Annotated in this window: 53 protein-coding genes and 4 pseudogenes (2 of these 57 cut by a window edge); 27 read left to right on the forward strand and 30 right to left on the reverse strand. The window is 70.7% G+C overall.

Annotated features, from left to right (window positions below):
• Positions 1-1,536, forward strand: partial view of an MFS transporter gene (locus AC060L_RS14265; RefSeq protein WP_483799080.1) — the 3' portion only. It extends 24 nt beyond the left edge of the window; 1,536 of the gene's 1,560 nt are visible here — the last part of the coding sequence; the start codon falls outside the window, past its left edge; its stop codon occupies positions 1,534-1,536.
• Positions 1,537-1,567: 31 nt separating this feature from the next.
• On the opposite strand, the gene AC060L_RS14270 is transcribed toward AC060L_RS14265, so the two are convergent.
• From AC060L_RS14270 to AC060L_RS14280, 3 genes are all read right to left on the reverse strand, one after another.
• On the reverse strand, positions 1,568-2,263 hold the full coding sequence (locus AC060L_RS14270) for a YoaK family protein (RefSeq protein ID WP_483799081.1): 696 nt from the start codon (positions 2,261-2,263) through the stop codon (positions 1,568-1,570).
• A 157-nt stretch (positions 2,264-2,420) separates the two neighbouring features.
• Entirely contained in the window at positions 2,421-4,310 is a 1,890-nt protein-coding gene (locus AC060L_RS14275) for an amidohydrolase (RefSeq protein WP_483799082.1), read from the reverse strand.
• A gap of 28 nt (positions 4,311-4,338) precedes the next feature.
• Positions 4,339-5,172 (reverse strand): alpha/beta fold hydrolase, encoded by an 834-nt coding sequence (locus tag AC060L_RS14280; RefSeq protein WP_483799083.1) that lies wholly within the window; start codon positions 5,170-5,172, stop codon positions 4,339-4,341.
• A gap of 361 nt (positions 5,173-5,533) precedes the next feature.
• Here AC060L_RS14280 and AC060L_RS14285 point away from each other — a divergent pair, with 361 nt between their 5' ends.
• Together AC060L_RS14285 and AC060L_RS14290 are read left to right on the forward strand one after the other, a co-directional pair.
• Entirely contained in the window at positions 5,534-6,196 is a 663-nt protein-coding gene (locus AC060L_RS14285; RefSeq protein WP_483799153.1) for a hydrolase, read from the forward strand.
• Positions 6,197-6,232: 36 nt separating this feature from the next.
• A complete protein-coding gene (locus AC060L_RS14290) occupies positions 6,233-6,715 on the forward strand; it encodes a DoxX family membrane protein (RefSeq protein ID WP_483799084.1) in 483 nt (160 codons plus the stop codon).
• 127 nt (positions 6,716-6,842) lie between these two features.
• Here AC060L_RS14290 and AC060L_RS14295 read toward each other — a convergent pair.
• From AC060L_RS14295 to AC060L_RS14305, 3 genes and pseudogenes are all read right to left on the reverse strand, one after another.
• Positions 6,843-7,124 (reverse strand): annotated as a pseudogene (locus AC060L_RS14295) (NADPH:quinone reductase); the annotation flags it as partial.
• A gap of 307 nt (positions 7,125-7,431) precedes the next feature.
• A complete protein-coding gene (locus tag AC060L_RS14300) occupies positions 7,432-8,235 on the reverse strand; it encodes an SDR family oxidoreductase (RefSeq protein ID WP_483799085.1) in 804 nt (267 codons plus the stop codon).
• A 48-nt stretch (positions 8,236-8,283) separates the two neighbouring features.
• A complete protein-coding gene (locus AC060L_RS14305; RefSeq protein ID WP_483799086.1) occupies positions 8,284-9,177 on the reverse strand; it encodes an RNA polymerase sigma-70 factor in 894 nt (297 codons plus the stop codon).
• Positions 9,178-9,229: 52 nt separating this feature from the next.
• On the opposite strand from AC060L_RS14305, the pseudogene AC060L_RS14310 reads away from it, so the two are divergent.
• Positions 9,230-9,352, forward strand: a pseudogene (locus AC060L_RS14310) (SDR family NAD(P)-dependent oxidoreductase); the annotation flags it as partial.
• A gap of 94 nt (positions 9,353-9,446) precedes the next feature.
• Here AC060L_RS14310 and AC060L_RS14315 read toward each other — a convergent pair.
• Both AC060L_RS14315 and AC060L_RS14320 read right to left on the reverse strand, forming a co-directional pair.
• Positions 9,447-9,632 (reverse strand): annotated as a pseudogene (locus AC060L_RS14315) (endonuclease III domain-containing protein); the annotation flags it as partial.
• Between the two features lie 115 nt (positions 9,633-9,747).
• On the reverse strand, positions 9,748-10,080 hold the full coding sequence (locus AC060L_RS14320) for a type II toxin-antitoxin system PemK/MazF family toxin (protein WP_483799087.1): 333 nt from the start codon (positions 10,078-10,080) through the stop codon (positions 9,748-9,750).
• Between the two features lie 208 nt (positions 10,081-10,288).
• Here AC060L_RS14320 and AC060L_RS14325 point away from each other — a divergent pair, with 208 nt between their 5' ends.
• The gene (locus AC060L_RS14325; protein WP_483799088.1) at positions 10,289-11,308 is read left to right on the forward strand and encodes a quinone oxidoreductase family protein; all 1,020 of its coding nucleotides are present in this window, start codon (positions 10,289-10,291) and stop codon (positions 11,306-11,308) included.
• 58 nt (positions 11,309-11,366) lie between these two features.
• On the opposite strand, the gene AC060L_RS14330 is transcribed toward AC060L_RS14325, so the two are convergent.
• Entirely contained in the window at positions 11,367-11,906 is a 540-nt protein-coding gene (locus AC060L_RS14330) for an SAM-dependent methyltransferase (protein ID WP_483799089.1), read from the reverse strand.
• Positions 11,907-12,375: 469 nt separating this feature from the next.
• Between AC060L_RS14330 and AC060L_RS14335 the strand changes: the two genes are divergently transcribed.
• On the forward strand, positions 12,376-12,837 hold the full coding sequence (locus AC060L_RS14335) for a DUF5990 family protein (RefSeq protein WP_483799090.1): 462 nt from the start codon (positions 12,376-12,378) through the stop codon (positions 12,835-12,837).
• A 45-nt stretch (positions 12,838-12,882) separates the two neighbouring features.
• On the opposite strand, the gene AC060L_RS14340 is transcribed toward AC060L_RS14335, so the two are convergent.
• Genes AC060L_RS14340 through AC060L_RS14355 form a run of 4 tightly spaced genes read right to left on the reverse strand, consistent with a single transcriptional unit; the run spans position 12,883 to position 14,953 of the window.
• Positions 12,883-13,356, reverse strand: coding sequence for an N-acetyltransferase family protein (locus tag AC060L_RS14340; RefSeq protein ID WP_483799154.1), 474 nt, complete (start codon positions 13,354-13,356; stop codon positions 12,883-12,885).
• A gap of 29 nt (positions 13,357-13,385) precedes the next feature.
• Positions 13,386-13,811, reverse strand: coding sequence for an arsenate reductase ArsC (locus AC060L_RS14345; RefSeq protein ID WP_483799091.1), 426 nt, complete (start codon positions 13,809-13,811; stop codon positions 13,386-13,388).
• 57 nt (positions 13,812-13,868) lie between these two features.
• A complete protein-coding gene (locus AC060L_RS14350; protein ID WP_483799092.1) occupies positions 13,869-14,636 on the reverse strand; it encodes an aquaporin in 768 nt (255 codons plus the stop codon).
• Positions 14,633-14,953: an ArsR/SmtB family transcription factor gene (locus AC060L_RS14355; protein WP_483799155.1), complete on the reverse strand. Its 321-nt coding sequence runs from the start codon at positions 14,951-14,953 to the stop codon at positions 14,633-14,635. The genes AC060L_RS14350 and AC060L_RS14355 overlap by 4 nt, the downstream gene beginning before the upstream one ends.
• Positions 14,954-15,090: 137 nt before the next feature.
• Here AC060L_RS14355 and AC060L_RS14360 point away from each other — a divergent pair, with 137 nt between their 5' ends.
• On the forward strand, positions 15,091-15,561 hold the full coding sequence (locus tag AC060L_RS14360) for an ArsI/CadI family heavy metal resistance metalloenzyme (RefSeq protein WP_483799093.1): 471 nt from the start codon (positions 15,091-15,093) through the stop codon (positions 15,559-15,561).
• A gap of 27 nt (positions 15,562-15,588) precedes the next feature.
• On the opposite strand, the gene AC060L_RS14365 is transcribed toward AC060L_RS14360, so the two are convergent.
• Entirely contained in the window at positions 15,589-15,795 is a 207-nt protein-coding gene (locus AC060L_RS14365; RefSeq protein ID WP_483799094.1) for a hypothetical protein, read from the reverse strand.
• Between the two features lie 169 nt (positions 15,796-15,964).
• Between AC060L_RS14365 and AC060L_RS14370 the strand changes: the two genes are divergently transcribed.
• Complete coding sequence (locus AC060L_RS14370) at positions 15,965-17,116, forward strand: nitric oxide synthase oxygenase (protein ID WP_483799095.1); 1,152 nt, start codon at positions 15,965-15,967, stop codon at positions 17,114-17,116.
• On the opposite strand, the gene AC060L_RS14375 is transcribed toward AC060L_RS14370, so the two are convergent.
• Complete coding sequence (locus tag AC060L_RS14375; RefSeq protein ID WP_483799096.1) at positions 17,087-17,917, reverse strand: hypothetical protein; 831 nt, start codon at positions 17,915-17,917, stop codon at positions 17,087-17,089. The genes AC060L_RS14370 and AC060L_RS14375 overlap by 30 nt on opposite strands.
• Positions 17,918-18,121: 204 nt before the next feature.
• Here AC060L_RS14375 and AC060L_RS14380 point away from each other — a divergent pair, with 204 nt between their 5' ends.
• Positions 18,122-19,948 (forward strand): APC family permease, encoded by a 1,827-nt coding sequence (locus AC060L_RS14380; RefSeq protein WP_483799097.1) that lies wholly within the window; start codon positions 18,122-18,124, stop codon positions 19,946-19,948.
• Positions 19,949-20,063: 115 nt separating this feature from the next.
• Here AC060L_RS14380 and AC060L_RS14385 read toward each other — a convergent pair whose 3' ends face one another.
• Positions 20,064-20,672 (reverse strand): TetR/AcrR family transcriptional regulator, encoded by a 609-nt coding sequence (locus tag AC060L_RS14385; protein WP_483799098.1) that lies wholly within the window; start codon positions 20,670-20,672, stop codon positions 20,064-20,066.
• 78 nt (positions 20,673-20,750) lie between these two features.
• On the opposite strand from AC060L_RS14385, the gene AC060L_RS14390 reads away from it, so the two are divergent.
• Both AC060L_RS14390 and AC060L_RS14395 read left to right on the forward strand, forming a co-directional pair.
• Positions 20,751-21,143 carry a DUF4345 domain-containing protein gene (locus tag AC060L_RS14390; RefSeq protein WP_483799099.1) on the forward strand — a complete coding sequence of 131 codons (393 nt, stop codon included), beginning with the start codon at positions 20,751-20,753 and terminating at the stop codon, positions 21,141-21,143.
• Positions 21,144-21,493: 350 nt separating this feature from the next.
• Positions 21,494-25,249: a hypothetical protein gene (locus tag AC060L_RS14395; RefSeq protein WP_483799100.1), complete on the forward strand. Its 3,756-nt coding sequence runs from the start codon at positions 21,494-21,496 to the stop codon at positions 25,247-25,249.
• A gap of 47 nt (positions 25,250-25,296) precedes the next feature.
• On the opposite strand, the gene AC060L_RS14400 is transcribed toward AC060L_RS14395, so the two are convergent.
• Positions 25,297-25,956: a TetR/AcrR family transcriptional regulator gene (locus tag AC060L_RS14400; RefSeq protein ID WP_483799101.1), complete on the reverse strand. Its 660-nt coding sequence runs from the start codon at positions 25,954-25,956 to the stop codon at positions 25,297-25,299.
• Between the two features lie 165 nt (positions 25,957-26,121).
• On the opposite strand from AC060L_RS14400, the gene AC060L_RS14405 reads away from it, so the two are divergent.
• From AC060L_RS14405 to AC060L_RS14415, 3 genes are all read left to right on the forward strand, one after another.
• Positions 26,122-27,780, forward strand: coding sequence for a vanadium-dependent haloperoxidase (locus AC060L_RS14405; RefSeq protein ID WP_483799102.1), 1,659 nt, complete (start codon positions 26,122-26,124; stop codon positions 27,778-27,780).
• A gap of 66 nt (positions 27,781-27,846) precedes the next feature.
• A complete protein-coding gene (locus AC060L_RS14410; RefSeq protein WP_483799103.1) occupies positions 27,847-28,830 on the forward strand; it encodes an aldo/keto reductase in 984 nt (327 codons plus the stop codon).
• A 69-nt stretch (positions 28,831-28,899) separates the two neighbouring features.
• The gene (locus tag AC060L_RS14415; protein WP_483799104.1) at positions 28,900-29,898 is read left to right on the forward strand and encodes a zinc-dependent alcohol dehydrogenase family protein; all 999 of its coding nucleotides are present in this window, start codon (positions 28,900-28,902) and stop codon (positions 29,896-29,898) included.
• A 25-nt stretch (positions 29,899-29,923) separates the two neighbouring features.
• Here the strand turns inward: AC060L_RS14415 and AC060L_RS14420 are convergent, their stop codons facing one another.
• The 3 genes from AC060L_RS14420 to AC060L_RS14430 form a co-directional block, all read right to left on the reverse strand.
• Positions 29,924-30,277 carry a hypothetical protein gene (locus AC060L_RS14420; RefSeq protein ID WP_483799105.1) on the reverse strand — a complete coding sequence of 118 codons (354 nt, stop codon included), beginning with the start codon at positions 30,275-30,277 and terminating at the stop codon, positions 29,924-29,926.
• A gap of 119 nt (positions 30,278-30,396) precedes the next feature.
• Positions 30,397-33,276, reverse strand: a complete 2,880-nt coding sequence (locus tag AC060L_RS14425) for an ATP-binding protein (protein ID WP_483799106.1) — start codon at positions 33,274-33,276, stop codon at positions 30,397-30,399.
• A gap of 154 nt (positions 33,277-33,430) precedes the next feature.
• Positions 33,431-34,156, reverse strand: coding sequence for an IclR family transcriptional regulator domain-containing protein (locus AC060L_RS14430; RefSeq protein WP_483799107.1), 726 nt, complete (start codon positions 34,154-34,156; stop codon positions 33,431-33,433).
• Positions 34,157-34,275: 119 nt separating this feature from the next.
• Between AC060L_RS14430 and AC060L_RS14435 the strand changes: the two genes are divergently transcribed.
• Positions 34,276-34,623 (forward strand): hypothetical protein, encoded by a 348-nt coding sequence (locus AC060L_RS14435; protein WP_483799108.1) that lies wholly within the window; start codon positions 34,276-34,278, stop codon positions 34,621-34,623.
• A gap of 63 nt (positions 34,624-34,686) precedes the next feature.
• Here AC060L_RS14435 and arfA read toward each other — a convergent pair whose 3' ends face one another.
• The 4 genes from arfA to AC060L_RS14455 all read right to left on the reverse strand — a co-directional run bounded on the left by arfA (position 34,687) and on the right by AC060L_RS14455 (position 39,486).
• Positions 34,687-36,186, reverse strand: a complete 1,500-nt coding sequence (gene arfA / locus AC060L_RS14440) for an arabinosylfuranosidase ArfA (protein ID WP_483799109.1) — start codon at positions 36,184-36,186, stop codon at positions 34,687-34,689.
• A gap of 89 nt (positions 36,187-36,275) precedes the next feature.
• Positions 36,276-37,130 carry a carbohydrate ABC transporter permease gene (locus AC060L_RS14445; RefSeq protein ID WP_483799110.1) on the reverse strand — a complete coding sequence of 285 codons (855 nt, stop codon included), beginning with the start codon at positions 37,128-37,130 and terminating at the stop codon, positions 36,276-36,278.
• A complete protein-coding gene (locus AC060L_RS14450; RefSeq protein WP_483799111.1) occupies positions 37,127-38,152 on the reverse strand; it encodes a carbohydrate ABC transporter permease in 1,026 nt (341 codons plus the stop codon). The genes AC060L_RS14445 and AC060L_RS14450 overlap by 4 nt, the downstream gene beginning before the upstream one ends.
• A gap of 11 nt (positions 38,153-38,163) precedes the next feature.
• On the reverse strand, positions 38,164-39,486 hold the full coding sequence (locus tag AC060L_RS14455) for an extracellular solute-binding protein (protein ID WP_483799112.1): 1,323 nt from the start codon (positions 39,484-39,486) through the stop codon (positions 38,164-38,166).
• A gap of 347 nt (positions 39,487-39,833) precedes the next feature.
• Here AC060L_RS14455 and AC060L_RS14460 point away from each other — a divergent pair, with 347 nt between their 5' ends.
• The 3 genes from AC060L_RS14460 to AC060L_RS14470 all read left to right on the forward strand — a co-directional run bounded on the left by AC060L_RS14460 (position 39,834) and on the right by AC060L_RS14470 (position 44,611).
• Positions 39,834-42,194, forward strand: coding sequence for a beta-xylosidase/alpha-l-arabinosidase (locus tag AC060L_RS14460; RefSeq protein WP_483799113.1), 2,361 nt, complete (start codon positions 39,834-39,836; stop codon positions 42,192-42,194).
• A gap of 22 nt (positions 42,195-42,216) precedes the next feature.
• On the forward strand, positions 42,217-43,275 hold the full coding sequence (locus AC060L_RS14465; RefSeq protein WP_483799114.1) for an acetylxylan esterase: 1,059 nt from the start codon (positions 42,217-42,219) through the stop codon (positions 43,273-43,275).
• 94 nt (positions 43,276-43,369) lie between these two features.
• On the forward strand, positions 43,370-44,611 hold the full coding sequence (locus AC060L_RS14470) for an alpha/beta hydrolase family protein (protein WP_483799115.1): 1,242 nt from the start codon (positions 43,370-43,372) through the stop codon (positions 44,609-44,611).
• A 160-nt stretch (positions 44,612-44,771) separates the two neighbouring features.
• On the opposite strand, the gene AC060L_RS14475 is transcribed toward AC060L_RS14470, so the two are convergent.
• The gene (locus tag AC060L_RS14475; protein ID WP_483799116.1) at positions 44,772-44,975 is read right to left on the reverse strand and encodes a DUF5988 family protein; all 204 of its coding nucleotides are present in this window, start codon (positions 44,973-44,975) and stop codon (positions 44,772-44,774) included.
• Positions 44,976-45,372: 397 nt separating this feature from the next.
• The gene (locus tag AC060L_RS14480) at positions 45,373-47,253 is read right to left on the reverse strand and encodes a gamma-glutamyltransferase family protein (RefSeq protein WP_483799117.1); all 1,881 of its coding nucleotides are present in this window, start codon (positions 47,251-47,253) and stop codon (positions 45,373-45,375) included.
• A gap of 266 nt (positions 47,254-47,519) precedes the next feature.
• On the opposite strand from AC060L_RS14480, the gene AC060L_RS14485 reads away from it, so the two are divergent.
• Complete coding sequence (locus AC060L_RS14485; protein WP_483799118.1) at positions 47,520-48,185, forward strand: hypothetical protein; 666 nt, start codon at positions 47,520-47,522, stop codon at positions 48,183-48,185.
• A 47-nt stretch (positions 48,186-48,232) separates the two neighbouring features.
• Here AC060L_RS14485 and AC060L_RS14490 read toward each other — a convergent pair whose 3' ends face one another.
• A complete protein-coding gene (locus AC060L_RS14490; RefSeq protein WP_483799119.1) occupies positions 48,233-48,625 on the reverse strand; it encodes a nuclear transport factor 2 family protein in 393 nt (130 codons plus the stop codon).
• A gap of 133 nt (positions 48,626-48,758) precedes the next feature.
• Here AC060L_RS14490 and AC060L_RS14495 point away from each other — a divergent pair, with 133 nt between their 5' ends.
• Positions 48,759-49,328 (forward strand): PadR family transcriptional regulator, encoded by a 570-nt coding sequence (locus AC060L_RS14495; protein ID WP_483799120.1) that lies wholly within the window; start codon positions 48,759-48,761, stop codon positions 49,326-49,328.
• Here AC060L_RS14495 and AC060L_RS14500 read toward each other — a convergent pair.
• Together AC060L_RS14500 and AC060L_RS14505 are read right to left on the reverse strand one after the other, a co-directional pair.
• Positions 49,228-49,584 (reverse strand): CHAT domain-containing protein, encoded by a 357-nt coding sequence (locus tag AC060L_RS14500; RefSeq protein ID WP_483799156.1) that lies wholly within the window; start codon positions 49,582-49,584, stop codon positions 49,228-49,230. The two genes, AC060L_RS14495 and AC060L_RS14500, sit on opposite strands and share 101 nt — an antisense overlap.
• 45 nt (positions 49,585-49,629) lie before the next feature.
• On the reverse strand, positions 49,630-50,073 hold the full coding sequence (locus AC060L_RS14505) for a VOC family protein (protein ID WP_483799121.1): 444 nt from the start codon (positions 50,071-50,073) through the stop codon (positions 49,630-49,632).
• A gap of 769 nt (positions 50,074-50,842) precedes the next feature.
• Between AC060L_RS14505 and AC060L_RS14510 the strand changes: the two genes are divergently transcribed.
• From AC060L_RS14510 to AC060L_RS14525, 4 genes and pseudogenes are all read left to right on the forward strand, one after another.
• Positions 50,843-51,538 (forward strand): type 1 glutamine amidotransferase domain-containing protein, encoded by a 696-nt coding sequence (locus AC060L_RS14510; RefSeq protein ID WP_042424746.1) that lies wholly within the window; start codon positions 50,843-50,845, stop codon positions 51,536-51,538.
• A 157-nt stretch (positions 51,539-51,695) separates the two neighbouring features.
• A complete protein-coding gene (locus tag AC060L_RS14515; RefSeq protein WP_483799122.1) occupies positions 51,696-52,427 on the forward strand; it encodes an SDR family NAD(P)-dependent oxidoreductase in 732 nt (243 codons plus the stop codon).
• Between the two features lie 232 nt (positions 52,428-52,659).
• Positions 52,660-52,995, forward strand: a pseudogene (locus AC060L_RS14520) (barstar family protein); the annotation flags it as partial.
• 75 nt (positions 52,996-53,070) lie between these two features.
• Positions 53,071-53,286, forward strand: a complete 216-nt coding sequence (locus tag AC060L_RS14525) for a hypothetical protein (RefSeq protein ID WP_483799123.1) — start codon at positions 53,071-53,073, stop codon at positions 53,284-53,286.
• Here AC060L_RS14525 and AC060L_RS14530 read toward each other — a convergent pair.
• On the reverse strand, positions 53,274-53,471 hold the full coding sequence (locus tag AC060L_RS14530; RefSeq protein WP_483799124.1) for a hypothetical protein: 198 nt from the start codon (positions 53,469-53,471) through the stop codon (positions 53,274-53,276). The two genes, AC060L_RS14525 and AC060L_RS14530, sit on opposite strands and share 13 nt — an antisense overlap.
• A gap of 121 nt (positions 53,472-53,592) precedes the next feature.
• Between AC060L_RS14530 and AC060L_RS14535 the strand changes: the two genes are divergently transcribed.
• The 3 genes from AC060L_RS14535 to AC060L_RS14545 all read left to right on the forward strand — a co-directional run.
• Positions 53,593-53,829, forward strand: a complete 237-nt coding sequence (locus tag AC060L_RS14535; RefSeq protein ID WP_483799125.1) for a hypothetical protein — start codon at positions 53,593-53,595, stop codon at positions 53,827-53,829.
• A gap of 192 nt (positions 53,830-54,021) precedes the next feature.
• Positions 54,022-54,291, forward strand: coding sequence for a GyrI-like domain-containing protein (locus AC060L_RS14540; RefSeq protein WP_483799126.1), 270 nt, complete (start codon positions 54,022-54,024; stop codon positions 54,289-54,291).
• 621 nt (positions 54,292-54,912) lie between these two features.
• Positions 54,913-55,012 carry the start of a hypothetical protein gene (locus AC060L_RS14545; protein WP_483799127.1) on the forward strand. The gene runs 584 nt beyond the window's last position, so 100 of the gene's 684 nt are visible here — the first part of the coding sequence; the start codon lies at positions 54,913-54,915; the stop codon falls past the right edge of the window.

The following is a 55,012-nucleotide window of genomic DNA, read 5'->3' on the forward strand; positions in this document are numbered from 1 at the left end:
GTCTTCCGCGCCCTGTGGGTGGCGCAGTTCACCTCCAACGTCGGCACCTGGATGCAGACGGTCGGTGTGCAGTGGCTGCTGCTCGGCCACGGCACCACGTGGGTGGCCATGGTGCAGGTCGCCGCAAGCCTTCCGGTGTTCCTGCTCGCGTTCCCCGCCGGTGCGCTGGCCGACCTGGTCGATCGGCGACGCTTGCTGATCGTGGCCCAGTGGGTGCTGGCCGGGCTGGCCGCTGTCCTCGCCGCGCTGGCGTTCACCCACCACGCCGGCCCCGCGCAGGTGCTGCTCGTCACCTTCCTGCTCGGGTGCGGCACGGCCCTGGTGTCGCCGGCCTGGCAGGCGATCCAGCCCTCCCTGGTGAGGCCGGAGCAGCTGCGGCAGGCTGCCGGGCTCGGCGCCGTGAGCATGAACCTGGCCCGCGCGGTCGGCCCGGCGCTGGGCGGCGTCGTGTTGTCCCTGGTCGGTGTCGGATGGACCTTCGCGTTCAACGCCGTCTCCTTCACCGCCGTGGCCGTCGCCGTCGTGCGCTGGCGGCCGGCGCAGCGCGGCCCGGGGGAGCCGGAGCGCGAGCGGGCGTTGGCGGCGCTGCGGGCGGGCGGGCGATACGTGCGGCACGCGCCCGGGGTCCGCAGGATCCTGCTCCGCGCGGTGCTCTTCATCCCCGCCGCGGCGGCGGTGTGGGCCTTGCTGCCTGTCTGGGCCCACTCGGCGCTGCAGCTCGGATCCGGCGGCTACGGTTTGCTGCTCGCGGCAGTCGGGGTGGGCGCGGTGGCCGGGGCCGGCCTGCTGCCGCGGTACGCCGCACGGTTGTCGGCGACCTCGGTGCTGACCGGGGCGAGCGTGCTGTTCGCGCTCTGCGTCCTCGTCATGGTGCTGCTGCCGCTGGTGCCGGTGGCCGTCGTGGCACTGATCGGCGTCGGCGCCGCGTGGATCGGCGCGCTGTCCACGCTCAACGGCGCGATGCAGCTGCTGCTGCCGGGATGGGTGCGGGCCCGCGGGCTGGCCGTCTATCTGGTGGTCTTCCAGGGCGGTCAGGCCGCCGGAGCCCTGCTGTGGGGGCTGCTCGCCGACCGGACCGGGCTGTCGGCCGCCTGGATCGGCGCGGCCGTGCTGATGCTCGCCGGTGCCGGGTCGATGGTCCGCTGGCCGTTGCGGACCCAGCCTGCCGGCGCTGACGCCGGCGAACAGCCCGGCTGGCCCGAGCCCATGGTGGCGTTGGCGCCGCAACCCGACGACGGACCGGTCCTGGTGACGGTCCGCTACCTGGTCCGCCCGGGCGAGGAAGCCGAGTTCACCGAGGCGATGCGCGCGGTGGAACGCAGCAGACGCCGTACCGGCGCCACGAGCTGGGGTCTCTACCAGGAACCGGCCGGTTCGCCGTGCGGGTTCGTCGAGACCTTCGTCGTCTCCTCCTGGTCCGAGCACCTGGCGCAGCACCATGACCGCTACACCGGCGTCGACCGGACGTTCGAAGAGCGGGCCAGAGCACTGCTGGAGGCCGCGCCGGAGGTCACCCACGCGATCGCCGCGCTGTGAGGGCAACCTGGTCCCCGCGTGGCGGCACAGCTCAGTCGCGCTCGCGGTAGCCGACCGCGATCGCGGCGACCAGGACCGTACTGGCCAGCAAGGCCCACGCGAGATGTCCGCGGATGACGAGCGCGGCACCCGGGGCGGCGCCCGCGAGCATCGCCAGGACGGCGTAAAGGCGCCGGCCCAACCGGGGGTTGTCGCCGCCGGCCAGTGAGGAGTCCGCGGCCAGGCCGGTCAGGGTGAGGGTGAGCACCGTCGTCGTCAGGTCCGGCACCCCCAACTTGCGTACGGTGCCGTTGCGCAGGCCCATCGCGACGGCCAGCAGCGCGATCAGCGCCTCCTCGCGCGCCCGGCCGCCGCCGGTGGTGAACGCGACGGCGGTGGCCGCGAGTTGCAGCACCGTCTCGGCCAGCAGCGCGGTGCGCAGCCAGCGCACCCGGCGGCCGGTGTGGTGCCTGAATGCCAGGCGGCCGGCCAGCACCGAGCCGAGGAGGAAGGCCGTGAGCGAGGTCAGCGAGCCCGCGACGGAGAAGCCGGGCGTGCCCACCAGGGCGAACGCGATCACCACCACGTTCCCGGTCATGTTCGCGGTGAACACGTGGCCGAGACCCAGGTAGCTCACGGCATCGATCAGGCCGCTCACCGCGGTCAGCGCGAACAGGGCCAGGGCCAGCGGGTGGCGGTCGCGGATCTGCGCGGTGGTCACGGTGCTCTCCGACTGGATGGTCGTCATCTGAGCTTCCCTTCAGGGATGTTGACGGACGGCTGGTGGCGGCGGGGGGGGGGGGGGGGGGGGGGGGGGGGGGGGGGGGGGGGGGTAGGGGGGGGGGGGCGCCGCCGGGCACAGTAGGAAGGGGTCCCCCGCGCCCCACGGCGGATCCCCTGGCGGGTCAGAAGAAGCAGGGGTCGTCGAGAGCCGGCCCGCTCCGGCCGGGAAGCAGCCGCCCGCGCTCCTGCCGCCACTCGCGCTGCTCGTCGGAGGCGGCCGCCGCCTCTACCACCAGCTCGGCCTGCCGGACGCCGGTGAGGCTGGGCGCGGGGGTGGCCTGGTAGCCGCCGAAGCGTGCCACCGGGCTCCACAGCGGGACCACGGCCGGCAGCTCGGGGGCGATGCCCTCGTGCTCCTGGGCGCTGTGCACGATGCGGCCACCGACCACGGTGAGGACGGACTCGATGTGCGCGATGTCGTCCTCGTCCACCGTCAGGTAGTCGGCGCTGAGCACCGCGAGATCGGCGTAACACCCAACCCGCAGGCGGCCCTTGACGTCCTGCTCGCCGGTGAGGCGGGCGCCGCCCAGGGTGTAGAGTTCGAGCGCCTCCTCGCGGCTGAGCCGGTTGGCCGCCGGGCGGAGCGTGCGCCCGCTGACGGCCCGCCCGGAGACCAGCCAGTGCAGCGCCACCCACGGGTTGTAGGAGGAGACGCGGGTGGCGTCGGTGCCCGCGCCGACCGTCAGTCCGCGCTCCAGCATCGCCCGCACCGGCGGTGCCTCGGCCGCCGCTGCGGCGCCGTAGCGGCGCACGAACGCCTCGCCCTGGAAGGACATCCGGTTCTGCACCGAGACGGCGCCGCCGAGTGCGGCGATCCGGTCCAGGCTCGCGGGGGAGACCGTCTCGGCGTGGTCGAAGAGCCACCGGTTCCCACCCGGGAAGAAGCCCTCGGCGGCCAGCTTCTCGAACACTGCCAGGTCGCGGCGGATCGTCTCGTCGTAGCTGGCGTGCAGTCGAAAGCCCCAGCCGTGCTCCATCAGCAGCCGCACGGCCTGCTCGAACCCGGCTTCGTACGGGCCGAGTTCGGGACGCGGCTCGGTGAAGTTCTCGAAGTCCGCCGCCGCCCAGGTGAGATTCTCCCCGGCGCCGTTCAGCCGCAGCCACTCGTCCCCGTCGCCGGGGCGCACGGTGGCCACCCAGCGCGCCAGGTCGTCCAGTTCCTGTCCGGCGGTCTGCGGGAAGAGGTGGTAGGCGATCCGCAGCGTCAACTCACCCTGCCGGGCCAGTTGCATGACGGTGCCGTAGTTCTCCGGGAAGCTCTGGAAGCCGCCGGCCGCGTCGATCGCCGAGGTGAGCCCGAAGCGGTTGAGCTCGCGCAGGAAGTGCCGGGTGGACGCGGCCTTCTCGGCCTCGTCCAAGGTCGGTGCCTTGGCCAGCGTGGCGTAGAGCAGCAGGGCGCCGGGGGCGGCGAGCAGCATGCCGGTCGGCTGCCCGTCGTGGCCGCGGACGATCTGGCCGCCCGCCGGGTCGGCGGTGCCGCGGTCGAACCCGGCGGCCCGCAGCGCCGCTCGGTTCATCAGCGCCGACTGGTACAGGTGCAGGACGAAGACCGGGGTGTCGGGTGCGGCGGCGTTCAGTTCGGCCAGGGTGGGCAGCCGGCGCTCGGCGAACTGGTCGGCGGACCAGCCGCCGACCACCCGTACCCACTGGCCCGGCGGAGTGCGCTCGGCCTGGGCCCGGAGCATGGCCAGCGCCTGGCGCAGCGTCGGCACGCCGTCCCAGCGCAGCTCCAGCACGTAGTTGAGACCGCCCCGGATGACGTGCAGGTGCGCGTCGTTGAGGCCGGGGACGGCGCGTCGTCCGAGTGCGTCGACCACCCGGGTCCCGGGGCCGATCTGCGGTATGACGTCCGCGTCGTCCCCGACAGCGGTGATCAGGCCGTCGCGGATCGCGACCGCGCTCGCCCGCGGGTGCAGCGGGTCGCCGGTGTACACCTTGGCGTTGCGCACCACCAGGTCGGCGGCGTGGTCGGGGTGGCCGGGGCGGAGCCCGGCAACAGGCATGCTCGACATGGATTCTCGCTCTCGAAAGGCCGGCGGGTCAGTCGCCGATGAAGGCGAGGAGTTCCTTGTTGACCTCGTCGGCGTGTGTCCAGATCAGGCCGTGCGGGGCGCTCTCCAGCACGACCAGGCGGGCACCGGCGATGCTCCGGGAGAGCGGGATCGCGGTGGAGTGCAGCGGCAGGGTCCGGTCCGCGTCGCCGTGGATGATCAGCACGGGGACGTCGATCTCGGGCAGGTCGGCACGGAAGTCGGTGAGCCAGGCCGGGACGCAGTCCAGGGTGGCCTTGGCGGACGCGGCGACGCCGACGTTCCAGCTGTACTGCACCACCTGGTCGCTCACCCGCTCGCCGCCGAGCACGTCCACGTTGTAGAAGTCGGCGAGGAAGCCCGCGAGGAAGGCCGGGCGGTCGGCGCGGATGGCGCCCTGGATCTCCTCGAAGACGATGCCGTCCACGCCACCGGGGTTGTCGTCGGTCTTCAGCAGGAACGGCGGGACGACGCCCAGCATCGCGGCCCTGTCGACGCGCTCGGATCCGTAGCGGCCGAGGTAGCGGGTCACCTCTCCGGTGCCCATGGAGAAACCGACCAGGACCACGTCCCACAGGTCGAGGTGGGTCAGCAGGGCGTCGAGGTCGGTGGCGAGGGTGTCGTAGTCGTAGCCGAAGGCCGGCTTGTCGGAGGCGCCGAACCCGCGGCGGTCGTAGGTGATCACCCGGTTGCCGGCGGCGAGCAGCGCGGCCACCTGCTTCTCCCAGGACGCACCGTTCAGCGGCCAGCCGTGGATGAGCACCACGGGCCGACCGGTGCCGTGGTCCTCGAAGTACAGGTTGACGGGGTGGGAGTTCTCTTCAGCGACCGTGATGAAAGGCATGGGAGTGTCCTTGTCGTTCAGGCCGAACAGCGTGAGCGGAACGGCCGGTTGAGCTCTGGCACGAGTCAATCTAGGAAGACGTCGAGCTGCGACTTTCCTCTGCACGCACCGGCTCTGACCTGTGCGGGCAGTGACACCGCGAGCAGCGCCGGTGCTGGTGGCGTGCGGGAGTCGAGTGCAGTGCGGGAACAGCCCTGGGCGCGTTGGGAGAAGAGACGTGCGGGCGCCGCCGGTTAGCGTCGTGGCTGTGCCGGAGCGTCGTTGCGCGTCCCTGCCACCGCTCGGTTCCGAGCCTCCCAAGCCCTGCGACGTCCGCGCCGACGTCCCTGTGGCATACCTCCATCCGAAAGTGAGTACAGCCATGGTCGACCTCGACTACGTGCACGCCGCCCCCAGCTCCGACCTGCTGACGCCGGAGAACTCGATGATGCTCTTCGTCGATCACCAGCCGCAGATGTTCTTCGGCACCGGCAGCGGTGACCGCTCGGCGATCATCAACGCGACCGTCGGCCTGGCGAAGGCCGCACGCGTCTTCGACGTCCCGGTGGTGCTCTCCACGGTGGCCGCCGAGTCCTTCTCCGGCCCGATCCTGCCGCAGCTGAAGGCGGTCTTCCCCGGCCACGAGGTGGTCGACCGGACCTCGATGAACGCCTGGGAGGACGCGGCCCTGGTCGAGGCGGTCAAGGCCACCGGGCGCAGCAAGATCATTCTTTCCGGCCTGTGGACCGAGGTGTGCCTGGTGCTGCCGGCCCTGTCGGCACTGGACCAGGGCTACGAGGTGTACGTGGTCTCGGACGCCTCGGGCGGCGTCAGCCCGCTGGCCCACGAACATGCCCTGCAGCGGATGACGGCGGCCGGCGCGGTCCCGGTGACCTGGGTGCAGGTGCTGCTGGAGCTGCAGCGCGACTGGGCCCGCACCGAGACGTACCTCCCGGTCATGGAGGTGGTCAAGGAGCACGCCGGTGCCTACGGCCTGGGCGTGGTCTACGCGCAGACCATGATCAACGAGCACGCGGCCGGCTGACCCGGCAACCGAGCACCAGAGAAAGAGAGTTCACCAGTGAACACAGGTCTCCTCCTGCTTCGCCTGGTCGCCGGCCTGCTGGTCGCGGGACACGGCGTCCAGAAGGTCAGCTTCCACCTGGGCGGCCGTGGGCTGGCCGGCGGCACTGCGGAGTTCCGCCAGGACGGCTTCCGTGGCGGGGTGTTCACCGCGCTCACCGCCGGGGGCAGCCAGATCGGGGCCGGTCTGCTGCTCGCGGCCGGGCTTCTCACGCCGCTGGCGGCCGCCGGCGCGATGGGCGTGATGACGGTCGCGCTGACCGTCAAGCGCCCGCACGGTCTGTGGGTGCAGAACGACGGCTACGAGTACCCGCTCGTGCTGGTCGCGATCGGCGCCGTGCTGTCCGCCACGGGGCCTGGCGACTGGTCACTCGACGCCGCGCTCGGGCTGCTGCCCTGGCCCGTCTGGTGGCTGCCGCTGGCCGTCCTGGCCGGCGTCGGCGGCGGCCTCGCCACACGCCTTCTCCTGCACCGGCGTTGACCGCTCGCTGTCGGCACGGACCGATCCGTGCCGACAGCGAGCGATCTCGGCAGCCCGGACGCCTGACGGGTCTGCGAAACACCAACTGCCGCATCACCGGCTCGATGTCGCGGCAAGGAGCGGTCGGCTAGGGAACCAGCACGATCCTGCCGAACACCTCGCCGGCGTCCATCTTTCCGTGGGCGAGCGCAGCCAGCTCCAGCGGGAGCAACTCGTGTACCACCGTCGGTAGTTCGCCACGAGCTGCGGCGTCGAACTGCGCGGTCCGCACAGCATGCCGCTGGGGCTCGGGCACGGTATCGGCGCTGAAGGTCGCGAACGACAGTGACTTCTGGAACTCCGCCATCATGAGCGCGCCGAAGTCGGCCGGTGGCAGGCCTGCGACGATACCGACGACCACCATGCGTCCCTTGTGCCTGATGTCGAAATGATCTTCCTTTGGCAGCCACGTCAAGCCGGCGTCTGCGACACCGAAGGGATCAGCACCGTCGCCGAGGATTTCGATCTGCTCGGTCTTCGTATATTCCATGAGCCGCACGATGGTTGGCGATGCGGACGAGAGGCTGTCAGTCATCTCGCCGTGATCCTCTTCGTGTCGGCCGCCGGCCAGCCAGGGCCTGTCCAGCCGGACAGGCCCTCGTCGCCGGGTGCAAGCCCCTGGCGAGCCACCGCTCCTGCGGCTCGGAGAGGCACTGCCGAGAACACTCGCGTTGAGGTCAGCGGGCAACCTTCTCGGACAGGTATTCCTCCCAGGTCCGCTTGCCCACCGCCCGGTCGGGTGCGGTCAGGGCACCGGAACGGAAGCCTGCTCCGATCTTTCCCGGGATGAAGACCTGGAGGACGGGACGGCGCTTGCCCGCCGCCCGCAGCCAGTCCTTGGCCAGCCGGTCGGCCGTGTACACCGTGGGCCCGGCAAGGTCCGGCACCCTTCCCCAGCCTCCGGCCGGCGGGGCCCCCTTGCCCGCCTCGCCCAGGGCCAACTCGACCAGCCGGTCCGCCACTTCGCCCTGATGCACAGGCTGGCAGTCGGTGCCGGTCGGCACGATGACCACCGGCAGATTGGACAGGACCCGGAAGGCCATGTTCAGCAGCTCGGGAAACTGGGTGGCGCGCAGGTTGGTCCAGCCGATCCCCGAGGTCGCCAGCAGCCGCTCGCCCTCCAGCTTGATCCGGTAGTAGGGGTACGGGATCTGGTCGATGCCGACGATCGAGATGTTGACGATGTGCTCGACCCCGGCGTGCCTCGCCGCCTCCAGCAGATGGTTGAAGGCCGGGATGTCGTTCTTGAAGTGCCGGATGTCGGTCGCGCAGTGGATGATCGTGCGGACCTCGGCGAACGCCTCGTCCAGCCCGGCGCCGGTTGCCAGGTCACCGGTGAACCAGGCCACCCCCGGGTCGTCCGGCAGCACGGACTTGCGGGTGAGGGCCCGCACCGGCTGCCCGGTGCGGCGCACCCGGTCCAGCACCTCGCGGCCGAGCACACCTGTCGCACCGGTCACCATGATCGCGTCGTTCTTCATCAGCCACAGCCCTTCTCGTGTTGCCGTCACTGATGAAGAACCGACGACTCACGGGTTCCGTGACAGCTCCGGCAGCTGATTCGCCAGAAAGGCCAGTTTGTCCGGGTTCCGGACGAGCCGGATGCCGGTGATCCCAGCCTCGCCGACCTCCAGCGCACCGAACGAGGTCAGCTCGCCCTCCTCCCAGCCGAGCACCACCGGACCGCCGTTCGCCTCGACGATCTCGATCCGCACCCCGCTCGCCCACCGCGCGAACAGACCCACCAGGAACCGGGCCACCATCTCCCGGCCGACGACCGGCCGCCGCGCCGCACCCACCTTGCCACCGCCGTCCGACCACGCGACCACCTGCTCGGCGAGCAGCGCCTCCAGCTGCGGCATCGCCCCCACCGCCGCCGCCTCCAGGAACCGGGCCAGCAGTTCGCCGCTCAACTCCGTCGAGGAGACGAACCTCGGCCGGTCGTCCGCCAGATGCTGCTTGGCCCTGCGGTACAGCTGCCGCGCGTTCGCCTCCGAGCAGTCGAGCACACCCGCGATGTCCCGATGGCTGTAGTCGAAGGCGTCGCGAAGCACCACAGCCGCCCGCTCCGGCGGCGTCAACCGCTCCATCATCACCAGCACCGCCAGCGACACCGCGTCCCGCTGCTCCGCCGTCTCCATGGGCCCAAGAGCCCCGCCGTCGGTCCGCACCGGCTCCGGCAGCCACGGCCCGACGTACTCCTCGCGCTGGGCCCGCGCCGAGGTCAACCGATTCAGACACAGATTGGTGAGCACCTTGGCCAGCCACGGCCCCGACGCTACGACCTGGCCCGGCTCGGCCCCGTGCCACCGCAGGTACGCATCCTGTACGGCGTCCTCCGCCTCCGACGCCGACCCGAGCATCCGATACGCCAACGAGAACATCCGGGGCCGGTGCGCCTCGAACTCCTGAGCCTTGTCCATGGGGCCACACGCTAAGTGATCGATTCCAAAAGCAGCTGGGTCTCCCGTAGGTGAAACCTCACCCCGCGACGCCGAGTCCACCCTCACCGCGCAGTCACTCGTCGAGTGCGTCCGCTTCGCCATCGCCCAGCCCCGCGACTGCTTCATCAAGGCGTTCCACTTCGAGCAGGTCTGACCGAGACCCCCAGCTCCAGCACACACGCGAACCTGCGGGCCCTGGTCGCTGCGCGTGGGCCGGCCATACCCACAACCGGGATCAGCCGTCTCCCATCCAGCTCCCCCGGCACGGATGTCGCCATGTCCTCAGCCGTCGGGTACTTCGCGAACAACGCCGGCGTCGTCTGGTTGACCCGAAGGTCCGTCGTCTGCGCCGACAGGACGGTGGCCACCACCAGCTCGAACGGCGACTCGAAGTCCAGCTCCGGATGCGCATACGGATACAGCTCCGCGAGTACTCCAGCCGTAGATCGTGATCTTGCTGGTGAGGGGCGCCGCGGAGACGGGTGTGGCCACCGTTGATCAGCTGGACGAGATCGACCGCGTCATCGGCGGTGTCCGGTCCTTCTCCGCCTACTCGAGTCCTCCGAGACGTAGGGCATCCTTGAGCTCGCCGAGCTTCGTGGACGACAGGACTCCCGCCCGCTCGATCAGGTCTTCCTCGGTCAGGGTGACCAGCCACGTGCAAGGGATGAGGCCTGGACGTGGGAGTGCGACTCTCAGGACGCCTTCGAGGGGCAGTCCTTCGGCGGCGCCTACCGCCACCTCGATGCCCACGCCGCTGATCTCGGTGCCGGCGGGAGCGACGACCTGCATCGCCCGGAACCCGGACGCCTCTTCTCCCGACAGCAGTACGACCGGCCGCCGCTCGTCGAAATCTACCCACCAGACTTCGCCACGTTCCATATGTCCTCCTGCTGGTGTGGGGCCGGTGGGGGAGATGGCTGTGGCCACCGCTGATCATCGGTGTGTGAAGACAGAAGATCATGCGGTGGCCGCAGGTCACAGCGTAGACCCTGACCTGAACGTGACGGCTACGACACCTCACCGCGAGCGGAAATAGGATCGCCACGAGTGGAGTTGGTGAGGGAGGTTTGCCGTTTCAGGAGGGGTCATGCGAGCGATTCAGATGTCCGAAGTGGGTGGTCCCGAGGTGCTGCGACTGGTCGATATCGATCAACCGACGCCGGGCCCGGGCCAAGCGGTCGTGGAGGTCGCCGCATCCGGGGTCAACTTCCTCGACGTCTACCACCGCGAAGGCCGGTACACCCTCCCGCTGCCCTTCACCCCGGGCGCTGAGGGCGCCGGCACGGTCGTCGAGGTTGGACCCGGCGTCGCTGACGTCGCAGTCGGGGACCGGGTCGGTTGGGTGGAGATTCCCGGCACATATGCCGAGCGGGCCGTCGTGGACTCCTCCCGGCTGGTGCCGCTGCCCGACGATATCGGCTTCGAGACAGCCGCCGCCGTGCTCCTCCAAGGCATGACCGCGCACTATCTCGTCAAGGACGCCTACCCGGTTCAGGGGGGCGACACGGTGCTCGTGCATGCGGCTGCTGGTGGCATGGGGCTGCTTCTGACCCAGCTCATCACCCATCTCGGCGGCAGGGTGATCGGCACGACGTCGACCACGGCGAAGGCCGAGCTGGCGAAGCGTGCGGGGGCCGCTGAGGTGATCCTCTCCTCCGCAGTCGACGATCTCGCAGTCGAGGTGAGGCGGCTCAACGGCGGTCAGGGACTGCCGGTTGTCTTCGACGGCGTCGGCGCGCACACCTTCGATGCGAGCCTCGCCAGCCTGCGAACCCGCGGCCATCTCGTGCTCTTCGGCGCGGCAAGTGGTGCCGTGCCGCCGTTTGATCCGATTCGGCTCGCGCACGGCGGTTCGCTGACCCTGATCCGGCCCAGCCTCGGGGACTTCATCGCGGATCGGTCCGAACTGCTCCGACGGGCCGCCGATGTGTTCGAGTGGGTGCGCTCCAAGGCGCTTGAGGTCACCGTAACGGGTCGCTATGCATTGTCCGAGGCCGCCCAGGCCCACAGTGATCTGGAGGCTCGGCGTACCACCGGCAAGCTGCTCGTCGTACCCGATGCGGCTGGGCCGGCCGCTGTTGGACGCCGCGAGGAGGCGCAGAGCTGATCGCGGGTGACGAGGTCGGGGATCTTGGAGACTGAGATGTCGAGGGCATGGCCGACCGTCATCGCCAAGATCCCCGACAGCGTCGGGCACTCAGCAGGCCAAGATCAAGTTCTGGCGGGTTTGCGTGGTGCCCGACGAGGTGACAGGCGGCAAGTCCATCGTCATCCGGCTGCCCCTGCCGCCGGTCTCGATCTGACAACCCCTCAGCGTAGAGAACTTCGCGTTTCGCCGGCGGCCTCCGGGCCCCTGTCCGCTCGCAGGCGACATCGTAGGCCTGCATGACCTCCTCGCGCGAGCGCACGGTCTCGTCGGTGTAGTGCGACAGCGTACCCAGGTGTAGCAGCGCGATCGGCTTGGTCCAGTCCAGCTCCGCCCTCACTGCACCGTGTGCCAGCAGCTTCAACGGGTCGAAGATGTCCTCGCAGACGACGGAGGTCCTCAGGCTCCCCTCCAGTAGCGCCTCGCCGTGGGCCACCGTGCCCGGGTCGTTGTCCGCGTAGACGACCCGCGAATCCCGCCTGATCCGCTGCACCGCGTGGTGGGTGGTCTCCGCAGTCACCAAACCCCCTGAGCCGCAGTCCAGGTACTGCTCGATCACACGCTGGCGAGTATGTCGAGCCTTGAGGGTTGGCGGTCGTCGTGTTCGAGTTGAAGGTCCCGTCGGCGCGGGATCCCCGCGGGCGCACGGGTGTTGGGGCAGCCGGTGGCGGCGGCGAGGGCTCTGGTGCGTATGCCTTCACGGTAGCCCTTGACCGTCCGGTGCAGTGGAAGGTCCAGTGTGAGCTGCAGCGAAGGAGCGCCCTCGGTCGGCGACCTGCGGCGGGCGTTCGCTGGGTGGGACACCAACGCTGACCCGGAGCGGCGGACCGCGTCGTCCGGTCCGGCTGCTTGGCAGTCCATGGGTGTCACCGCTGCCGCTGTACTGGCCGCGAGCGCAGTGTTGTGGTTGGTGTGGCGGCGTCGGCAGGGGGCGTGCTGACCGCCACGTCCCGAGCTTCCACACGTCGCCGTTCCCCCGTGGCCGCGATCCGCGTGGCAACAGACGCTCTGTCGAGGAGGATAGGCCCGTGCAGATCCGGATCGATGCCTTTGACCTGCCGGGCCGCACCTGTGGTGGCGGCCCGGACTTCCCCGGTTACACGAACATCCATGTCGCGGTCCAACGCCGGGACCGGCGCGAGGAACTGCTCGATCCGCAGCCGGGCGACGCCGCCTCCGCGACCTGGACGCTGGACTGCACCGCCACCCCGACCCTGGCGGGTGTCGATCTCAAGGGTCCCTATGTCCAGGGTCGTCCTGGCGGCCGGTTCATCTATCTCTCGTGGGGCACGGTGGACGACGCCGGCACCTTCACGCTGTTCCGACGCGCGAAGCTCATGCTCGATGCCGTCGATCCGGCCACTGCCGTCGCCGCGACGCGCCTTGGACGGCTCGTCGGACGCCTGCGCCTCACCGACGCCAAGGGACATCCACTCTGTGCCGCCGTTCGGCCGCCGCTCATCGAATGGTCCGCCGAGGCCGCAGAGTAGGGGAGGACGGAGGCCGGGCCTGTCCAGTAGTGCGTGGACGCGGTGTCAGAGCACCTTCGGGCTGCGGCGTTCGAGGAGGACGACGTCGCGCCAGATGCCGTGGTGCTTCCCGATCCGCTCGCGGGTTCCGATCCGCCGGAACCCGGCGCGCTCGTGCAGGGCCAGGCTCGCGCTGTTCTCGGGGAAGATCCCGGACTGGACCGTCCAGATGCCGGCGGCCTCGGTGGAGGCGATCAGTGCGTCCAGGAGGGCGGCGCCGACTCCGCGGCCGCGCGCGTCGGGGTGGACGTAGACGGAGTGCTCGACGACGCCGGCATACGCGCACCGGTCCGAGACGGCGGCGGCCGCGGTCCAGCCCAGCGCCTGCCCGGTCCGGTCGATGGCGACGTGCCGGTGCTCGGGGAGCTTGGAGGTGTCGAACGCCTCCCAGGACGGGGCGGTGGTCTCGAACGTCGCGTTGCCGTCGTCGATGCCGAGCTGGTAGATCGCCAGGACCTCGTCGGCGTGCTCGGGCAGCATGGCGACGATCTGCACGGCGGCCCCGATGGTCACGCCCGGACCTCCTCGATGCCGAGCTCGGCGAGCAGGCCGCGGATGCGGGCCTGGATCTCGTTGCGGATCGGCCGGACGGCCTCGACGCCCTGGCCTGCCGGGTCTTCGAGCTGCCAGTCGAGATAGCGCTTGCCGGGGAAGTACGGGCAGGCGTCGCCGCAGCCCATGGTGATCACCACGTCGGATGCCTGGACGGCCTCGGTGGTCAGCACCTTGGGCGTCTCGGCGGCGATGTCGATGCCGACCTCGTGCATCGCCTCGACGACGGCGGGGTTGACGGCGTCGGCGGGGGCGGAGCCGGCCGAGCGGACCTGCACCCGGTCGCCGCCGAGGTGGGTGAGGAAGGCGGCGGCCATCTGGGAGCGGCCGGCGTTGTGAACGCAGACGAACAGCACGGACGGGACGGCGGTGGGAGTGCTCACGAGGGTTCCTTGATCAGGGGCAGGGCAGGGCAGGGCAGGGCAGGGCAGGCGGGGCGGTCAGCGGGAGGCGGGGGCTGCGAGCCGGTGGTCGCCATGGGGGAGGATGGCGTCCTCGTCCGCGCGGGACGGACGGGACGGGCCGGACGGGCGTCCGAAGCACACCGCGACCAGAACCATGCCGAGGGCGGCACCGACCAGCTGGGCGGCGATGAACGCCGCCACGGAGGCGGGGGCGATCCCGGCAAAGGTGTCGGTGAAGGCCCGGCCGATCGTCACCGCCGGGTTGGCGAAGCTGGTGGAGGACGTGAACCAGTACGCCGCCCCGATGTAGGACGCGACGGCGACGGGCGCGAAGTGCGCGCGGCCGGTCCGGGTCAGACCGAAGATCAGCAGGATCAGGCCGGCGGTCGCCACCACCTCGCCCAGCCACAGGTGAGGGGCCGAGCGATCGTGGACGGACCAGCGCACCAGCGGCTCGGCGAACATCGCGTCCGCCAGGATCGCCCCGCCGATTGCTCCGGTGATCTGGGCCGGGACATAGGCCGCGACCTCGCGCAGTGTCGGGCCCTCGCCGGTCCGGCGGCCGTTCCACCAGGCCGCCAGCGTCACGGTCGGGTTGAAGTGGGCGCCGGAAATCGGCCCGAGCAGGGCGATCAGCACGCCGAGGCCGAAGACGGTGGCGAGCGAGTTGGCCAGCAGCTGCACGCCGACGTCATGGCTGAGCTCGGTGGCCTGGATGCCGGAGCCGACCACGATCGCGACGAGCCCGGCCGTCCCGACGAACTCGACGGCCGTCCGGCGGCCCAGTGGGGCGAGGTCGGTCATCTGGAGCCTCCGGCGGCCGGTGCAGGGGTCTGCAGGAGGGAGGAGAGCTTCGTCAGGGCGGCGGGCAGCACCCAGTAGTAAACCCAGGTCCCGCGCCGTTCGGAGCCGACCAGGCCGGCCTCGCGCAGCACCTTGAGGTGGTGGGAGATCGTCGGCTGGGACACGTCGAACGGCCCGGTCAGGTCGCAGACGCACGCCTCGCCGCCCTCGTGGGAGGCGATCAGCGAGAGCAGCCGCAGCCGCACCGGATCGGACAGGGCCTTGAACATCCTGGCCAGGTCAACGGCGGCTTCCTCACCCAGCGGCTCGCGGACCATCGGCGAACAGCAGGCCGTCTGGTCGATCACCTGAAGTTCCGGATTCGACATGTGTCTATGTTGACAGTCATCTATTCGGGTGGCAACCTCGGCCATATCGACAGTCGTCGATACAGTCTCGGATCGGGGAGTCCGCCATGTCCCGTGTTCAGCTCGCCCTTCGCGTTGCCGACCTCGAAGGCTCGATCGCCTTCTACTCCAAGCTCTTCGGCGCCGAGCCCGCCAAACGCCGCCCCGGCTACGCGAACTTCGCCATCGCCGAGCCCCCGCTCAAGCTCGTCCTCATCGAGGGCCCCGCCGGCGAGGACACCCGCCTGGACCACCTCGGCGTCGAGGTCGCCAGCACTGACCAGGTCACCGCCGCCACCGATCGACTGAAGGAAGCGGGCCTGGCCACGTTCGAGGAGAACGACTCTTCCTGCTGCTATGCGCTCCAGGACAAGGTCTGGGTCCACGGACCGGGCAAGGAGCCCTGGGAGGTCTACGTCGTCAAGGCCGACGCCGACCAGCTCGGCAGGAGCGCCACCCCCACCGGCGACGCCTGTTGCAGCACCAGCTCCCAGGAGTCCGAGCCCGCCCCGGTCGCCGCCGGATGCGCCTGCGGCTGACCCCCGCCCCACCGGGCCACCGCCCGGTCAGGTCACCGGCCAGCCGGCCACCGCGACGGCGGCGCCGAGCACTCCCGCGCCAAGCAGAGCGCTGACCACGCCGCGGTGGGCCGCCGGCAACCAGACGGCCGCCGCGGCCGGCACGCCGAACTGCCACGCGCGCTGCAGGGCCAGCGTGAGGGGGATCGCGGACCCGGCGATCGCCCCGATCACGGCGGGCCCGGCACCGGTCATGAACGCATGGGTTCCGTCAAATCGGCGTCAGGGGAACGGGGTTCGCAGCGCCTCTCGCGTAGTGTTCCGACCGCGGTCAGATGTTTCGTATGTGTGAACTGGGTTCCCACCTCTCGCCGTTGACAAGGGGCTCATCGTGAAGACCTCGCACCCGTGCGCAGCACCGTCCATGCCATCCGTTCAGCCCGTCGGTCCGGTGGCCGCCGAGGCCGCAGACCTGGTGCGACAGCTCGCCGCAGAGGGACTGCTGTCGACCGAGGCCGCGGAGTGCCGGGCCGGGGAGATCGCGGCGGAGCTCGCGGCCACCGGCACTTACCGGCAGAGCGAGCAGGAGCTGCTGGTGGGTACCCGGATCGCCTGGCGCAACAACCCGCAGTGCATCGGCAAGTTCTACTGGAAGGGGCTGGAGGTCCGGGACCGCCGCGAGGTCGGTGTCGGCAGCGGCGATGAGAGTGCGCTGTTCGAGGCGCTCGTCGAGCACCTCCGAACGGCCTGGAACGGCGGGAAGGTCCGCCTGCTGCTGACCGCGCTCGCCCCGGCCGAGCCCGGCATGCCAGGGCCCAGGGTGTGGAACGGCCAGCTCATCCGTTACGCCGGCTACCGGCGGCACGACGGGTCGGTGCTGGGCGACCCCGAGACAGTCGAGTTCACCGAGGCTGTGCTGCGGATGGGATGGCGCGGGCAGGGCACCGAGTACGACGTGCTGCCGCTGGTCGTCCAGTGGCCAGGGCGCGAGCCGAGGTGGTTCGCGCTGCCGCCGGACGCGGTGCCCGAGGTGCCGATCAGTCACCCCGAGTACCCGTGGTTCGCGGACCTCGGCCTGCGCTGGCACGCGTTCCCGACGATTTCCAACCAGATTCTGGAACTGGGTGGCCTGCGCTACACGCTGGCCCCTTTCAGCGCCTGGTACACCTGCACCGAGATCGGTGCCCGGAACCTGTCCGACACCAACCGCTACGACAAGCTCCCCGAGGTCGCCCGCGGCATGGGTCTGGACACCAGCCGCGACCGCACGCTGTGGCGTGACCGCGCACTGCTGGAGCTCACCGCGGCTGTGCTGCACTCCTACGACCAGGCGGGGGTGTCCATCATCGACCACCACTTCGCCACCAGGCAGTTCGTACGGCACGAGGAGCGCGAGCTCAAGCACGGGCGCGGCTGCCCCGCGGACTGGTCCGCCATCGTGCCGGCCACCAGCGGCTCGACGACCCCGGTCTGGCAGCGTCGCTACGAGGCGACCAGGGAGCGGCCCAACTTCTTTCCGCACCAAGTGCCGTGGGTGGGCGGCAGCTCAGTTCAGGGAGCGCTCCGCGACCAGTAGCCGCGGCGGTCCCTCGACCCGCGCGAGCCGCCACAGGCGCGAGTGGGCCCTGCCGTGCGGGTCCGCGTCCAGGATGCTGAGCGCGTCTGCGGAGCGGGTCGATTCGGGCCGCAGGTCGGCGCCGACGCGGTGCGGCAGGGTGGAGCCGACGATCTCCCAGCGGCCGCCGCGGATCCTGCCGACCGACAGCTCGAAGTCCAGTAGCGCGGCGGCCTCGACTCGGCCGGCGCAGCCGAGTACCTGCTCGGCGAGCGGTGTCGAAGGCAATCCCGGTGCGCGGAGCGGGGCTGCCCGGTCCCGGGCATAGCCGAACCAGGAGCCCACCCTGACGAGCTGACCCGTGCAGCCCGCTGCCGGGTCCTCGAGGACTGCGCCTGCCGAGTCGCCCGCAGGCCGGTCGGCGGGTTCCCAGTGTTCCAGGTAGTCCTCGTGCAGGCCGTGCTCGATCAGCACGCCGTTCTCGAAGTGGAGGGTGCCCGCGTCGGGTAGCGGCGCCGGTGGGTGCAGGTCGAGCAGACGGACCCAGCTGAACACGTCACCGTCCTGTTCCAGGACGCCGGCGAACGCCTTCTGCGTGCTGAGCGCCAGGAGCTGCGGGCGGTCCAGCTCGGCCAGACAGCGGCCGCCAACCGCCTCGGCGAGACCCGGCGGTTGGCGCAGATCCGTGAACAGCGCCAGGCCCTGCAACCAGGTCGTGCTGGTGGTGCTGTCCGTCGAGCCGTCCGCCTCGCGGACCAGGGTTCGCAGCCATGCGCCGCGCAGGTCCGCGAGGGCGGGTGGATGACCGTGCATCGGGGGCATCGAGGCTCCAAACCTTGAATTCCGAATGCTACCGCCCTGACCGGCCGTCAAGGTGCGAGTCCCAACGCCGGATGACCACGCCCGTCGAGGCGGCCCGAGCCGGCGGTACCTCGCAGGTTCGAACGTGCGCTGGTGGCTTCCGGGGCGCGCGTGTTCCGACGGTTAGGGTCGCCGTGAACGCACTGACGAGACCTGGGGAGCAGGGTGGCCGAGAGCCCGGAGCCGGCGGACGATCGCCCTGGCGGAGTCCTCACGGAGCACGAGCGGGACCGGTTGACGGTTCCTCAGGGCTTGGCCGCGCTGTCGCTGGACGCGCTCGCCTCGGTCGCCTACGGGCCGGAGGCGATCGTGGTGGTGCTCGCCGTGGCGGGCAGCAGGGGCCTGGAGTTCACCCTGCCGGTCACGCTGGCCATCGTGGTCCTGCTGGCAGCACTCACCTTCTCCTACCGGCAGGTCATCGCGGCCTTCCCGAACGGTGGCGGCGCCTACGCGGTGGCCGGACGCCACCTCGGGCGGCGGGTGAGCCTGGTCGCCGCAGCCTCGCTGATCATCGACTACGTGCTGAACGTGGCCGTCTCGGTCTCCGCCGGCATCGCCGCGCTCACCTCCGCCTTCCCCTCGCTCTACGCCGACCGGGTCTGGCTGTGCGTGCTGGTGCTCGCGCTGATCACCGGGGTCAACCTGTACGGCGTGGCGGAGTCCGCCAAGGTGCTGATCCTTCCTACGGTCGTCTTCATCGTGGCGATCTTCACCGTCATCCTCGTCGGCCTGCTGCGCGCCCATCCCGTCACCGAGCCGACGCATGCGGCGGCCGCCACCGAGAGCGTCGGGCTCCTGCTGCTGCTCAAGGCGTTCGCCTCCGGCTGCTCGGCCCTGACCGGCGTGGAGGCCATTGCCAACGCGGTACCGACCTTCCGCAAGCCGCGGGTGCGGCGCGCCCAGCGCACCGAGGTCGCCCTGGGCGCCCTGCTCGGCTCGATGCTGATCGGGCTGTCGGTCCTGATCGGCCGCTTCCACGTCGCCCCCAACCCCACCAAGACCGTGCTGGCCCAGCTCACCGAAGCCGCGCTCGGCCACAACGCGGGCTTCTACATCGTCCAGTTCACCACCGTGGCACTGCTCGCCCTGGCGGCCAACACCTCCTTCGGCGGCATGCCGGTGCTGACCTCGTTGCTGGCCCGCGACCACCACGTGCCGCACGTGTTCGCGCTGCGCGCGGACCGTCAGGTCTACCGGCACGGCGTCCTGGTGCTGGCCGGGGCCGCACTGGTGCTGCTGGTCGGGGCGCGGGGCGACACCCAGGCCCTGGTACCGGTCTTCGCGATCGGCGTCTTCATCGGCTTCACCATCTCCCAGGTCGGCATGGTCCGGCACTGGCGGATCGAACGCGGACCCGGCTGGCGGGCGCGCGCCCTGCTGAACGGATCCGGCGCGGTGCTGACGGCGGTGGCCACCGTGATCGAGCTGATCGCGAAGTTCGGCAAGGGCGGCTGGCTGGTCTTCCTCGCGATCGCCGTACTGGTCACCCTGTTCGAGTCGATCCACCGCACCTACCTGCGGATCGGCCGCGCCCTGCACATCGGCGAGGTGCCCGCGCCGCCGCAGGAGCGGCGCTCACTGGTCATCGTCCCGGTCGGCGCGGTCAACCTGCTCACCCAGGAGGCGATCGGTGCGGCCCTCTCGCTGAGTGAGGAGGTACGGGCCGTCACCGTCGCCGACCCCGAGGACCACGACGCCCCGAGCGAGGAGCGGATCCGGGAGGCCTGGAACACCTGGAACCCGCACGTCCCGCTGACCGTCCTCACCAGCCGGACCAGATCGCTGACCCGGCCCATCGTCGAATACCTGCGCGCCCTGGAGGCGGCGCCGGAGCACGACCGTCTGGTGGTGCTGATCCCCGAGATGCACCTGCCCCGGCCATGGCAGCGCCTGCTGCAGAACCAGCGCGGCGCGATCCTGGACCGGGCCATCCGCCGCTACACGGGCGCGGTGATCTGCCGACTGCGCTTCCGCATCGACATCCCGCGCTGACCCCGCCCCGGCATGGCCCGGTTCTGAACCTGCGTCAAGGCAGGTCCGAATCGCTTCCGCCCCGTCCAAGGTGCGTGATGCCGTCCGTCGCGGGGTGCTGTCAAGGATTCAGGATTCATCGCGGCCAGCCGGGTGCCGGGTCCGTCGCGAGGAGCGGGCGGAGGGCTCCCAGCAGGGCGCCGACGCAGGTGTCGCGCAGTTCGCCGCGGGTGCAGGTCTGCGTCGTGAGCCAGTCGACGCAGAGCACCTGGACGAACACCAGCCAGCTCTTCAGGACGGCCGACACGGCTGCCCGGATGCCGTCGTCGGCGAGCGGGAGGATGTCGAGGAGCCTGGTCCGCAGGACGTCGAGCTCGTCGGCGATGACGGTCTGGATCACCGGGTCGCCGGCGAGCACGCGGTTCGCCGCGAGGACGGCGTTGCGGTTGGCGATGAAGTAGTCGAGGTGCACGTCGAGACCGGCGGTGAGTTGTTCCAGCAGGTCACCGGCCGGGTCGAGCGGGACCTGTTCCAACAGCCGGTCGGCCGCCTGTTGGTAGACCGCCGCGAAGAGCTCGTGCTTGCCGGGGAAGTGGCGGTACAGCAGCGCGCGGGAGACGCCGGCGCGCTCGGCGACATCCTCCATCAACACGTCGTCGTACGGGTGGGCGGCGAACAGCTGCGCGCCGACGGCGAGGAGCTGGGCGCGGCGCTCGGCGGGGCTGAGTCTTTGGCGGGGAGGCACGGGTGAAGGTTACTTGACACACGTCTACTAGCGGCGTCTAGTAGACGTGTGTCTACTAGTAGCGGTGGGGGTAGGGGCGTGGCCAGGGTTCTCAGGTGGCTCGTACTGGCGATGGGGATCGCGTGCGTGGCGATCGGGCTGTTCCACATGGCACTTGGGAACGACTCGGTCCCGGGTGCGGGCTCGGCCGGTACGACGGTCGACAGTCAGCAGCGGTTCTTCGGTGCGATCTTCGCGGGGTACGGGCTGGCCTGGCTCTGGGTGGCCCGGCAGTCGCCGATCCCGGCGACCGCGGTTCGGTGGCTGGCCGGAGTGTTCCTGCTGGGTGCGGTCGGGCGGCTGCTCTCGCTTGCTGTGTGTGGGTGGCCACAGTGGTTCCAAGTGGTCTTGACGGTCATCGAGTTGGTGATGCCACCGCTGTACTTCTGGCTGGCGGATGCCGAGGAGAAGGCGCTCCGGGTCCCGGCCTGACGGCCTGGTGACGCGCCCGCCTTCCGGCGAGCACTGTGACGAGTGGTTCCCGGCGCCAGTCCTCGACCTTCTTGGTGTGCCGCCGCCCGGCTGCCGGCGGGTACGAACTGGCGGATTCCCCAGCGCGAAGGGTAGCGATGCGGCTACCGTCAGATCTGTGGACATCGGGGGATACGCGTACCCCCAGGTGGTGCCTGCCCGCCGGTGACTCCCTGCCGCCTACTGCGACCACCCGCCCTCTGCGACCACCCACCTACTGCAACCACCCGCCGACCGGCCCCGACCGGCTCGATCCGGCGACCCGTCACACCGTGCCAGAGAGACCAGAGTCGAGAGTAGGTCTGCACCTCATGGACAAGCGGAGCGAACCCGACCCCCAGCCCGGTACGCACGGTGCCGGCCTGCTCGACGACCCGGCCGTCACGGCTCAGTCCGGCCCCGGCTCGATTCGTGTCTCCAGCCTGCTGATGGAGGACGTGGTGGCTGCGGACGCCGTGTCCATAGCCGACGTGGTCGGCTTGTTCGCCGGGAAAGCCGCTCTGTTCGCCAACCCCTTCCTGGGCGGCAAGGAAGAAGCCCTGATCGTCGACCGGGACGGGGTGCTGACCCATCTGCAGCGCGACCTGACCTCCGAAACGGGCTGGCAGCAGGTCCAGGTGACGAACCCGCCGGATGCGAAGGTGATCAAGGCCGACGAGGTCGTCGTCGTGGTCCACCCGGCCGACCTGACCGTGTGGGCGATCCTCACGGATCCGAACGGCTCACCGGGCGCGCTGCAACTGGTCAAGAGCGGGAAGTCCAGCTCCTGGCATCCTTCTCCGGTCATCTGGGCCGGCGGGAAGCCGTCGACCCCGATGAGTCAGCTGCAGGTGTACTACGAGGGTCACCATCCGGTGGTCACCGGTATCGACCCGACGCAGCCGACCGACGTCGTCGTGCTGACCACAACGGATCCCACGGCCCGTTTCGTGCAGCGCAGGACGATCACGCTGAAGACGGACCGCGGCGCCCCGACCGAACTGGTCTCCGTGAGCAGTGAGTCGGCGCAGGTGGTCTGGACGCTCCACGGCGCGCTGGTGGCGGTCTCGTACAGTGCGAACGGAACCACCGTCCCACTCACTCCGGAAGGGGCCCATCTCGTCGGTGGCTTCCAGTCCCCTTACCGGGGGTCGTTCACGGGGGCGGGCTTGCTCTTCCTCGACCTAGCGGGGAACTTCTGCAGCTGGACCGAGCAGACCGGCACCACTCGTGTGACGTCCGCGCTGGGGTTCGTCACGGCGTCATCCTGGATCGACGTCAACGGGATGAGCCACGTCTACGGCCTGGACGACCAGAACACCCTCAAGGTGCTGCACCAGACGGCGTGGGACGGCGACGGCCTGCCGATCTGGGCCAGCGCCACCCCCGTGAGCCCCGCCGGACACGCTGCACCCGCCGAGTCCGCGGTGCCGGCCTGTGTCGGACTGGTGCCCAAGGTCGCCGCGTTCGCCCTCGATCCGTTCCCGGACGCCGTGCCCAGCCAACTGGTCAAGCAGGATGCGGCCACCTCCGACGAGCAGTTCAGCTTCTACACCCAGGACATCAACTCCGTGCGGTGGTCGCGGGACAAGGTGCGACTGCCCGCCACGGGCGATCTGACCAGCAAGTACACCCTGACCACCAACTACGTCAGCACCGTGACCGTGCTCGACCACAGGGGCATGCCGATGCCGAACCTGCCGGTGAGGGCTTCTGCCGAGACGCTCACCGAGATCCAGGTCGACGGCACCTCCCATCTGGTCGGCCCTGGGCACCACGCGGCACTGGTCACCAACCTCGCGGGCGTGGTGGCCATTGCGACGCCCGCACACAGCCTGCTGCCTGCCGTCCTGCACGTCGATGCGGTCGGCCTGGATCGAGGCGCGATCTTCCAGCCCGCGGCCGGCCTGGCCGACTACCTCTCCGGCACGGCCTCCCTGGCGTCGCAAGACGGCCTCTTCGACGCGAAGGCACTCCGGGGCGCGAAGATCGTGGACGCGGACCACCAAGGAGCGATCGACGATGCGGTGACGAGCATCCACAACGTCTTCAAGATCGCATCGGGCCAGCCCGTGCCCTCGACACTCCACCAAGGAGTCTGGCTCCACGGCTTCGCGTTCGGCAACGGCCAGTCCGACGGGCCTGTGGGCTACCGGGAGTTCGCCGGTCCCGAGGAACTCGAAGCGCACCTGCGCGCGATTCGCTCACGTCCGGACTACGGCGGCGTCCTGGACGACTTCGTGAACTTCACCGGAGACATCTGGCAGGGCATCAAGAACGGGGTCATCCAGGTCGTCGCGGTCCTGCCCGCCACACTCACCCGGGTCTTGATCAAGATCGGGGAGAAGACCGTCGAGCTGGCCGGATTCGTCCTGGACTCGGTCGCGAAAGCGGTGCACCTCGTCGAGGCGCTGTTCGGCACGCTGACCGTGACCACCGCGAAGGTCGTCGACTGGCTCAAAGCCCTGTTCGACTTCAAGGAGATCTGGGAGACCAAGAAGGCGCTGCAGGACGGCGTCGCGCAGATGCTGGAATACGGCGCCGCGACCATCGGACACTTCGAGGCCCAGGCGAGGGACTGGGTCGTGAACCGGCCGCAGGACCTTCTGACGGCCTTCGACACACGCCTCGCGGAGTTGACCGAACAGTATGCGGGACGCCGTCTGGGTGACCAGCCGCACCAGATCCCCATCCTCACCGACCCGTACGGGCAGACGGTGAAGCCGGCCGCCCTGGGACACGATCCGCGATCCTCCTGGCTGCTGAACCGGGCGCTCGGTGCCGGCACCGTCGCGGCTGTTCAGACCACCGCGGCGGTGCGGACGACACCCGCTGCCGGTCCGGATCCCGTTGACGACGCGGTCACGGCGTTCCTGGCGGCGTTGACGAAGACCACGGTCGTCGATGGCGTCACCGCGAGGTTTCCCGACCCCGCCATGACGGTCCGCGGCGTGGTCGGGGACCTGCGGGACCCCGACGGCACCGCCAAGGCGTCGATGACGAAGCTGATCGGGACCGCGGGGGACGTGCTGCACGGCGCCCTGGGAAACTCCCCGAAGGACCTGACGGCGGGGGCGGGGCTGGGACCCTTGCTCGACGCGACACTCGCGGTCGTCAAAACCGTCGCCAGTCCCCAGAACTTCAACAGCATCCTGAACACGGAGCTGTCGCTGGGCCCGGTCGGCCACCTGTACAAGTGGATCCGGACGCAGAGCGGGGACGGATCACAGGCGGATCTGACCTTGGGCGAGCTGGCCTTCCTGAACCTGGCACTCGCGGTCACCCCGACGTACAAACTGCTCAACGGAGTGCACCAGGCACCCTTCCCCGGAGGTACCTTTCCGACGCTGCCGGCACCGCCATGGCACCCGGCGTACGACCCGCAGCAGGGCGGGCTCAGCCCGGAGGTGGTGAAGGCCCTGTCGTTTGTCAGCGGCGCCGCCGGCGTGGCGGGCGGCTTTATCGACGGCGCCACCGACCTTTCTGTCTTCCTGGACAAAAGGGGAAGAGCAGTACCGTTCGGCGTAGACCTGACACTGGGTATCTGCTCGCTCACAGCCGCGGCTGCCGGCTTGATCGGCTGCTGGCCGGAGGTTGCCGGCCACGATGCGAATGACCCCCAGATCGACTTCTGGTGGGCTTCCTTCGGCACGGCGGCGCTCAACTGGCTCCTCGGCCTGGGTTTCATGGGAGCGGCGATCTACAAGCAAAAGGTGGACCCGAACAATTACGCCACCAATCCCATCCTCAAGAACTGCGGCCCGATCGGTTCGATCCTCACCGCCGTCGTGGGCATGATCACCCTTGGTGTAGACCTCACCGCCTGCTGGAAGTCCCGGGCAACCGGACTCAAGTGGGCCGAGTACATCTGCGGGGACCTGCCGCAGGTGGCGCAGGCCCTGCGTGTCATCACCCCGGTCGACCCAGTTGACCAAGCCATCCTGATCGGCATCATCGCGGGCATCGATTTCGTGCTGACCGAATTCTCCGCGGGTGCATCGATCTACGACGCCGCGCAGTTGTCGGGCACGGCTCAGCCCGGTGCGCCGGCTGCCGTTCGCGCGCGGATGCCACACCGGGGTCGGTGATTCGCCGGGGGTGACGGCCGCGGAGGGGCGACGGCCGGGCGAGAGGGTCAGCTCTCCTGCGGCGCCCCGCCCGAGGGCTGCGCCAGCCGGCGGGCAGCGGTCACCACGGCAGAGCGCTTCGCGGCCAGCCGCTCATCCGCGCCGGCCTCGCCGGCGGCCTCACCCGCCGTGCCGACCGCCGTCCCGCTCGCCCCGCTCTCGGTCAGCATCTGGGCCATTTGCGGGACCGCGAACCACCATGCCGCCAGCGCGATGATCATGAACACCAGGTGGCCGGGCTCCAGGTCGTCGCTGACCAGCCCGTCCCGCTGGGCGGCGGCGAACGCCTCGACCTTGAGCCGGTAGTGGCCGGCCCGGGTGTCGTGGTCGGGGAGCGGAGAGGTGCCCGACAGACCCTCCCAGTGCAGCAGTCTTGCCAGCTGGGTATGGGTGGCGTGGTAGTCGAAGACCAGTCCGGCGAACTCCCCGACGTCGCCGCGGCTGACCGGCTCCACCGGCACCGCCTCGGCGACCCGGGCCAGTTCGTCCGCCAGCACGGCGGCGAACAGGTTCTCCTTGGCGCCGAAGTAGTGGTAGAGCCGCTCCTTGTTCACGCCGGCCCGGCGGGCGATCCGGTCCATCGTCGTGCCCTCGAGCCCGCGCGCCGCGAACTCCTCGACCGCGGCCGCCTTCAGGCGCCGCTTGGTCTCCTCGGTGTCCCATGCCATCCGCGCACTCTAACGCCAAGGGCGCGTTGACGGCCCATCAGCCCGTGCGTATGCTCAACTCCAACGTTGGAGTTGGAGATGGGGTTGGGGGTTGTCCCCGCCCGCCGCCTGCCGAGCGGCCGGCCGGGCTGTCCACCCGCACCAGAAGCTCACTGGAGGAATTCCGTGCACCGCAGAGATGTGCTGAGAACGGCCGTCATCGGTACCGGACTGCTCGCCGCCGGCGGGCTGGCCCCCGCCGCCGCTTCGGCGGACGGTACTGCCGACAACCAGGCCGCCGCGGCGCCGGCCGGGGTCACCGACCGCACCGGCCGCACGCGGACCGGCCGCGACATCCGCATCCAGGCCGCCGACCGGGCCTACCCCGCGCGCTTCCCGGACCACCCGGTCAACCCGGACGACCGCGAGTTCCCCTACCTCACCGTCTACGGCAAGGGCCTGCCGCACACCAGCCTCGGCGAGGTGGACCAGGCCGCCTACCGCACCATGATGCGGGCCATCGACAGCGGCAAGTCGAGCGACTTCGACCTGATCCCGATGGGGCTCCCCAACGGCCGCAAGCAGCTCGGTCCGCAGGGCGGGCTCTCGTTCGAGCTGCTCGGACCCGACTCGCACGCGCTGGTCGTGCCGCCGGCCCCGCGGGTGGGCAGTGCCGAGGGTGCCTCCGAGATGGCCGAGCTCTACTGGATGGCGCTGCTGCGGGACGTCCCGTTCACGGACTACGCCGACTCCCCGCTGGTCGCGCAGGCGGCGGCGGACCTGTCGGGCTACTCGGACTTCCAGGGGCCCAAGCAGAACGGCCGGGTCACCCCGGGCACGCTGTTCCGCAGCGACCTGCCGGGCGCGCTGGCCGGCCCGCTGCTCTCCCAGTTCCTGCTGCGGGACGTCAACTTCGGTAGCCAGCCGATCAAGCAGCTGCGCGACACCGTCCGGCCGGGCGTGGACTTCGGCACCTCCTTCGACGACTGGCTGGCCATCCAGAACGGCGCCAACCGGCTCACCAACCGGGACTTCACCAACCTCCGGTACATCCAGACCGGCCGGGACATGTCCCACCACACGCACTTCGACGTGCTGTACCAGTGCTACCTGATGGCCGCCGTCATCCTGCTGAACGACCCCGCCTACCCGGCCGAGCTGCAGGACCCGGGCAACCCCTACCTGCACTCGGCCAACCAGATGGGCTTCCCGACCTTCGGCACCCCGCACCTGGTCACGCTGCTGGCGGAGGTCGCCCGACGGGCCATCACGCACACCGAGTTCCAGCAGTTCTTCGTCCACAAGCGGCTACGGCCCGAGGAGTACGCGGGCCGGGTCGAGGTCCACCTCAACCAGGACCGCGGCCGCTACACCGGCCTGCTGCCCGACGAGCTGCTGAACTCCGAGATCCTCGACCGGATCAACAGCAAGTACGGGTCCCACCTGCTGCCGCAGGGCTTCCCCGAGGGCTCCCCGATGAGCCCCTCGTACCAGAGCGGCCACTCCACCGTCGCCGGCGCCTGCGTCACGGTGCTGAAGGCCTGGTTCAACGAGTCCTTCGTGCTCACCGACCCGGTGCAGCCGAGCGCTGACGGCACCACCCTGGTGTCCTACACCGGCGCCGACAAGGACCAACTGACCGTCGGCGGCGAGCTGAACAAGCTAGCCACCAACGTGGCCCACGGCCGGGCGATGGGCGGCGTGCACTACCGCTCGGACAACGCGCAGGCGTTCGTGCTGGGCGAGGAGATCGCCCTGCAGATGATGCGCGAGCAGAAGCGCACCTACATCGAGAACGGCACCTTCACCGTCACCCGGTTCGACGGGACGACGGTCACCATCTGATCCCGGGCGGCCCGTCCCAGCACGGGACGGGCCGCACCACGTACGCACGACGCAGGGAGAAACACGATGCACATGCGGGCTCTTGGCAGCCAGGGACTCCAGGTCTCGGCGATCGGCCTCGGCTGTATGGGGATGTCCTTCGGCTACGGCACGGTCGCCGAGGAGCAGTCCATCGCGACGGTTCACCGCGCGCTGGACCTCGGAGTGACCTTCCTGGACAGTTCCGACCACTACGGGCCGCTGACCAACGAGGCGCTGCTCGGCAAGGCGCTGGCCGGCCGCCGTGAGGGGGTGCAGATCGCCACGAAGTTCGGCACCTACTCGCCCTACACCCCGCCGCGGATCCCGGACGGCCGCCCGGAGCACGTGCGCAGCGCGGTCGACGCCTCGCTGCAGCGGCTCGGCATCGACTACATCGACCTCTACCTGCAGCACCGGGTCGACCCGCAGGTGCCGATCGAGGAGACTGTCGGCGCGATGGCCGAGCTGGTCACCGCCGGCAAGGTCGGTTACCTCGGGCTGTGCGAAGCCTCGGCGCAGAGCATCCGCCGGGCGCACGCCGTGCACGCGATCAGCGCGGTGCAGACCGAGTACTCGCTCTGGACCCGGGACATCGAGGACGACGTCATCCCGACCCTGCGCGAGCTGGGCATCGGCCTGATGCCGTACGCCCCGCTCGGCCGCGGCTTCCTCACCGGTGCGATCAGCTCGCCGGAGGACCTGGCCGAGGGCGACTTCCGCCGGATCGCCCCGCGCTTCCAGGGCGAGAACTTCGAGCGGAACCGGGCGCTGGTCAACGTGGTCCACCGGATCGCCGAGCGGCACGGTGCGACCGCCGCGCAGGTGGCGCTCGCCTGGGTGCTGCAGAGCGCGGAGATGGCCGTGCCGATCCCCGGCACCACCAAGCCCGAACGGGTCGCGGAGAACATCGCCGCGCTGGACGTCGAGCTGACCGCCGAGGACCTGAAGAGCCTGGACGAGGCCTTTCCGCCCGGCGTCGCGGCGGGCGAGCGCTACCCGGCGCCGATGATGGCCCTCGTCAACGGCTGAGTCACCGTCAACCGAACCAGCAGCACCACACCGAACACCCCGTCCCATGAACCCAGTTGGAGGATCACCATGACTCGTGTCGTCCGGTTCCACGAACTCGGCGGCCCCGAAGTGCTGCGCATGGAGGAGGCCGAACCCGCCGCCCCCGGCCCGGGCGAGGCACTCGTGCGGATCGAGGCCATCGGGCTCAACCGGGCGGACGCGAGCTTTCGTGCGGGGCGCTACGTCGAGCAACCGCGCTCGCTGCCCAGCGGACTGGGATACGAGGCGGCCGGCACCATCGAACTGACGGGGGACGGCGCCGGCGCCTTCGCCGCGGGCGACCCGGTCAGCATCCTGCCGACCTTCTCGATGAACGACTACAGCGTCTACGCCGAGCGGGCCGTGGTGCCGGTCTCGGCCCTGGTACCGCGGGCCCCCGAGCTGGACCCGGTGCTGGGCGCCGCGGTCTGGATGCCGTACCTGACGGCCTACGGCGCACTGGTCGAGGTGGTCGGCATCGGCAAGGACGACTTGGTGCTGATCCCGGCGGCCTCCAGCAGCGTCGGCCTGGCGGCCATCCAGATCGCCCGGATGCTCGGCGCCGTGCCGGTGGCGGTCACCCGCACCGAGTCCAAGCGGGCCGTGCTGACCGAGGCCGGCGCGGCCGACGTGATCGTGACGGAGCGTCAAGACCTGGTCGAGGAGGTGCTGCGGATCTCCGGCGGCGCCGGCGTGCGGGCGGTCCTGGACCCGGTGGCCGGCCCCTGGGTGGAGACGACCCTGGCCCCGGCCACCGCTCCGGGCGGCACCATCGTGGTGTACGGCAGTCTCAGCGGCGAGCCCACTCCGTTCCCCCGGCTGGCGGTCGGCAAGGGTCTGACGTTGCGCGGGTACCTGGTCTTCGAGACCACCTCGGATGCCGAACGCCGTTCCCGGGCCGTGGAGTTCGTCAAGGCGGGCTTGCGGGACGGCCGGCTGCGGCCGACCGTGGACCGGACCTTCCCACTGGACCGGGTGGTCGATGCGCACCGCTATCTGGAGTCCAACCGGCAGGTCGGCAAGATCGTGCTCACCGTGGCCGGTTGAGCCGCAGAACGCGCTCGGCCAAGCCCTAGGAGGCCAGGGCGCGGGCCGGGGCGGCCCAGCGGTCGGCCGGCAGCTCGACGATCTCGCAGCCGTCGGCGGCCAGCCGCAGGATCTCCGCCGCCGCGCGGGAGGGGTCGAGACCGAAGACCCAGGGGCCGGGCACCAGGACCACCTGGTGCACCCAGGCGGCCACCGCGCGGGTCAGGTGCTCGAAAGCCGGGCGGGCGTCCCGCGAGGAGCAGCCGTTGTCGAGGTAGACGGTCGGGGCGGGCAGGCCGAGACGCTCGGCGTAGGCCTGGAGCGCAAGGCGATGGGTCTGCATACCCCACCTGTCGGTGGGGTAGCACCGCAGGTAGATGGCGGGCCGGGGCTGGAGCATCGGGGGCCTCCTGTGAGTGGGAGGCGCAGCCGCTCGGCGCCGCCGCGTCGCTCCCACCTCCAGCAGAACGCGCTCGTACCCGGGGAACAATGACGTGACACCCGCGACCGGAGGGTGGGCTAGCGGGGATCGATGGGGGAACCGTATGTAGTGCGGCTCGCCTCGGCGGCCTGCTCGCGGGAGACCCCCAGTTTGCGCAGGGCCTGCGCCACGTGGTGCTCGACGGTGCGCGGCGAGAGGAAGAGCGCCTGGGCGATCTCCCGGTTGGACGCCCCACGGGTCAGCAGCCGGGCGACCTGCAGTTCGCGCGGCGAGAGCTCGTCACCGTAGCCCCGGCGGCCGACCGGGGAAGGCCGCGCGAGCCCCAGCTCGCGCAGGGCGTGCTCACAGCGTGCCTGGTCGGCGGTGGCTCCGAGCCGGGCGAACTCCGCCGCCGTCCGGGTCAGCTCCTCGGCGGCGGCCCGGCGGTCGGTGACCGCGAAGGCGCGGGCGGCCAGCTCGGCGGCATAGGCCGCGATGTACGGCCGACCGAGATCCGTGTACTGCTGTCGCGACCGTTCGAAGCCCGCGCGGGCAGCCGGCGGATCGGCCGCCTCCAGGAGCAGGCCCCGGCACAGCTCGACCTCGGCGGCCGCCGCCGGTGCGTCACGGCCCCGAATGCCCGCCTCCACCTCGTCGACCAGCCGGGCTGCCTCCGGTACCAGGTCACAGTGCAGGGCGTCACAGTGCAGGGCCGCGTCCACGGCGACGGCGTACAGGCCCACGCTCCACACCCAGACCTGCTTGCGGCGCAGCGCGTCGATCGCGTCCAGCGCGACGGCCCAGGCGGCCGGGCTGTCGCCACGCGCCAGGTGGACCCGGCCGAGGCCCGCTGCCGCCGCGACGCGCCACATGGTCATCCGATGGGTGCGGGCCAGTGCCGCGACGGCCTCGAGCCGTTCCTGCGCCTCGGCCCATTCGCCACGGGCGGTCGCCAGCAGACCGGTGAGCAGGAGCGGGTAGGCCTGGGCGGTCGGCATGTCGGCGAGTTCGGCGGCGAACACGCCGATCCGCTCGTCCAGGCCCCGCCAGTGGCCGCCGGTCCAGTCCAGCCGCAGCCGGGCGATCCGGCACCAGTTCGTGATCACGGGGTGGTGCCAGCGCTCGGAGAGCTCCTCGGACTCGTCCAGCAGGCTGCGGGCACGGGCGTCCTGGCCGAGCCAGATGGCGCTGTCGGCGGCGTTGTAGAGCCCCCGGGCGGTCTGGCGCAGCCCCGCCGGCTCCGCGCCGTGCCGGGGCAGGGTGTCCAGTAGTGCCCAGGCCGCCGGGTCGCCGACGACCGAGAGCACGGTGACCTTGCCCGCCTGCACGGCGATCCGGGCGGCCTGATTGGTGCTGCCCTCGACGGCGCGTTCCGCGCGCTCCATCCAGGCCAGGTTCTGCGCCATCGGCACGTCGGCGTTGCGTACCGCCAGGGCGGCCATGGCGCGCGAGGCCAGTTCGGGCCGCTCCGCCAGCTCCTCGGCGGCGAGTTCCAGTTGCTCGAAGCCGGCGACCTGGTTGGCATGGCTGGCCATCACCAGTCCGAGGGCGAGCCGGATCTCGCCGCGGGTGGCGGTGGCCAGGCCGGGGTCGGCGACGATGCTGCGCAGCGCCGGGATCGTCCCGGTGAAGTCCACGGCGTGCTCGGCGAAGCGGCTCAGGGCCAGGGCCGCCTCGGAGCGCTGCTCCGAGGGCAGGGTGGGCTCCGCGAGCAGTTCGCGGAGCAGGCCGGCGGCGACGCCGTAGTCCCCTGCCGCGTTGGCGTGGTCGGCCGCCGCCTGGGCCTCGCGCAGCCACGCCTGCCGGTCGCCGAGCGCGAGCGTGTGATGGGCGATCTGCACCAGGGCGGGCGGGGACTGCCGGCGCAGCGCGGCGATCGCCCGCAGGTGCAGCCGGCGCCGGCGCGGACCCACGATTCCCTCGTAGACCGCCTGCTGCGCGAGCGCGTGCCGGAAGTCGTACTCGCCCGGGCCGACCTCGCGCAGGACGGAGCCCTCCAGCGCGCCGACCAGTCCGGCCTCGACCGGATCCTCGTCGAGATCGGCGACCTGCCCCAGCAGGGCCTGCGAGGCGGGTACCGCGAGGACGGCGGCGGCGTGGACGATGACGGTGGCCTCGGGTGCCAGCGCTGCCAGCCGGGCCGCGATGGCCTCCTGGAAGGCACGCGGGATGCGGATCCGGTCCAGCTCCCCGCCGAGGTCGCCGGTCGGCGAGATCCGGCTCTCCAGCGCCCGGACGTCCTCCTCGACCACCAGCGGCAGCCCGTCGCTGCGCTCGTACAGGGCCCGGCAGAGCGGGCCGGTGGCGGCCTCGGCGCCGAGCATCCGGGCCACCAGCTCGTGCACGTCGGTCTCGGTCAGCGGGGCGAGGTGCAGCTCGGCACCGGTGACCCCGGCGGGGTGGCGGTAGGCGGCGCCCAGCACGGGGGCGCCGGGTGCGAGGTCCTCGGCGCGGTAGGTGAGCACCAGGGACAGCTCCGGCGGCGGGTCGCGGGCGAGCCACAGCAGCAGCTCGCGGGTGGCGTCGTCGCTCCAGTGCACGTCCTCGACCACCAGGACGACCGGTCCGAGCGCCCGCAGTACCTCGCGCACGGCCCGCACCAGCTGGTGCCGCTCGCCGCGCAGCTCATCGGCCGGCGGCGCGGCCGGCAGCCGGTCGGCCAGCTCGGGGAGGAGCCTGGCGAGCGCGCCGGCCGCCGGGTCCATCCGTTCGGGCGGTGGCAGGGCGGGCCCGGCGGCCCCCAGCGCGTCGGCGACCGGGCCGAAGAGGAACGGCTCGCGCAAGGGGTGGCAGTGGCCGACCAGCACCCGGCGGCCCCGGTCGGCCAGCTGCACGGCGGCCTCGCGGACCAGCCGGGACTTGCCGATCCCCGCCTCGCCCTCGACCAGGATCACGGCGGGCGCGCGCCGCGCCGCACCGAGCAGCTCTGCCAGCTCCCGGTGGCGCCCCACGAACAACTCGGCGGTACTGTCCGGCATCGGTGACTCTCTCTCGCTGCCCGCCGGGCCGCCGAGCGGTCGGCATGAGCCGGCCCGACGCCCTGAGGCCCACGCTAGCCGGGTCGGCGACTTCGGACCATCACGGACAGCGCCCCGATCGCCCGGCCCACCCGCGCGATCGCGCTGTGTCACCTCATCGGATGCGGGATCCGGTGAAGCGTGAGACGACGGCCAGGTCGTCCCCGATCCGGCTCGCGGCCTCCAGCAGCGGGGGGAGGACGGCGTCGCGGATCTGCTCGGCGGTGCCACGGCTGGCATGAAGGGCGACGTTGGCGGCTGCGATCACTCGTCCGAGGTCGTCGGTGACGGGGACGGCGAGGGAGCACAGCCCCTCCTCCAGCTCCTGGTCGACCAGCGCCCAGCCCTGCCTCGCCGCCGTGTCCAGAGCGCGTGAGAGAGCCGGGAGGGTGGTCTTGCTGCGCGCGGTGAACCGACGAGGGGTCACCCGGCTCAGGTGATCCAGACGTTCCTGCTCGGGCAGTGCCGCCAGGAGCACCCGGCCCATCGAGGTGGCGTACGCGGGGAACCGGGTGCCCACGGTGATGTCGACCCGCATGATCCGGGATGCGGTGACGCGGGCGATGTAGCGGATGTCGTCGCCGTCGAGGACGGCGACGGACGCCGATTCGTGGACCTGCTCCACGAGGGCGGCCAGATGGGGCCTGGCGATCTGGGCGAACGTCAGTTGGGACAGGCGCGGGAAGCCGAGGTGCTGCAGGGTGATCAGGGCCCGGCGTGCGGTGGCACGGGGGAGTCCGGTGGCGCGCGCCGCGTCGGCCAGGCTCATGGCCCCGCGCCGCGCCGCGAGGGCGCGCAGGACGTCGAGTCCGCGCGCCCGAGCCGGCGGCAACCCGGTCATCCCGCTGGTCGCCGATCTGACCGCCGCCGTGCCCGGCGAGGCCGCGCCTTTCGTGTCTCGACCTCGACGAAGACCTGGCCACCCTCCACGCCGCCCCCGCCCACCAGGCCGACCCGGCCGTGACCCGCTGGATGGAGCAGACCTCCACCGCCGGCCAGGGCCTGGACGCGCCGCTCCTCGACATCCACACCACCGCCGACCAACTGGTCCCCGTCGAGCAGGAGAACGCCTTCGCGGCCCGCGTCCGCGCCGCCGGTGACGGCGCGCAGCTGCGCCAGGCCTATGTCGCCCGCCAGGGCCACTGCAACTTCACTGCCGCCGAGGTCCTCGCCGGCCTGCACGCCGTGGTCCACCGGATCGACACCGGGCACTGGGGCGACACCAGCGCCGCGGCCCTGACCGCCGACCGGCCCGCCGGAACCACGGCCTTCGTCACCTACCGCCCCGCACACCTCGTCACCCGGTGACGCGGTGGCGTTCACCCCGGCAACTCCGAGATGCCCGACGCCCACCCAGCGCTCACCCAGCGCTCACCGGAGCGCGATCGCCGTCCACGACACCGGCGGCAGCTCGATGGTGAGAACGCCGTCGGCGAGTGTCGCGCTGCGGTTCGCGGACGGGGTGACCCGGTGCTGTTCGGCGAACGTGTTCTTTGCGTAGACGTCGGGGTCGGCGAGGGTGACCGCCTCGGCGATGCCGGCGAGCCCAAGGCTTCGCATGTCGACCGTGACCTGCGCTGCTTCGGCCTGGTCGCGGTTGACGAGGAAGACCGCGGCCCGGCCCTCGTCGACGGTTGCCACGGCGTCGATGACGGACGCTTCGCCGTGGCGCGCCGTGTGGTAGGTCGGTGCGTCGATCACGGGCCGGATCACCTGGCCGGAGGCGAGGCGGCTCGTGATCGAGAAGGGGTGGAAGGTCGTCTGCCGCCACGCCGGCCCGCCGGGCTCGGTCATGATCGGTGCGATCACGTTGACGAGCTGGGCGAGCGAGGCCGAGGCGACCCGGTCGCTGCGCTTGAGAAGGGTCATCAACAGGTTGCCGACCACGACGGCGTCCGCGACGGTGTACGTGTCCTCCAACTGGCGAGGGGCGTGCCGCCACTCCTCGTTGACCTCGTCGGACTCCTGGTGCTGCGTGAGGTACCAGACGTTCCATTCGTCGAAGGAGATGTCGATCTTCTTCTTCGAGCGCTTCTTGTACCCCACGTGGTCGGCGGTCGCGACGACGGTGTCGATGAAGTAGTCCATGTCGACCGCGGAGGCGAGGAAGGAGCCGAGGTCGCCGTCGTGCTCCTGGTAGTAGGCGTGGCAGGAGATGTGGTCGACGTACTCGTAGCTGTGTTCGAGAACCGTGCGCTCCCAGTCGCCGAACGTCGGCATGGCGGACCCCGAGGAGCCACAGACGACGAGTTCGAGGTGCTTGTCGGCCGCCTTCATGGCAGCGGCGGTGCGGGCCGCGGTCTTGCCGTAGTCCTCGGCGGTCATGAAGCCCGTCTGCCAGGGCCCGTCCATCTCGTTGCCGAGGCACCACATGCGCACGTTGTGCGGCTCCGGGGAGCCGTTGGCGATCCGCAGGTCCGAAAGCGCTGTGCCGGAGGGATGGTTGGCGTACTCGAGCAGATCGAGGGCGGGCAGGATGCCCCGGGTGGCGAGGTTGACGGCCAGCATCAGCTCGGAGCCGGTGAGCTTGAGCCACCGGGCGAACTCGTCGAGGCCGACCTGGTTCGACTCGAGGGAGTGCCAGGCGAGGTCGCGCCTCACCGGGCGCTGCTCGCGCGGGCCGACGGAGTCCTCCCAGCGGAAGCTCGAGACGAAGTTGCCGCCCGGGTAGCGGATGGTCGTGCTGCCGAGCTCCCTGACGAGGTCCACGACGTCCATGCGGAACCCGTCCTCGTTCGCGGTCGGGTGTCCGGGCTCGTAGATCCCGGTGTACACGCAGCGGCCGAGGTGTTCGACGAACGATCCGAAGGTCCGGCGCCGGACGGGGGCGACGACGGCCTGACGGTCGAGTGCGACGTGGGCGTGGGGCAATGCGGTGCTCCTTGGTCTGTGCTTGGTGCGTCAGCGCTTGGTGCGTCAGCGTCGCTCGGCGGCCTGCTTCGTCGCTCAGCCTTCGTCGCTCAGCCCTTGACGGCGCCGGTGAGGCCGCCGACGATCCGCTTCTGGAAGAGCGAGAAGAAGACGAGCGCGGGCAGCATGGCGAGCGAGGTGAAGGCGAGCACCTTGGCGGTGTCGGAGGAGTACTGCGAGGAGAACGCCTGGACGCCGAGCGGCAAGGTGAAGTGCGCCTGCGAGTTGAGGATGTACAGCGGCAGGATGTAGTTGTTCCAGCTGCTGATGAACGCGAGGATGCCGACCGTCACCACGCCGGGCATCGACAGCGGGACCACCATGCGGAAGAAGAACCCGAGCCGGCTCGTACCGTCGATCGAGGCGGCTTCCTCGATCTCGTCGGGGATGGCCCGCAGGAACGGCACCAGGATGATCACGGTCGTCGGAAGGCCGAAGGCGATCTGCGGGACGATCACGCCGAGCAGGTTGTCGACGAGGCCGAGGTCCTTGATGACGATGTACAGCGGGGTGATCGCGATGACCATCGGGAACATCAGGCCCGCAGCGAACAGCGAGTACATCGCGCCCTTGAGCCGGAAGTCGTAGCGGGCGAGCACGAAGCTGACCATCAGTCCGAGGACGACGATCCCCACGGTGCTCGCCAGGCCGACGATGACGGAGTTCGCGAACTCTCCCCAGAACGTCGTCGAGGCGAGGACGTCGGTGTAGTTGCCGAAGACCCAGGGGCTGGGCAGGGCGGCCGGGCTCGTGGTGATCTGCGAGTTGGTGCGGAACCCGCCGAGCACGATGTAGAGCACCGGTGCGAGGCAGGCGCCGATGAACAGCAGGGCGACGAAGTAGGTGAACGGGCTTCCCCACTTCTGCGGCTGCTCGCTGCCGCGGTTGCCGGCGGTCGCGCTCATCGGGCGGCTCCCTCGGTGATGGCGCCCTGGAGGTCGCGGCGCAGGACGAAGCGCTGGTAGAGCAGTGCGACGACGAGCGAGATCAGGAACATCACCACCGCCACGGAGCTGCCGTAGCCGTAGTTGCCCGCGTTGCGGCCCTGCCCGACCATGTAGATCGCCATGGTCGAGGTGCCCGCGGTGCCCGAGACGTACTGGCCCCAGATGATGTAGACGAGGTCGAAGAGCTGGAGGGAGCCGATGATCGAGAGGAACCCCCAGATGCGGATGGTCGGTCCCAGCAGCGGCAGGGTGACGAAGCGCTGGATCTGCCAGTACGAGGCACCGTCGATCGCGGCGGCCTCGAGCAGCTCGTCGGGAATCGACTGGAGGCCGGCGAGCATCAGCAGCACCGCGAAGCCGATGTACTTCCAGGAGATGATCGCCATCAGCGTCCAGACGGCGAGCTTGGGGTCCGAGAGCCAGTTGGCCTGCAGGGAGCCCAGGCCGATGCCGCGCAGCAGGTCGTTGACGGCGCCGTTGCTCTGCAGCAGCAGGTTCCAGCCGGTGCCGACGATGACCTCGGAGACGATGTAGGGCACGAAGATCAGCATGCGGATGACCGAGCGGCCGCGGATCCTCTGGTTGAGCAGGAGCGCGAGGGCGATCGCCACCGGGCCCTGGATCACCAGGGAGAGCACGAGGATCAGGCCGTTGTGCCACAGGACCTGCTGGAACGCGGGGTCGGTGAAGATGAGCTTGTAGTTGTTCAGGCCGACCCAGTCGGTGGGCGGTCCGTAGCCGTGCCAGCGGTAGAAGCCGTAGTAGGCGGCGAGTGCGACCGGAAAGATCACGAACGCCACGAACACCAGGATCGCGGGTCCGGACAGGACCGCGATCTCGACTCGCTTCCTGGCCCGGCCGCGCCGGCCCGGGGCCGTCCGCCGCGGGATTGGGGACGCGGACTCGGCCGCGCCCCCGACTCCGAGCGTGTCCTGCGGCCGGTGGCCGACGGCCGGGTCGGCGCCCATGGTGTCGCTCATGGTGTGCGCACTCAGCCCTTCGCGGCGGCGGCGTTGGTGGCCTTGACGATGCCGGCGGCGCTGCCCTGGCCGGCCAGCAGGTTGACGACGGCGGTGTTCATCGCGTTGCCGACGTTCTGGCCGTACTCGGTGTCGAGGAACTGCATCGAGTAGGCGGCCTTGTTGAAGGCCTGCAGCGCCGAGATGTTGTACGGCTCGGTGACGACCGCCTGGGCGTCCTTGTTCACCGGGATGGTGACGAAGGCCTTGGTGTAGGCCTGCTGCTGGTCCTTGGTCACCAGGAACTGGAGGAAGCCGAGGGCCGCCGCGGGAGCGTTCTTGGAGAGCGAGTAGCCGTCGGTGCCGCCCATGATGGCGGAGGGGTCGCCCTGGCCGCCCGCCACGGACGGGAAGGGGAACCAGCCGAGGTCCGGGAGCGGCTTCTGGTCCGGCGTCAGGCTGGCGATCACCCCGGGGTCCCAGTTGCCCATGAGCTCCATCGCCGCCTTGTGGTTCGCCAGCAGGCCCGCCGAGGATCCGGCGCCCTGCTGGGAGGAAGCCGTCAGGAAGCCCTGCTGGAAGGGGGAGACCTTGAGGAAGGAGGCGAGGTCGTCACCGGCTTTGGTCCAGCACGGGTCGGTGAACTTGAGGGACTTGGCGGCCGTCGTCATGGCGTCCCGGCTGCACTCGCGCAGCGCGAAGTTGTAGTACCAGTGCGCGGCCGGCCAGGCGTCCTTCGCCCCGACCGCGATGGGCGCCACGTTGACGGCCTTGAGCTTGGCGATGTCGGCCTGGAGTTCGTCCATGGTCGTCGGCGGCGAGGCGATGCCGGCCTGCTGGAAGAGGTCCTTGCTGTAGTAGACGCCTTCGGGCTGCGTGTCGATCGGCATCTCGTAGACCTTGCCGTCGATCGAGGAGGCCGCGAGGGCCGCCGCGCCCGCGTTCGCCTTGTCGGTGTCCGTGAGGTCCAGCGCCTGGATCTGGCCGGCGTCGACCATGGCCCGCATCTTGCCGCCACCGCGCTGCAGGAAGATGTCGGGTGCGGAGCCCGAGTTGAGGGCGGTCTGCAACTTGCCGTCGAGGTCCTCGTTCTGGACCGTCTGGACCTTGACGGTGACGTTCGGGTGGAGCGCCTGGTAGGCCTTCGCGGCGTCCTGGAAGTACTGGACGCCGGGCCCGGTCGTCGAGTTCTCCCACACGGTGATCGTGGCCTGGCCGTCGGAAGAGCCGCTGCCGCCTGAACTGCCGCCGCCGGCACAGCCGCTGACGGCCAGAGCGGTGGCCAAGCCGAGGGCGACGACCGCCGCGCTGCGTGTGTTCCTCGTCATCATGGAGAGTCCCTGGTCGATGATCATTTTCTCGACAATTCGAATCGAAATGCGTTCGCTTCGAAACTTTCGAAACGGATGCCGACATTCAGCGAATGGTGGGGACCGTATGGCCCGCCGATCCGGCGCGTCAATAGGTCGGTGAGAAAGGGTTCACTGACATCACGCTTCGGTCACCCCGTGGATCCAGGGGGTTGACCATGCGAGAACCCGGACCTAACCTCCCCGCAGAGGCGACGCTTTCGGCAGTGAAAGCGAAATATTTCGGAGAACCGTGACGCAGAGCCGAGCACTGGCTCTCGCGCTCCCTGGTGTGGCTCTGCCTCGTCGGCTTGACGCCGTACGTACGGCGTCGGAGGAAAGTGATCCACCACATGAACCTGGCCGTGCCGTCACCTGACCCCACCGCCCCCTGGCGCGACCCCTCGCTCTCCCCCGAGGAGCGTGCGGACGCCCTGATCGGCGCGATGACCCTGCCCGAGAAGCTGGCCCAGCTGGTCGGCGTCTGGGTGGGCGCCTCCGACGAGGGGGGCGATGTCGCCCCGCACCAGCACGACATGGAGGAGCCGCCGGACCTCGACACGCTGCTGCCCAACGGGCTGGGCCAGTTGACCCGCCCCTTCGGCACCGCCCCCGTCGACCCCGCCCTCGGCGCCCTGTCGCTCGCCCGTACCCAGCGGCGGATCGCCGCCGGGAACCGCTTCGGCATCCCCGCGCTCGCCCACGAGGAGTGCCTGGCGGGTTTCGCCGCCTGGGGCGCCACTGCCTACCCGGTTCCGCTCTCCTGGGGGGCGACCTTCGACCCCGACCTGATCCGGCGGATGGCCGAGGCGATCGGCCGCGACATGCGCTCCGTCGGCGTCCACCAGGGACTCGCCCCGGTCCTCGACGTGGTCCGCGACGGCCGCTGGGGCCGGGTCGAGGAGACCATCGGTGAAGACCCCTACCTTGTCGGCACCGTGGCCACCGCCTACGTGCAGGGGCTGGAGTCCACCGGCATCGTCGCCACCCTCAAGCACTTCGCCGGCTACTCCGCCTCCCGCGCCGGACGCAACCTCGCCCCCGTCGGCATGGGCCCGCGCGAGCGCGCCGACGTCATCCTGCCGCCCTTCGAGATGGCGGTCCGCGAGGGCCGACCGCGCTCGGTCATGCACGCCTACACCGACACCGACGGCATCCCCTCCGCCGCCGACGAGGCCCTGCTGACCGGCCTGCTCCGGGACACCTGGGGTTTCGAAGGCACCGTCGTGGCCGACTACTTCGGCATCGCCTTCCTCAAGTCGCTGCACGGCGTCGCCGGTGACTGGGCCCAGGCCGCAGGCCTCGCCCTGGCCAGCGGGGTCGACGTGGAACTGCCCACCGTCAAGACCTTCGGCGAGCCGCTGCTGCGCGCGCTCGAGGCCGGGGCCGTGCCCGAGGCGATCGTCGACCGGGCGCTGCGCCGGGTCCTGGTGCAGAAGGCGCAACTCGGCCTGCTCGATCCGGACTGGAACCCGGTTCCGCCCGCCCTCGCCGGGCGCCGGCTGGACGACCCCGCCGCGCTGCGCGGCAGCGTCGACCTGGACCGGGAGGAGAGCCGTCGGCTCGCCCAGCGGATCGCCGAACAGGCAGTGGTGCTGGTGCGCAACGACGGCACGCTGCCGCTGGGTCGGCCGGGCCGCATCGCCCTGATCGGGCCGAACGCCGACACCCCGACCTCGGTGCTCGGCTGCTACGCCTTCCCCGTCCATGTCGGCAGCCGGCGCCCGGAGATCCCGCTCGGCATCGAACTACCGACGCTGAAGCAGGAGTTGGCCCGGGAGTTCCCGCAGAGCCGGATCCGGACCGTCCAGGGCGCCACCGTGGACGGGACCGGCACCGACGGCTTCGCCGAGGCCGTGGCCGCCGCGCAGGCCTGCGACCTCGTCGTCCTCGCCCTCGGAGACCGGGCGGGCCTGTTCGGTCGCGGCACCAGCGGCGAGGGATGCGACGTGGAGTCGCTGGAACTCCCTGGCGTGCAGCAGCAGTTGCTGGACACCTTGCTGGACGTGGGCAAGCCCGTCGTGGTGGTGCTGCTGGCAGGCCGTCCCTACGCCCTGGGTCGCGCCGGAACCGAGGCGGCCGCCGTCGTCCAGACCTTCTTCCCCGGCGAGGCGGGGACCCGGGCGATCGCGTCGGTGCTGAGCGGCCGGACCAACCCCTCGGGGCGACTGCCCGTCAGCATCCCGAACCGCCCCGCGGTCCAGCCCGCCACCTATCTCGCCGCCCGGCTGGCCGGACCCAGCGAGGTCTCCAGCACCGACCCCACCCCGGCCTTCGGTTTCGGCCACGGGCTCGGCTATACGGAGTTCTCCTGGTCCGGGCTCCAGGCGGAGCAGCACGCGACCGCCACGGACGGGGAGTTCCGACTCGCCTTCACCCTGCGCAACACCGGGCAACGCGAGGGGACCGAGACGGTGCAGCTCTACCTGCACGACCCGGTCGCCTCGGTGGTGCAGCCGGTCCAGCGGCTGATCGGCTACCGGCGGGTCACCCTGGGGCCGGGGGAGGAGGCCCGGGTGCGGGTCGGCGTTCCGGCAGACCTGGCCTCATTCACCGGGCGGGACGGTGAACGCATCGTGGAGCCAGGCGAGTTGGAGCTGCGCCTGGCGGCCTCCAGCACCGACTGCCGGCTCACCGCCGCCGTCCGGCTGAACGGTCCGATCCGCACCCTCGACCACACCAGGCGCCTGCACGCCGAGTTCACCCTCGACTAAGTGCCACGACCTCAGGAGCGCCATGTTCACCGACCTGCCGGACGTCGAACTCGTCGAATATCGCAGCACACAGCAGGCCCCGTCCGACTTCGACGCCTTCTGGGCACAGACCCTGGGCCAGGCACGCGCCGAGGACGGGAAGGTGGGGCTCACCCGGGTGGACACCGGCCTGTCCGCGCTGGATTGTTACGACGTCACCTTCCCCGGCTTCGGCGGCGATCCCATCCGCGGCTGGTTCCGGCTCCCACGCGGAGGGCGCACCGCGCTGCCCGCCGTCGTGCAGTACGTCGGCTACGGTGGCGGCCGTGGCCACGTGCTGGAGAACCTGCACTGGGCCGCCGCCGGATACGCACACCTGATCATGGACACGCGCGGCCAGGGCTCCGGCTGGAGCCGCGGCCACACCCCGGACCCGGCGCCGGCCGGCCCCCAGGTCCCCGGCGTCATGACCCGCGGCATCGACGATCCCCGGACCTACTACTACCGGCGCCTGTTCACCGACGCGGTCCGCGCCGTCGACGCCGTCCGCACCCTCGACACCGTCGACCCCGCGCGCGTCGCCGTGATCGGCGGGAGCCAGGGCGCGGCGACGGCCCTCGCGGTCGCCGCGCTCGTCCCCGACCTCGCGGCGCTGGTCGCCCATGTGCCCTTCCTGTGTGACATTCCGCGTGCGCTGACGATCACCGACGCCCACCCCTACCGCGAGGTCGTCGACTACCTGGCCACGCACCGCGACCAGGAGGCGACCGTCCTGCGCACCCTCTCCTACGTCGACGGCGTCAACTTCGCCGCCCGCGCGCGCGTCCCCGCTCGCTTCTCCGTCGCGCTGATGGACGCGATCACCCCGCCCTCCACCGTCTACGCGGCCTACCACGCCTACGCGGGCCGTAAGTCCCTCGACGTCTGGCGCTACAACGGTCACGAGGCGGGCGGCCCCGACGACGACGCAGGCGCACTGGCGTTCCTGCACACCCAGCTGTCGCCCACGAACACCACGGGGAGGACGACGCCGCCGACCGCATCAACCCCAGGATGTAATCCGTGGGCCGATGCCCGCGCGAGTGATCAATCGGTGGGCTGATGCCGCGCGGGAAGGGCGCGTGACAACGTTCCCCTGTGCCCACGGAGTGGCCGTAGCGGCATGATTGACGATTCGTCACCAGGGGATGAGAACCATGAGCAGCACGCCGTTCACCGGTCAAGAGGGCAAGGGCATGACGCGCCGCCGCATGCTGGGATCCGCACTCGCGGTCGGGGCCGCCGTGCCGCTTGCCGCCGTCGCCGCCGGCCCCGCGTGGGCGGATGCCGGAGCCCCGGCCGCTCCGGGTGCGCCCGCCCCCGGCCGGTTCACGTTGCCTGTGCCCACCGGGCCGCACCCGGTGGGCACGGTTCAACTGCACCTCATCGACCGGTCGCGTCCGGACGACATCGCCGGCCCCGGGCACTTCCGCGAGCTGATGGCCACCGTCTGGTACCCCGCCCGGGACGTCGAGCGCTACCCGGTGGCGCCCTGGATGCCGGATGGCGCCCTTCAGGCCTTCCTCGCCGACGTGGGGTTCGGGGCCTTGGCCCCCCTGGCGCCGCTCACCGCCGGCCACGTGGGCGCTCCGGTGCACCGGTCGGGCCGGCGGCTGCCCGTCCTCGTGTACTCGCACGGCGCGCACAGTCACCAGGGCGACCACACGATCATGGTTCAGGAGCTCGCCAGCCACGGGTACGCGGTCGTGACGATCGCCCACCAGTACGACACCTACACCGACTTCCCCGACGGCCGGATCGCCGTCCCGAGCCGCGACCCGAAGGCCCCCACGTACCCGGGGGACTTCGCCGCGGACCTCCGCTTCGTCCTCGACTGCGTCGAACAGCTGGCCGCCGGGTCCAACCCGGACGCCGACCGACGGGAGCTGCCGGCCGGGCTGCTCGGCTCCCTCGACCCCCAACGCATGGGCGCGTTCGGCTGGTCGAAGGGCGGGACGGCCACCGCCTGCGCCACGCTCGCGGACAAGCGCATCCGCGCCGGGCTGAGCCTCGACGGCCCGATGGAGATGAACCCGCCGCTGACCGGCGACCTGGACCGGCCGTTCATGATGATGACCGCCGTGTTCACCCGGGCCACCGACCCCCAGGCTGCCGCGTTCTGGTCACAGCTGCGCGGCCGGCGCCTCAACATCCAGGCCCAGGGCGCCGTCCACGTGTCGTACGGCGACAACGAGGCGCTGTTCCCCCAGGTGGCCAAGGCGTACGGATGGAGCCAGCAGCAGCTCCAGGACGCGATCGGCACCCTCGATCCCGGCCAGGGGGTGAAGATCCAGCAGGCGTACCCACTCGCGTTCTTCGACGAGCACCTGCGCCACCGCCAGGAGCACCTGCTCGACGGGCCGTCCCCGGCCTTCCCGGCGGTGACGTTCCTCCCGTGAGCACCCGGAACCGTGTTCCTTGATCCGAATTACCGCCCGCCGGCCGGGTGCGGCACGAAGCGCGAGGGTGCGCCCGCCTGGCTCGCCCGGGCGGGCGCACCCTTGGATCACAGCGCCGGCCACCGGAAGTGACCACATGAGGCGGGCCGGCGGGGTCGAGCTAGTCAGCCATCTCTGTCCTCTCCCACCACTCGTAGACCGGCAGTACGCCTTCCTCGGTGTCCGCGTGACGGGATGTGACCTTGAAGTGCTCATACCCGCCACGGAACGGAGTCTTCACCTCGCCTGCGGGCTCACTGACGGGAACGATCCGCTCAGGCAGCTCGTCCGGCCCGCCCTCAAGGAATACCTTGGAATTGTTCATGGCAGATTCCTACCACTTGTCCCGGTTTCGTCCGTGCTCCAACTCGGCATCGAAGACGCGGAGCCTTCCCGGGCCGTCGCTACCTTGACCGGCGAGCACGAGCAGGAGCCTGACGACCCGACGGGCGACGACGGGCCCCGGCGCTGAGCCCCCGGCAAGCGGGTGGTCGACCCCACCTGGCCGCCCTCGACGTAAAGCTCGGGGAGGTCGCTGCGTCGGCGGTCTCCCGCCCGGCGCCCGCGCTGACGCTGAGCACCCACTGGGAGCTCCCCCGGAACGGGGAGCGCGCCGGATGCGGGAAGGCACACTTCGAGCAGTGCGAGCGACCGGTCGCCGTGGCGTGGAGCGGTGCTGCTCCGGTTCGCGGACGACGCCGAACATGTTCAAGGCCTGCGGTTCAACGTCCGGCCGCGTAGGCCTGGCCGCTGCGTGGGTCCGCGGCGGCGGACAGAATACCGGTGCGTGGATCGCGGGCCACCGCGCAGACGCGGCCCTCGCTCCACCCTCCAGCGACCCGCACCCGGTGCCGGCGGCGGCGTAGTTCGGCGATGACCGCCTCGCCGACCCGCGCCTCGACGGTGACCTGGGCCGGGTGCATGGCGTGCGGGTGGAAGGAGGACGGGAAGCTCTCCTGGTGCCAGTTGGCAGCGTCGATGGCGCCCTGCAGGTCGAGGCCGCCGCGCACGGCCGGGCGCAGGGCGAGGGCCAGGAAGAAGTGCAGGCTCCACTGGTCCTGGGCGTCGCCGCCGGGAGTCCCGAACGCCAGCACCGGCGTGCCTTCGCGCAGCGCCAGCGAGGGGGACAGGGTGGTGCGCGGTCGGCGGCCGGGGGAGAGGGAGTTGGGCAGTCCCGGTTCGAGCTGGGCCATCTGGAGACGGGTGCCGAGCGGGAAGCCCAGCCCCGGGACGACGGGACTGGACTGCAGCCAGCCGCCGCTGGGCGTGGCGGAGACCATGTTGCCCCAGCGGTCGACCACGTCCAGGTGGCAGGTGTCGCCCTTGGTGCTGCCGTCGGCGGCGATGTCCCGGTCCTCCCGGTCGTCCGGGTCGTCCGGGTCGGCGAGGTTCGGCAGCGCGACGCCCGGCAGCGTGACGCTCGGCTCGCCGGCGCCGAGTGCCGCCGCCGACTCGGCTGTCCGCAGGGCGTCGACCGCGCGCCTGCCGAGCCGTGGCAGCCGCCCGGCGGGTCGGCCGGGGCGCAGTTCGGCCGAGGCGAACTCGCCGATCAGCGAGCGGCGTTCGAGGCTGTAGGCCGGGTCGAGCAGGTCGGCCACCGTGCACCCGGTGTGCTCGGCGTTGTCCCCGTACCAGGCCTCCCGGTCGGCCATCGCCAGCTTGCCGCCCTCGATCAGTGCGTGCAGGTACTCCGGTCCGCCGTACGCCGGGCCGTCCTGGCCGAACCCCTCTGGTAGCAGGGCGAGTTGCTGGAGGAAGACCGGACCCTGACTCCACAGCCCCGGTTTGCAGACCGTCCAGCCGCGCCACTCGTAGCTGACCGGCTCCTCGTACGTCGCCTCGAAGGCCGCGAGATCGTCGCCGGCGAGTACCCCGGCGTGCGGCACGCCGGAGGTGTCCATCGCCGGCTGTACGGCGAACTCGGTCAGCGCCTCCGCGATGAACCCCTCCCGCCAGACCCGCCTCGCCGCCTCGATCTGCTGCTCGCGCCCCGCCCCGGCGGCCTCGGCCTCTGCCAGCAACCGCTGCCAGGTGGCGGCGAGTTCGGGGTTGCGCAGCAGGGCACCCGGCGCGGGCGGGCGGCCGTGCGGCAGGTAGAGCGCGGCCGAGCTGGGCCAGTGTCGCTCGAACTGTATGTGCACCGCCTCGACCGCCGCTCCGATGGCCGGTACCGCCGGATACCCGTGCGCCGCATAGCCGATGGCGTACCGCAGCACCTCGGACAGGTGCTTGGTGCCGTGGTCGCGGAGCAGCAGCAGCCAGGCGTCGAACGCGCCGGGGACGGCGGCGGCCAACGGCCCGGTGCCCGGCACCTCGTCCAGACCGAGCGAGGTGTAGTGCCCGATGGTGGCCGCGGCCGGAGCCCCGCCTTGGCCGCAGAGCACCTGTGGGCGTCCCCCCGCCGGGGCGAGGATGATCGGCACCTCGCCGGCCGGGCCGTTCATGTGCGGCTCGACCACCTGGAGCGTGAACCCGGCGGCCACGGCGGCGTCGAAGGCGTTCCCGCCGTCCTCCAGCACCGCCATCGCCACCGCGGTGGCCAGCCAGTGGGACGAGGCCGCCATGCCGAAGGTGCCCTGCAAAGTCGGCCGGGTGGTGAACATGTGAGTCCTCCTGATGCTCTGCTCCGTCGTCCAGGAGCACTACCCGCGCCGCCGACGAGGGAAGCCCGCTCTACCCGCGCCCCGCGCGCTCCGGTATTCCGGTCGTCAGGTTCTTGGTGCGAGCCGGGGTGGTGATGATGCGTCGGCGCGCCCACCCTGCGCCTCCGCGCACCCCCCACGCTGGGAACCGGGAGCCACCGTGCCCGCCTCTGAAGGGACAGGGCCGGTCGTGGGGCGCGGCCCGGGTGTTCGAGGAGGGGTCACGCATGGGAATTCTGAACAGAGCGGTGCGCCGAACGGCGAGACCGGCGGCGATCGCGCTGTCGGCCGGCCTGCTGCTGGCGGCAACGGTCGCCTGCGATCCGACCGCCGCGGCCCCGACCGCCGCGGCCCCGACCGCCGGGCCCGGGACGTCGTCGGCCGGCGTCACGGCGGGAGGTGTCACAGCGGGCGGCGCCGTGCCCGCGGGAACCACGGCCCCCACCGTGACCCGCACGGAGCGCCCTGCGCGGCCGCTGCCGACGCACACCGCCACCGCCGTCGCGTCGGCCACCGCCGGCGCCACGCCTACCAGGGCGGCGACGGTGCCCGTCCTCGGTGCCTCATGGGCATCGCACCAGCAGGGATACGGCCAGGCGCGGCCCGCCACGATCTTCAACGGTGGCGACCCGACGGGCCTCGTGGAGCGCCTGACCTGGTCGTCCTGGGGTGGCTCGTCGGCCACCGGCACCGGCACGGCCGAATACGTCGGCCCCGGGCAGAGCGTCGCGACCGGGACCCCGGAGACGGCGGAGGTCGTCGCGTTCGACCTCGGGGTCTGCAACGGCCGGACGGCGTACCGGGCGGTCGAGTGGTACTTCCCCGGCCACGGGCAGCACTTCGATGCCTCCCGCTACCTCGACGCCTGCACCGGCACGGACCACGGCATGTGACGGGGCGCCGTCCTTCGACGGCGCCCCGCTCACCCCGCTCACCCCGCTCATCCCGCTGCCGCCTCCGCCGCGATCCGGTCGAACTGGGCCCCCATGGCCTCGGCCAGTGCCTGGGCGGCGGACAGCGGGCGGACCATCACAGTGAACTCGTCGATCAGCCCGTCGTCGTCGAAGTGCAGGAAGTCGCAGCCGTGGATCTGCCGGCCGGCAACGGTGGCGGTGAAGACGAGGGCGTGGTCGCGCCCGTCGGGGTCGGCGATCTCGCGCACGTAGCTGAAGTCCTCGAAGACCCGCATCACGCCGCGCAGGATCGCCGCGGTGATCGCCTTGCCCGGGTAGGGCTTGAAGGCGACGGGGCTGGTGAAGACGACGTTCTCGGCGAGCAGGTCGGCGATGGCCTGCTCGTCACGGTTCTCGACGGCCTCGCGGAAGGGGTGCATGGCAGGCTCCCGATACTCAACAAGTTGAATAGCTACTTCCGCGAGTATGGGGCGGACGGCGGCGACTGTCCAGGGAGCGTCAGGTCGAATTGCGAATAATCGCGTTGTTGAGTAGGGCTGCTACGTTGGCCGCATGGCTCTGCGCAACGCGGTGATGGCGGCCCTGCTGGAGGGCGAGGCATCCGGATACGACCTGGCCAAGGCATTTGACGCCTCGGTGGCCAACTTCTGGATGGCCACCCCCCAGCAGCTCTACCGCGAGTTGGAGCGGATGGCGGCCGAGGGACTGATCGCCGCCCGCGTGGTCCAGCAGGACAGGCGCCCCAACAAGCGGTTGTTCTCCCTCACCGAGGCCGGCCGCGCCGCCGTGCACGCCTACACCACCGAACTTCCCGGCAAGCCCAGCGCCATCCGCGACGAGCTCATGGTCAAGGTCCAGACGCTCGACGCCGGTGACGCCACGGTCGTGCGCGCCGGGATCGCCGAGCGGATGGACTGGGCCCGTGCCAAGCTCGCCCGTTACGAGCGCCTCCGAACCGGCCTGCTCGACGGCCGCACCGAGGAGCAGTACCTGGCCGATGCGGAGCGGGTCGGGCCCTACCTCACTCTGCTGCGCGGCATGGAGTTCGAGCGCGAGAACGTGCGCTGGGGCGAGCTGGCGCTGCGCGTGCTCGACGGGCGGGCGGCGCGGCAGCGGGGATGACGGGCACGGCCTGGCGGGGGGACAGTCCGGTGCCGCTCCAGTGGCGGTGGAACTCCCGCATCGACTCCGTGGTGGCCGTCTCGTCGACGCTCCACGCCGAGCTGATCACCCCGCGCCGGCCCAGTTGCAGGAAGGCGGCCGGAAAGCCCATGCACTCGTCGGGAACCTCGGTGCCGGGCAGGCCGGTTCCGCGCGCGGAGAGCACCGCCGGCTCACCGGTCACGCGGCCGGGCTCGTCGAGGAGCTCGCCCACCATCAGGCTCGAACTCACGATCACCAAGCTCGATAGAGCAACGGCTGGTCAGGCCGGCGAGGGGAAAGCAGGTGCCCAGTCCCCGCTCGGGTCGGTGGTCTGCCCCACCTCGATCAGGTGGCCGTCGGGATCGCGGATGTAGCAGCGGGTCTCGTACGGGTGCTGCTTCGGCGGCGTCAGGAACTGAGCACCACGGGCGCTCCACTCGGCGTATACGGCCTCGATGTCCTTGACCCGGAAATTGAGGAAGCTGTTGACCCGGTCGGGATCGCGCGGCGTCTCCAGGGTGACCGTCGGCTTGTCATCGGTCGGACCGCCACCGGTGTTGATGACAATCCAGGTGTTGGACAGGGCGACGACGGTCGGCACTCCATCGAAGATCGTGGTACCGCCGAGCACCTCGGTGTAGAAGCGCCGAGAGCGCTCGACATCGTCCGAGACGATGAAGTGTCCCAGCAGAATCCCCTCGAGGGGCGGCGGGAGCTCGACCATCTGACACCTCCGGCTTGTGTGATCCCGCTATGGCCGGGATTGAGACGGATATTACCCTCTGCATTCACGCCATCACCGTACGACACTCTGCCCTTTGGGGCTCAAGCTGGAACGGAGATGTGAGGGCGTGGCTGGGTGAGGGCTCGCCAGTCGGGTGGATGGAGGTTCTCATTGGATCGGTTTCTCACGGGTTTTTCGTCACCGTGTCGTCTGCGAAAGATCGCTGGGAATTCGTGCCTGCACTCACCCAGTTATGCTCGCGCTGGCGGTCCACGCGGTGCGCCGTCCTGGTGGGTGAATTGCGCTGCCCCCTTTCCAGTGTGAGTACGCCAGTGCACGTTCAGGTCATGTCTCGTATATCAGGGGCCGGATCGGGCAGCTGACGCCAAACGGATCTTCCAGTGCAAGGTGGAAACCCCCGTCGGCGCTCAGGAAACCGCACCATACCGACCAGTGGAAACGTCAGCACCCGACGCACGAAAACCGCACCAGAATGACGCCACACCAACCGCCACCATCCCCGATCAGGCATCACCTCCAACCCGCCACGACAAACCACTGCGGCCGGCCGCGACATCCACCTGCAACTGCACAGGGCCTGGAAGAACGCTTCCCACCCGGTGGGCAGCCGCGGTGGAGAGAGCATCCGGGTGCGGGCGGTCGCAGAGGTGCCTAGGGTGGCCAGAGGGGGGCACTCGGCGGCGGCGAATCGGTTTCATGGGTCATCCCCGCCGCCCCCCAGGTACGCGTCCGAGAGGAGATCTTTGCCATGGCCAAGGTGCTTTTCATCGTGAGCGGAGCCACCTACTGGGTGTTGAAGGACGGCACGAGGTACGCGACCGGCTATTGGGCCGAGGAGTTCGCGAACCCGTACAAGATCTTGACGGATGCCGGCCACGAGGTCGTCGTCGCGACGCCGAACGGGGTGACCCCGAATGTCGACATGATGAGCCTGCGCCCCGAGATGGTCGGCGGAAACGACGCCGCCCTTGAGTTGGAGGCCATCATCCGTTCCGCGGAGGTGATGCGTCGGCCGCTGCAACTGTCGGACGTCCGCCTCGAGGACTATGACGCGGTGTACCTGCCGGGCGGTCACGGTCCGATGTCCGACCTGGCGTGGGACGCCGATGCCGGACGGCTGCTGACGCAGCAGCTGACCTCGGGCAACCCGCTGTTCATCGTCTGTCACGCCCCCGCCGCGATGCTGGCCACCAGGATCCACGGTGAGTCGCCGTTCAAGGGCTTCAACGTCACCTGCTTCACCAACGAGGAGGAGGAGGGCGTCGGGCTGGCCTCCAGGGCGCCGTGGCTGCTGGAGACCGATGTCAAGGAGAAGGTCGGGGTCAACTTCAGCCGCGGCCCGATCTGGAAGCCGTACATGGTCGAGGATCGCAACCTCGTCACCGGGCAGAACCCGGCCTCGGCTGCGGTCCTGGGCGACCGGATGCTGGAGATCCTCAAATGACACCGTCCCGCAGCGATCCAGCCCAGGCGCCCGCCCGCGCGCGCAGGCCGCATCCGTGGGCTCGGCGCTCATCTCGAATCGGCTGATCCCGCACCGCCGGGGCCCAGGTGCAAATCCGCAGCCATGCCCATGAGGCGAAGGAAGTGAGGGGGTCAGCATGAACGACGCCACGGGTGCGGACATCGACCAGAAGGTCGCGCTCATCACCGGTGCCAATGGGGGCATCGGTTCTGCCATCGTCACCGCCTACCGCAGCCTCGGGTACGCGGTCGTGGCCACCAGCCGTTCGATGCCCGAATCCGGGGACCCGCAGGTGCTCGCCGTCAGCGGCGATCTGCTTGAGCCCGGCGCGGGCGAGCGGATCGTAGGGGCGGCGATGGATCGGTTCGGTCGGATCGACACCGTGGTCAACAGCGCCGGCGTCTACATCGGCAAGCCGTTCACCGAGTACACGGACAAGGACTTCGACCTTATCGTCGGCGTGAACCTGCGCGGATTCTTCAACGTCTCGCGCAGCGCCATCGGTGCGATGCTCTCCCGCGGTGAAGGCGGCGGTCACCTGCTGAACATCTCCACCTCCCTGGTCGACCAGCCGGATTCACAGGTGCCCTGCGCGCTCGCGTCGCTGACCAAGGGCGGGCTGAACGCGGTCACCAAGGAGTTGGCGATCGAATTCGCGGGGCACGGCATCCGCGTGAACACCGTCTCGCTCGGCGTCGTCCGTACCCCGATGAACCCGGAGACGACGCCCGAACTCGCGGCTCGCCATCCACTCGGGCGGATGGAAGAGGTCGACGACGTCGTCCAGGCCATCGTGTACCTCGAGCAGGCGTCCTTCGTCACCGGCGAGATCCTGCACGTGGACGGCGGCCAAAGCGCCGGCCACTGAAAGGATCGAGACGAATGACACCGCAGACACCGAGTCCTTTCTGCACGACGGGCTGAACAGCTGGAAAGCCGCCGTGGACGCGCATCAGCCGCACATGTGTAGTGACAACAACGCGCGTCGGACCGGGTCCGAGACCGGCGGCGCCATAGCAGCGCGATGGCCGCCTCGCCGCGTTCCTTTCCCCACTGAGAAATGGCCTCGCAGTGGGGTCCTGGTCCCGGCATGATTCCCAGAACGGGCCTGCTGGCGAACCCTCCCCGATCGGCCTGTTGGTCACTGCTACGGCCTCGACGGTGGGCACATCACCGACGAACCGGGCCTCTACCTGGCGCGGGGCGAGGCGGTGAACGGGCCGGGTGGCTACTTCGGCGGCTGCTTGGATGCCCTCCTCGACTGCCTGCGCGGCACCTTCGGCTACACCGCTCCCGCGACCCTGATCCGGTGGGATGCCGTGACCGCACGCGAGCACCTGTCCCGGGTACTGACCCCGGACGGCCGGTCCTACGGCCTGCTCTCCGATGTCCTCGATGTCTTGGCGGAGGGCGGCATGCGCGTCACCTTGGCGTGAGCTGCGGTCCGCCCACCGGTCATCGCCCCTCTTCCGTGCGTCGTGCCGTTGTCAGCCATGGCGTACGGTCCACGGGTGCTGCGACTTGGAACCTGGTCAACCCACTTCACGATTCAGGATCTGCCCGATTCGGTGCAGCCGGTTGGCTACCTGCGCCTTCGCCCCGCTGAGTGGGAACGGTGGCTGGATGACCTGGGACTTCCCGACGGCACGCCTCACCTGCTGGCCGAACTCCTCGGCGCGGCAGTCCGCGACGCCGACCGGGCAGGTGGCTTCGTTCACGTGAAGTAGCAGCGATTGGTCAGTGGTTTGGGCAGCAGGTGACGATCTTGGGTGCTGCGGACGTTCACCAGAAGTGACGTCACCCGGCGATCCGTGGCTTCGCCGGATTCCTTCGCCAGGATCTCAACACGGTGACCGCCGGCCTCACCCTCGCCTGGAGCTCTGGCATCGGAGAGCCACATCAGCAGGGTCAAAACGATCAGCGGGCGATGTGCGGCCGGGCTCCCTACCTCCTCCCGCGAATCCGTATGCTCGCCAAGCACAACTGAAGCGAGCCGCCGCTTCGGGACACCGGGGGCATGTGTGAACTGGTTGATGGGACCACGACTGCGATCGTGGCGTGCAAGAAGGCAGGGCTGGGACCTCGACATCGTGCGGGCTCTGCGGCTGCCGGTGCCGCGCCGGACGCAGGAGCGCGTCCGCGAGCTCATCCAGCAGGGGAGCTGGGAGGCGGCGATCAATGAAGTCCGTGCGGCGACCGGCTACGACCGCTGGGACGCCAGGTGCGTCGCGCTCGCCCTCGCGCACGCATGGAAGCTTCCGACCAGCTGATCGCCGCGCATCTCGCGCGTCTGGAGGAGCGGCTTGCGCGGGCGCGCAGTGCCGTCGAGTCGCTGCGCGACCTCCTGGCGCGCCCCGAGCACGGGCCGGCCATCGAGTACCGCGCGGTTCGTGAGCAGGCGGCGATCGGGATCCGTGAGGTGGTGGACCGCCGGGACCTGGCGGGCTGGTGGCAGGGGGCGCTTGTTCGTCCCCGTCGAGGGCTCGGTTCGCCCGGTCGGCCGGATCGAGGCCGTGCTCGTGCCAGGGGCGGAACTCGCGGTCGCCGTCCACCGCGGGACTCTGCAGAGCATCGATCTCACCTACGGTGACCTGGGCACCCACGCCACGCGCCACGAGATCAGTGTGGACGGCCCGCTGCGCGAGTTCTACCTGCGCGGCCCCCTCGAAGTGGCCGACGAGCATGAGCTGGTCGCCGAGGTCGGCTGGCCGATCTTCCGCGCGAGCAGTTGACGGGTGCGGCGGGTTCCCTCCAGGCGGGTGCCGGCCGTCTGGAGCAGTGGCTCCGAAATCGCAAGGTGCGCTGGTGCGCGGCCTTGGCCCGACCCGCGGTCCAGGCATTCAGCCGGCAGCGCATCAGCGTGCCGGGCGAGAAGGCAGCGGCCCGCATGATCCAGACCCTGGCGTCGAAGCCCGATCAGCGGCACCCGCCGCGCTGACAAAGGGCATTGAGAAGTCAGCCGAGCCCGGTACGGGCCCGCCGACGTTCACGAGGACGGCTTCGGCGGGTCCGATGGTGTCGGCGGGCAACCCATCCCGGCAAGGCTCCCGCCGAGATGGGCTCCACCGCCCAAGGCGCCGACACCTCTCCCGCGACCTGGGTACGTCGCCGCGTCGGCAACGACCGGCCCCCGGGGGGCGCGGATGCAGTGGACGCGTGGGTGCGGCCGGACCGGCTGGACTGTCTCCAGCTGATGGGGTAATCCCGGCCAACCATTTCCGCTGACAGGAGGTCATGCCTTGCAACTGCGGCGCGCTCGACTGCGAAGACCCTGGCCGAGCGGGGCCGGTCGGTGGCCGGATCGAGCGTGTGCGTCGCAGGCGGTGCGCCGCCCGACTGCTTCAATGGCCGCCATGCGAACTCACATACGCGGCAAGTTCATTGGTGCCATGCTGGTCGCTGCTGCCCTGACCGCACTGGGCGCCGTCCCCGCATCCGCATCCGCATCGGCGC

It is taken from the genome of Kitasatospora sp. NEAU-69 (genome assembly GCF_057158765.1).

Coding starts and splice junctions, on each gene's coding strand:
- AC060L_RS14285 (WP_483799153.1), top strand. CDS start 5,534: ATGGTCGACCTCGACTACGTGCACGCCGCCCCCAGCTCCGACCTGCTG.
- AC060L_RS14340 (WP_483799154.1), bottom strand. CDS start 13,356: ATGCTGCCCGAGCACGCCGACGAGGTCCTGGCGATCTACCAGCTCGGC.
- AC060L_RS14510 (WP_042424746.1), top strand. CDS start 50,843: ATGGCCAAGGTGCTTTTCATCGTGAGCGGAGCCACCTACTGGGTGTTG.
- AC060L_RS14360 (WP_483799093.1), top strand. CDS start 15,091: ATGTCCCGTGTTCAGCTCGCCCTTCGCGTTGCCGACCTCGAAGGCTCG.
- AC060L_RS14430 (WP_483799107.1), bottom strand. CDS start 34,156: ATGACCGGGTTGCCGCCGGCTCGGGCGCGCGGACTCGACGTCCTGCGC.
- AC060L_RS14355 (WP_483799155.1), bottom strand. CDS start 14,953: ATGGTCCGCGAGCCGCTGGGTGAGGAAGCCGCCGTTGACCTGGCCAGG.
- AC060L_RS14300 (WP_483799085.1), bottom strand. CDS start 8,235: ATGAAGAACGACGCGATCATGGTGACCGGTGCGACAGGTGTGCTCGGC.
- AC060L_RS14395 (WP_483799100.1), top strand. CDS start 21,494: ATGGACAAGCGGAGCGAACCCGACCCCCAGCCCGGTACGCACGGTGCC.
- AC060L_RS14400 (WP_483799101.1), bottom strand. CDS start 25,956: ATGGCATGGGACACCGAGGAGACCAAGCGGCGCCTGAAGGCGGCCGCG.
- AC060L_RS14320 (WP_483799087.1), bottom strand. CDS start 10,080: ATGGAACGTGGCGAAGTCTGGTGGGTAGATTTCGACGAGCGGCGGCCG.
- AC060L_RS14375 (WP_483799096.1), bottom strand. CDS start 17,917: ATGCCCCCGATGCACGGTCATCCACCCGCCCTCGCGGACCTGCGCGGC.
- AC060L_RS14280 (WP_483799083.1), bottom strand. CDS start 5,172: ATGCCTTTCATCACGGTCGCTGAAGAGAACTCCCACCCCGTCAACCTG.
- AC060L_RS14270 (WP_483799081.1), bottom strand. CDS start 2,263: ATGACGACCATCCAGTCGGAGAGCACCGTGACCACCGCGCAGATCCGC.
- AC060L_RS14425 (WP_483799106.1), bottom strand. CDS start 33,276: ATGCCGGACAGTACCGCCGAGTTGTTCGTGGGGCGCCACCGGGAGCTG.
- AC060L_RS14445 (WP_483799110.1), bottom strand. CDS start 37,130: ATGAGCGCGACCGCCGGCAACCGCGGCAGCGAGCAGCCGCAGAAGTGG.
- AC060L_RS14305 (WP_483799086.1), bottom strand. CDS start 9,177: ATGGACAAGGCTCAGGAGTTCGAGGCGCACCGGCCCCGGATGTTCTCG.
- AC060L_RS14450 (WP_483799111.1), bottom strand. CDS start 38,152: ATGAGCGACACCATGGGCGCCGACCCGGCCGTCGGCCACCGGCCGCAG.
- AC060L_RS14480 (WP_483799117.1), bottom strand. CDS start 47,253: ATGTTCACCACCCGGCCGACTTTGCAGGGCACCTTCGGCATGGCGGCC.
- AC060L_RS14490 (WP_483799119.1), bottom strand. CDS start 48,625: ATGCACCCCTTCCGCGAGGCCGTCGAGAACCGTGACGAGCAGGCCATC.
- AC060L_RS14470 (WP_483799115.1), top strand. CDS start 43,370: ATGAGCAGCACGCCGTTCACCGGTCAAGAGGGCAAGGGCATGACGCGC.
- AC060L_RS14325 (WP_483799088.1), top strand. CDS start 10,289: ATGCGAGCGATTCAGATGTCCGAAGTGGGTGGTCCCGAGGTGCTGCGA.
- AC060L_RS14495 (WP_483799120.1), top strand. CDS start 48,759: ATGGCTCTGCGCAACGCGGTGATGGCGGCCCTGCTGGAGGGCGAGGCA.
- AC060L_RS14475 (WP_483799116.1), bottom strand. CDS start 44,975: ATGAACAATTCCAAGGTATTCCTTGAGGGCGGGCCGGACGAGCTGCCT.
- AC060L_RS14500 (WP_483799156.1), bottom strand. CDS start 49,584: ATGGTGGGCGAGCTCCTCGACGAGCCCGGCCGCGTGACCGGTGAGCCG.
- AC060L_RS14515 (WP_483799122.1), top strand. CDS start 51,696: ATGAACGACGCCACGGGTGCGGACATCGACCAGAAGGTCGCGCTCATC.
- AC060L_RS14275 (WP_483799082.1), bottom strand. CDS start 4,310: ATGTCGAGCATGCCTGTTGCCGGGCTCCGCCCCGGCCACCCCGACCAC.
- AC060L_RS14350 (WP_483799092.1), bottom strand. CDS start 14,636: ATGACCGACCTCGCCCCACTGGGCCGCCGGACGGCCGTCGAGTTCGTC.
- AC060L_RS14420 (WP_483799105.1), bottom strand. CDS start 30,277: ATGCTCCAGCCCCGGCCCGCCATCTACCTGCGGTGCTACCCCACCGAC.
- AC060L_RS14415 (WP_483799104.1), top strand. CDS start 28,900: ATGACTCGTGTCGTCCGGTTCCACGAACTCGGCGGCCCCGAAGTGCTG.
- AC060L_RS14370 (WP_483799095.1), top strand. CDS start 15,965: ATGCCATCCGTTCAGCCCGTCGGTCCGGTGGCCGCCGAGGCCGCAGAC.
- AC060L_RS14505 (WP_483799121.1), bottom strand. CDS start 50,073: ATGGTCGAGCTCCCGCCGCCCCTCGAGGGGATTCTGCTGGGACACTTC.
- AC060L_RS14455 (WP_483799112.1), bottom strand. CDS start 39,486: ATGATCATCGACCAGGGACTCTCCATGATGACGAGGAACACACGCAGC.
- AC060L_RS14465 (WP_483799114.1), top strand. CDS start 42,217: ATGTTCACCGACCTGCCGGACGTCGAACTCGTCGAATATCGCAGCACA.
- AC060L_RS14365 (WP_483799094.1), bottom strand. CDS start 15,795: ATGACCGGTGCCGGGCCCGCCGTGATCGGGGCGATCGCCGGGTCCGCG.
- AC060L_RS14410 (WP_483799103.1), top strand. CDS start 27,847: ATGCACATGCGGGCTCTTGGCAGCCAGGGACTCCAGGTCTCGGCGATC.
- AC060L_RS14535 (WP_483799125.1), top strand. CDS start 53,593: ATGGGACCACGACTGCGATCGTGGCGTGCAAGAAGGCAGGGCTGGGAC.
- AC060L_RS14460 (WP_483799113.1), top strand. CDS start 39,834: ATGAACCTGGCCGTGCCGTCACCTGACCCCACCGCCCCCTGGCGCGAC.
- AC060L_RS14485 (WP_483799118.1), top strand. CDS start 47,520: ATGGGAATTCTGAACAGAGCGGTGCGCCGAACGGCGAGACCGGCGGCG.